We start from the raw sequence: 57,671 nt of genomic DNA, 5'->3' as shown, positions 1-57,671 counted from the left end.
GTATGTATGCCGGTGCCGGCGTCGAGAATGATCAGCTCGTTTCGGTCAGTCCTGATTTCGATGCAGGTCGTATTGCCGCCGTATTTGACGGTCTGCGGCCCCGGCGTCGGGATGGAGCCCCTGACCCCCCAAAATTTAAATTTCATGCCTACATTTTTGTTATTAGTGGCTGATAAACAGCTCGGCGTCTTTGACTACGGTCCCTAGATTCCCGAGACTCTCAATCAGGGCTTCCAGCGGCATGCCGAACCGGTTCACTATCGCTTCGGGAAACGGCTCGACGACCGGATTGCCGCCGTTACCGAAATGCAACTGTTTGCTAATTTGATTCGCCGCAAACAGGCATTCGCCGAAGGCATCGACCGGCTGGCCGTGATGATGCCGAATCGCATCGATCAATAACTCGGAAAGCCCCCATTTCTCGGCCAGCAACGTGCCGGCCTCGACATGGTTCATGCCGATGAATTCGAGCTCGGTCAGATGCAGTGAAACATTATCCTCTCGGCTTTTAGTTAAAGCCAGCTTAAATTGCTCCGGCATGAATTCCGCGAACACGACCTTGCCGAAGTCATGAATTAAGCCGGCCACGAAACAATCGCTGCATTCCTGTTGACTGAGGCCGGCCCGTTCCGCGAGTTTGCGGCTGATCGCGGCAGTCGTCAAGGCATGCAGCAAAAACGCATTGGCGCTGAAATTGGCTTTGTTCGAGGTGTTCAGCATGCCCATCGCGGCGACGCTCATCGCGAGGTTTTTGACCGTATTCAAGCCGATATGCACGACCGCGCGCTGCACCGAGTTGATTTTCTGCGAGAGTCCGTAAAACGCGGAGTTGATCACTTTTAGGATTTTGACTGTCAATACCGGATCGCATTCGATGACTTGCACGATTTCCTTCGCGGACACATCGATATTCGAAGTCAACTGCACTACTCGCTGCACACTTTTCGGAAAAGCCGGCATTCTTTCGACCAGGGCAACAAGTTCGGCGTGATCTAAAGGGGACATGCGCATGGGGGGCAAGGGAAAGATGCTATGAGCATAGCAAAGAAACCAAAACAAAAAGGCCGAATAGATAAAGAAAACCCCAAAATGCCGGTTGGTATTTTGGGGTTTAAAGAAAATCAGCCCAATGCTGGGGGAGAGCGAGGCTGATCCGACGCCGTAAAATGCGTGCACAGATAAGATTCAACGGCATATAAAAAGTTCAACAAATTTTATAGCGCAAAGATTGGGCAGGGAAGATGAATTATTTAGCGCTCTTTAAGTCACTATAACATGGGTTAGGAAATGTCGGTTTCCACCAGCAAATAGAAAACGTTTAGCCTATCCGTGGGAGGCATATATGAACGAAGATACATTAAATATGGAAATCAGAAAATACCTGAAGAAAGTCGGCGTGACTTCGCAGCGCGAAATCGAACACGCGGTAGAGAAAGCCATTGAAAACGGGCAATTGGAAGGGACAAATCGGATTCGGGTCAAGATGACGCTGGAAGCCCCCGAACTCGGCGTCAAACACTGCATCGAGGATACGATCGCCCTCGAATAAATAAATTATCGGTTTTATCTCTGCTCGCCGGGCAGCATTTTTTTCAGCACGGTTCTGAGGATGCCTCCATCGCGGTAATAATCAACTTCGATCGGCGTGTCGATCCGGCAAATGGCATGAAAAGTGAGTGTTATGCCATCAGCGCCCTTTGCCGTAACCTTGACCGGCTGTTTCGGCCGCAGTTCGTCGTCGAGATCGATAGCAAACGTTTCTGTCCCTTTGAGACCCAGGCTATCCGCGGATTGCCCTTCCTCAAATTGTAACGGCAGTATACCCATGCCGACCAGATTGCTGCGGTGGATGCGTTCATAGCTTTCGGCGATCACCACTTTGACGCCTTGCAGATAAGGACCTTTCGCTGCCCAGTCGCGCGATGAGCCGGCGCCGTATTCTTTGCCGGCAACAATGCACAGCGGCATGTCCGCCTCCTTATAGCGCATCGCCGCGTCAAAAATTGTCATCCGCTCGCCGGCCGGGTGAAAAAGCGTCCAATTGCCTTCCGAACCGGGAACCAGCCGGTTACGGAGACGAACGTTCGCGAACGTGCCGCGGCACATCACTTCGTCGTTGCCGCGCCGTGAACCGTAACTGTTCCAATCCTTCCGCGCGATGCCTTTGCCTGCGAGGTATAAGCCCGCCGGGGAACCCGGCGCGATCTGTCCGGCAGGCGAGATATGGTCGGTTGTGACCGAATCGCCGAAAAGTGCTAGGATTCTGAGGCCTGCGATCGGTTTGATTTGTTGCCGTTCAACCCGAAAATCGTCGAAAAACGGCGGCTGGCGGATATAAGTCGACTGTTCGTTCCATGCGTAAAGTTCGGATTCGGCAACCGTAATTTTCCGCCATTCCGCAGTGCCGGTAAACACTTCGGCATAACGGGCTTTGAACATCTCGGGTGTCACAAAAGCAGTGATCGTGGCATTGATCTCGTCATTCGTCGGCCAGATATCCTTCAGATAGACAGGGGCGCCTTGCTTATCGAATCCCAACGGTTCGGTGGCGATATCGATCGCAGTCGAACCGGCCAAGGCATAGGCGACGACCAGCGGCGGCGAAGCGAGGAAATTGCTTTGGGTCAAAGGATGTACGCGGCCCTCGAAATTCCGGTTGCCGGACAGCACCGCCGAGACGACCAAATCGTTATCCACGATGGCTTTGGCCACCGACTCTTCCAAAGGACCTGAATTGCCGATACAGGTTGTGCAGCCGTAGCCGACCAGATAAAAACCCAATTGCTCCAGATAAGGCAGCAAGCCCGATTTTTTCAGATATTCGGTCACGACCGTCGAGCCCGGGGCGAGCGAAGTTTTGACATAGCGCTTCACGCGCAGCCCTTTCTCGACCGCTTTCTTCGCCAGCAGGCCGGCGCCAAGCATCACCGACGGATTACTGGTATTCGTGCAAGACGTAATCGCAGCGATCACAACCGCGCCGTGGCCGATTTCCTCGCTGACGTTGTTGATCGAAACGGTTGCGATTCGTCCGAGTTCGTTTTCGGCGAGACCGAAGCCCTTGAAGCCGATCGGTTCGGTCAGCATACGCCGAAACTCGGAGCCGAGTTGGCTTAAGGAAATCCGGTCATGTGGACGTTTCGGCCCGGCCAGCGACGGCTCGATTTCGCCGAGGTCGACCGTCAATACCTGACTGTAGAGAGGATCGGGCATGTTGTCGCTGCGGAACAGGCCTTGCGCTTTCGCATAGCGTTCGGTCAGTTCGATTTGCCCGGCGCTGCGGCCGGTTAGCCGCATATAATCCAGCGTCAGCGCGTCGATCGGAAAATAGCTGACCGTCGAGCCTTGTTCGGGCGCCATATTGCCGATGGTGGCCCGATCTGGAATACTCATCGACGATAAGCCGGGGCCGAAGAACTCGACGAACTTGCCGACCATGCCGACGCTTCGGCACAGTTCGGTAATCCTGAGCACCAGATCGGTCGCGGTGATGCCAGGATTCAGCTTGCCGACCAATTTGATGCCGGCCACATCGGGAACCAGCATATAAATCGGCTGGTCCAGCAGCACCGCTTCGGCTTCGATGCCGCCGACGCCCCAGGCCAACACCCCGAGACCGTTAACCATCGGCGTATGCGAATCGGTACCGACGCAACTGTCCGGATAACAAAGATTATTATCCTTGTTCAGAAATACTACCTGCGACAGATATTCGAGATTGACCTGATGCACGATGCCTGTCGTGGGCGGCACTACGCGTAGATTCCGAAACGCAGCCTGTCCCCATTTCAAAAATTGATACCGTTCGGAATTCCGTTCGAACTCGACCGCTTCGTTTAACGCGAGCGAAATGCTCTGTCCGTAATAATCGACCTGCACCGAATGATCGATCACCAGGTCGCAAGGAATCAACGGGTTGATTTTTTTCGGATCTCCGCCGAGCCGCCGCATCGCATCGCGCATCGCGGACAGGTCGACCAGCGCGGGGACGCCGGTAAAATCCTGCAAGACCACGCGCGCCGGTTTGAACGGAATCTCGCGCCTGTCGGCTTCTGGCCGCCAATCGGCTACTTGCAACACGTGCTCTTCGGTGATCGCGAAGCCGTCGCAGTTGCGCAGCAGCGATTCCAGCAAAATCTTGATCGAAAACGGCAGTCGCGACAGATCCGTTCGGGTATTTTCTTCAAGACGACGCAGGGAGTAATAGGTAAGCGAGCCGAAAACGCCTGGGTTTAGAGATTGCCGTACTTCGAATGGGTCATTCCGGGTCATCGAGGGAACCTCCCTAAAGCGTTGAATATAAGAATCAGAAAGTCTATAGGCTTAGCATTCTGCCAACAGGCGTTCAAAACCGGGCAGCCAGTCGGCAAAACGAGCGACGTAGTTATAACCGCAAACGGTAAGAAGAGGCCGGTTCGCCAGAACCTCAAAAATACGGGATGCCTGCCGGCGGGTTTCGCGCTCCGGACCATAGGGATTGAAGATCATGCCGGCGGGTGTCAAAAAAACGTAATCGCAGATAAACAGCACATCGCGATAAATATAAAACGTGAAACCCTGCGTATGGCCGCCGCTATGATGAGCCTCTATCTCGAAAGCCGTAAAGTCACCGGTAAAACGGTGATCGACATCGAATAATCGTGCCAATGGTTGCCTTGCGTCGAGATCATGCAACCAAATCTGCGCGCCCCAAAGCCGCCGGTATTGGTTCGAGGCGCCCATGAAGTGATGATGCGTAAACAAGACCGCCCGCACCGGCGCCAGATCGCGATTGAATGCCGACGGTGCATCGATCCAGATATCGCCTTGCGCGGTTTTTATCCGGTAAGCGGCGTGCTCGTAACCCAGCTTCGGCACCGAAAGCAGTTGGACCACCTCGCCGTTGACCGGAAATTCGGTCACCCGAAATTGTTTTTCGGCCGCCTCCCAGCTCAGAAAGCGGTCGTGCCGTGCTCCGCAGAACGGGCAAACATCGGGCATGTCGCCGATCATGTTGTAACCGCATTCCAAACACACCCATTGCGGGGGCTGGTCGAAAAGGTTTTTCGCTGCTGAGATCGTCATGTCGAGGCCCTCCGGCGAGGCACTCTACTCAACCTGGGCGGAGCAGAGAATCAGATTAACTAATCTTTAGACCTCAAGAGCTCAAATTAGTTGGCAAAAATTGTCATGGCATGCCGAATCAGGCTTTGCTCCGGCCCAACACAGACACGCCGGCTAACACTAAGGCCGTGCCGCCTATCTGTGGCGCGGAAATCGACTCATCCAGCAGGAAATACGCGAAGATCAATGTCGCGATCGGCCCGGTCGTGCTGATGATCGCCGCGAAATCCGCGCCGATCCGGCGGATGCCCGCGTTCATCGAAAACGCCGGCAGGACGGTCGAAAAGACTGCGATCAACAGCGCCAGCCCGTAGACGTCGGCGGAAAAACCGCTCAGCGCGGTGCCGCGCTGTATCGCAAAATGAATTAAGGTGGCGAGGCCGGCCGCGGTCATCGTATAAGCGGTAAAGCGGAGCGAGCCGATCTTGTGCACCATCACTCCGCTGCCCATCGTAAAGCCTGCGAACACGAGCGCGCTGCCTAATACCAGCGCCGAGCCGAGCCAGAGATTAGGCGAGGCGGCGGACAGATGGTTGAGAAATACCAGGATCAGGCCGCTATAGCTGAGCAGCAGTGCGATAAGCACTGTAGCGGTGATAAGGCGCCGGAACAGGAGTGCCGAAAACAGCACGACGAAGGTCGGGTACAGAAACAGGATTACCCGCTCCAGGCCGGCAGCGATGTATTGCAGGCTCGCGAAATCCAGATAACTGGCCAGGTAATAGCCGTCCAGACCGAGCAGCGTGACGAATAGCCATTCTTTTTTCGACAACGCCGGCGGACGCACCTTGAGGTTATGCGCAAGCGCCGCGATGATGAAAATCGGCAAAGAGAACAGCATCCTGAGCGCCAAGAGCGTGATCGCATCGATGCCGTGATCGGCTGCGTAAGCCATCTTGATTAGGATCGATTTGATCGAAAAACCCAAGGCGCCAAGCAAGACCAGGGCGAGGCCGAGCGCATAATTCCGTCTGCCCGGCATTACGATGCGGCGTCTTCAGGCAATACTGTCAAGCGATCGCCGACGCGGAGCATGCCGCTTTCAAGAATGCGCGCGGTCAGGCCGCCATGGCCGCGCAGCGCATTATAACCACCGGGGCCTAACGTGTTCTCCATCCGCGAGCAGGGATGGCATTGGCCGGTGCCCTGCAAAACCGCTTCGCCGATCCTGAAGGTCCGGTTTTTCAATACCAACAGATTGATGCCCCGGATCACTAGGTTACGGCGCAACAGTTCGGGAGTGACCGGCCTTTTCGCAAACGAAGACAGCACGGCCAGATGTTCCGACTGTATCAGCGTGACCTGGCGCTTGCCGCCGCCGTGATGGCGGTCGCCCGTCAGTCCCGCGTCCGCCTCGGCAAACACTTCGTCGAGCGCCAGCATCGCCGCACGACGCGCAGGCCGGAGTCCGATCCAGACCAATTCGCCCGTGGCGGGGAAGCTCCGCATCAAGTCGGCTATCGTCTGCATTCAATTCGCAGCCTTGCCGCGCAAGGATTCGATTAGCCCCCTGATCGCCCGTTTCTGACCGAGGATGCTCGCGCACAAACGGAATTGACCCAAGGCGCGATCGAGATTTTGCCCCGGCCCTTCGACCTTGAAATACCGGTCGCCTTCGAGATGATCGGTATAGAAGCGCAGCCCCAATTCGAAAGGAATCAGCCGGATCGCGGCATAGAGATAGTGATAATCGGGACCGGTAAAGAAATGCCCGGCTTCGCCGAGATAGCTGCCCAGTATCGCCTCGCCGATGTCCGGGTCGAATGCATCGTTTTCGATCCGGTGGCAACAGGAGCGCAGACAGTCGCCGATGTCGTAATGCAAGAGACCCGGCTTGACCGTATCGAGGTCGATCAGGCCAACTACTTTTTTCCGGTCGCGGGCGAATAAAAAATTGTTCAGTTTCGGGTCGCCGTGGATGATTCTGAGCGGCAGCAAGCCTCGGCTCTTCGCCGCTTCGAGATCTTCCGCGAACATTTGATGCCGCTCGATAAAAGCCGAGCACTCCGGGTCGATTCGTTGCGGATCGGCAATGGTCTGGACCTCGCGATAACGCGCCAGATAGGCCGGAGCAATATGGAAACCGGGAAGGGTATCCTTCAGTCGCGCAGGATTCAGGTCGCTGAGCAGGCGGTGAAAATGTCCCAGCGCAAAGCCGGTCTGACGGGCTTCGCGTAAATCGCCGAGCGATTCCAGGCTGACCGTATCGGCAATATAGGTGGTCGCGCGCCAGAGTCTGCCCAGGTTATCGCGCACTGACTCGAGGCCAGCTGAGGACTTTACCAGTCGGGGTATTTTCAATTCGACTTTGTCCGGCGCCTTGCTGTCGATATGCCGGCCGATCTCGGTCAGATTCGTTAGAATCGTTTCGGGCTCCGGAAATACCCGCGCATTGATGCACTGCAAAACGAATGGCTCGGTGGCAGTCGTCACGAGATAAGTCTCATTGATCAGGCCATTGCCCAGCGGCAGGACAGCCGCACTCGCCCCGGAAAATTGCCGGGCTATCGGTAATAACTCGGTCATCGGATGCGCGGCAGCCGTTTCAACAACCCTGCTGACTCGCGCATTTGATGCACAAGTCGGAATAAGGCAGGGCTTTCAGCCGGGCAGCGGCGATCGGCTCGCCGCAGCTTTGGCAAATACCGTAATGGCCGGAATCGATCCGCGCGATCGCGTCTTTGATTTGGGCGATTTCTGTCCTCGCGCGATTGCCGAGAAAATCCAGCACTTCGTCGTTTTCGGCCTGCACGGCCTGTTCCGCAAAGTCCTTTTCGGGCGGCTCGGCAGTATGCTTCACATCATCGGTAATCTTGCTCAATCGGTCGTTCAGTTCTTCCAGCATGCCGATCAAATTGCCGCGTATTTCTTCATAATCGCTCACGGGTTTTCCTCCATGTCAGTCTATCGTTGGGTGGCGTTCTGTTCCGCTCCCATAGGGATGTTACGGACATCCTGCTATACTTCGAAATGTTTTGTCAGGCGCATTAGTCCGTCGTTTCTACCTCGCATCGTAACATCACTCATGCAAAATGCAATCAACGCGTTACTGGATTCGGCCAATCAGATCCTGCTCGGCAAACGGCGGCAGGTCCGGTTGGCGGTCTGTTGCCTGCTGGCGCGTGGGCATCTTTTGATCGAGGACATTCCGGGCGTTGGCAAGACCACGCTAGCGCACACGCTCGCGAAACTGTTCGGCCTCGATTACCAGCGCATCCAGTTTACCAGCGATCTATTACCGGCCGACATGATCGGCGCCTCGGTGTTCGATGCGAAGAACCAGCAATTTACCTTTCATCCGGGACCGATTTTCACTCAGATGGTGCTGGCCGATGAAATCAACCGCTCTACGCCGAAGGCGCAAAGCGCATTACTCGAAGCGATGGAAGAACATCAGGTCACTGTGGACGGCAAGACCTATCCGTTGCCGGAGCCTTTTTTCGTGATCGCCACGCAAAATCCGTCGCATCAGATCGGCACGTTTCCGCTGCCCGAATCGCAGTTGGACCGCTTTCTGATGCGGATCGAACTGGGCTATCCGGACTCCGCCTCCGAACGCCTGTTGTTGACCGGTCAAAGCCGGCACAGTTTAATCGATACCGTGACCGAAAAACTGTCGCAGGAACAGTTGCAACGCATTCAAAAAGAAGTGCTTCAGGTGCATGCCTCGAATGCGCTACTCGATTATTGCCAGGCGATCATCCGCTTTACCCGGGAATCGGCGGCTTACCCTACAGGGCTTTCTCCCCGCGCGGGATTGGCGCTTTTGACCGCGGCCAAGGCCTGGGCCTACATGGGTGGCCGCGACGCGGTGATTCCCGAAGACATCCAGGCGGTGCTGGCCGCGGTCGTGGGGCACAGGATTCGCTCGGGCAGCATGGAATCCGACGCGGTTGCCGCGCCGATACTTCGTCAGGTCGCCGTTTGATGAGCGTGTTGGCCTTGAAGGAGCGTTTCCGGCTTAGCCGCTTCGTGCTCGGCGAAACAGCCTTGCCGGGGCCTGTCACGCTGAATCATCGCCGCATCTTCATCCTGCCGACACGACGCGGCCTCGGTTTTGCGTTGCTGACCGCGCTGCTGTTTTTGATTGCGTTCGTTTATAACAACAATCTGGTGTATCTGCTGTCTTTTTTATTGGCCAGCATCTTTTTGATTACGACTGTGCACAGTTTCAAAGCGCTGTCCGGACTGGTAATCCGTGAAGGTCTCGGTAAGCCGGTGTTTGCCGGCGAAACGGCGGTTTTTCCGATCCGTATCGATAATCCGGTATCGTTACACCGCCCGCAAATCAAGATTACGGGCCAAACCGAAACCGATCTGTTCCTTTTGCCTGATGATCAAATCCAAACCTTCGTTTATCGGACCGCCACGAAGCGTGGCTGGTGCGAGGCCGGCACGATCACCCTATACAGCACCTTTCCGCTTGGCCTGTTTCGCGTCTGGTCGCCCCTGCGTTTCAATCTGAAAGTCCTGGTTTATCCGAAGCCTGCCGTGGCCGGCCTTCCTTTTCCGCAAGCCGCCCTCAGTCTGAATCCGGAGGGCGCCAGCCAAAAGGGCTGCGATGATTTTTACGGCCTGAAAAACTACGAAGCCGGCGACTCGATCAAGCATATACACTGGAAAGCCTATGCCAAAGGGCATGGGCTATTCAGCAAGCAATACGGAGGCGATAGCAACGGCGAACTCTGGCTGAATTTGGACAGCACGCCGGGCTACGATACGGAAGAGCGGCTGAGCCAATTATGCCGCTGGGTAATCGATGCGGACAAGGCCGGTTTGCGCTACGGTCTTTGTTTGCCCGGCGTCCGGCAGGCGCCCGATACCGGCGCTCTGCATCGGCAATCCTGTCTCGATGCCTTGGCCCTGTATCAGGCATGAAGACGCCTCCAATCGGCAAAAACCTGCTGCTGTTATTGCTCGGCGCTGTCGGATTGGCCGTGCTGCCGCACATCCAGCATGTCTCGACTCTTTCTTTCGGCTTTTTCATCGCCTTGCTGAGCTGGCGTTTGCTCGGCATTTGGCGTCCCCACTGGCTGCCCGGCCGTCTATTTGTCTTTTTGCTGCTGATTTTCGGGATCGCGCTGCTGTTCGTGGAGCGGCAGGGCATTCTCGGCCGCGACGCAGGCTCCAGTCTGCTGATCACTGCGTTGGGCCTGAAACTGATGGAGATTAGTCGGGAGCGCGATTTTTATCTGATTATCTACATGACCTTTGTCGTGGCAGCCACCCAGTTCCTTTATGAACAAAACATGCTGCTCGGGGCCTATATCGGGTTCGTTTGCTGCCTATTGCTGGCGCTTTTGATTTCAATAAACGGATTGCAGAATAAAATCGTGCAGGCGCTGAAACTGGCTAGCCTGATAATCCTGCAAGCGGCACCGCTCGCAGCCGCGATGTTCATTCTATTTCCGCGCCTCGAAGCCCCGAAATGGATGGCCGTCGGCAGCGAAACCAAAAACATGGCCGGCCTCAGCGATGTGCTGGAGCCCGGTTCGATCACTAATCTGAGTTTGTCCGATAAATTGGTGTTCCGCGCGCAGTTTGACGGCCCGATTCCGCCGCCACAAGAACGCTATTGGCGGGGGCCGGTGATGTCGATGACCAACGGCAAGCTCTGGATGCAGACTCGGAATTTTGAGCAATACTCCCTGCACAGCCCGAAAGTCTCTGGGCGTCCTTATCGTTATACCCTGTTGATGGAGCCGCAAACCCAAAACTGGGTGTTCGCACTCGACATGCCGGTTGGCTTTTCTGATCCGCTGACGCGAAACGCCAATTTTCAATTGATCACATCGGCAAACCCAGGACAGCGTGCCGCCTACAAGCTGACTTCCTATCCGGCCTACAATACCGGGGCTCTTTCAGTCGGCGAATTCCGGGACGCGACTCAATTACCCGGCAAACCCTCTGCGCGCATTAAAGAATTCGTCCGCCGAATGCACGGGATTGACGCGCCGCCGGCGTTTTTTATACAAAATTTGCTGGATCATTTCCGCCGCGAGAACTTTCGCTACACGCTGGAACCGCCGAAGCTCGATGACAACCCGATCGAATCGTTTTTGTTCGAAACGCGCGCCGGTTTTTGCAGTCATTATGCCTCCGCTTTCGTATACCTCTTGCGCGCCGCGCATATTCCTGCTCGCGTCGTGACCGGTTTCCAGGGTGGCGAAATGAACGATCTTGGCCGTTTTATCCGGGTCCGGCAAGCCGACGCGCACGCCTGGGCCGAAGTCTGGCATGAGAATCGCGGCTGGGTCCGCTACGATCCGACCGCGGCTATTGCGCCGGAAAGAATCGAATATCCGCTGGATATTAGCCGCTTGAGTCCGGGCGAGGAAATCTTCTTCGATCTGGACAATCAAGAGTTTAGCAAAGTGTACAGTCTGTTCAAGCAGGCCAGATTTATCTGGGGTGCTGTCGATTACAACTGGCAGCGTTGGGTCATCGATTACAACAGTCTGCACCAAGCTAATTTACTATCTGAATTCGGCATCAAGGACAGCAAGGTGATGGTGTATTGGCTGACCGCGATCCTAGCCGTGATGACATTATTGCTAAGCGCATCAATGCTCTATCAAAAACGCCGGAAAACCGATCCGGCGCTGCTGATTTATGCGCGCTTCTGCGATAAACTCGCTAAGAAGGGCTTGACCAAGGGTTCAGGCGAGGGCGCGAAAGACTTCGCCGAACGCGTCAAGATCAAATTGCCGTTGCATGCAGCCGAAATCGATCGTATTACTGAAGTTTTTATCAGCCTGCGTTACGGCAGACAGGCGGCGCCACGGGACATCAGGCAATTAAAGCGTTGGGTCGCGTTGTTCAAGCCCTGAACGAGAATAGACAAAAAGCTTACAGTTTGTTTTCTTCTCCCTTGAGTGTTTCTTTCAGCGCCTTGATTTTCTCGCTATTTTTCTCTTTCAGTTGATACAGCTTGAGCTTTTGCGAAGGCGTCAGCGTGTCTTTGATCTCTTCCTTGCCTTCTTCACGGACTTCCTTGATTTTTTGTTTATGCTTTTTGAAAAGCGACTTGATTTTGGATTCCTGCTCTGTGCTGAGGCCGAGTTCCTCGCTCAGTTGTTTCAGCTTGATGCCGCGATGTTTGCCTGCCTCGGGTTGGGGAGCGGCGGCTTGAGCCGGAGTTTCAGGGCTTGCTTGCCCGGTTTCGGCAACAGCAGCCAAGGATGTGCTGCAGCCTAAAATCAGGCTGATGATCATTTTGTTCATGGGGGCCTCGATGGTGGGTATTTGGATTATCGGAATGGGTGATGGTGGTATTTTACTCTCGGGGGCGCTGTTCGAGTAGTCTCTGCTGGGAGCGAAGGAGCCGCATCGTACTTTGCCGCCTTAACTCTGTTCGGGCCGGGACTCTCGAATTGCTTATCAAACCTATTGTTCTGACAAGCTCGAGGCAAATGAATTCAAACATTAGGGGCGTAGCACTATTTTCTCGGCGATCGCTGCTGTCAAATTAAGGGGAGTGATAGCGTTGTACGACGGCTTTCATATACAATGAATCGATTGTAAAACCAGGGTCGTGCATGCTCAATAATCGTTTCATCAAATACCTTCTGGGCAGTTGCCGGGATTTGGCGCCGATTTTTGCAGTCGTGCTGATCTTTCAACTGTTGATCATCAAACAACCGTTGCCCAATCTGGCTGATTTGATCTCGGGCTCGCTGTTTTTAATTATCGGCCTGACCCTGTTTGTACAGGGGCTGGAACTCAGTCTGTTCCCGCTCGGCGAGGACATCGCGTATGACTTTGCCCGCAAAGGCAGTTTATTTTGGTTGCTGCTGTTTGCCTTTTGTTTTGGCTTTAGCGCCGCAATCGCCGAGCCGGCGCTGGTCGCCGCCGCCCAAAAAGCCGCGGACATCGCCAGTCAGGGCAACAGCATCGACGCGAGCGAGACGGCGAAAGCCGACTATGCGCTCGGCCTGCGCGTGACCGTCGCGCTGTCGATCGGCATCGCGCTGATCATTGGCGTATTGCGGATCATCCGCGGCTGGCCGGTGTATGCTCCGGTTTTGATCGGCTATTTATGGGTGGCCGTGATGACGCCGTTTGCGCCGAAAGAAATCATCGGTATCGCCTATGATGCGGGCGGCATTGCGACATCCAGCATTACCGTGCCGTTGGTCACCGCGCTCGGCGTCGGCCTGGCGACCGCGATCAAGGGCCGCAATCCGATGACCGATGGTTTTGGTCTGGTGGTCTTTGCGGCATTGATGCCGATCATTTTCGTGATGGCTTACGGAATGGCGGTATTATGATCGACGAACTGATGCAGTTTGCGATGACACTGCTGGCAACCTGCCGGGATGTGTTACCGATCGCCGCGACCATCATCGGCTTTCAATTGCTGGTCATTCGCCGGCCGATCGCACATCCGAGAAAAATTCTGATCGGTTTTATTTCGGTCTTGCTCGGCATCGTGTTTTTTCTGAAGGGTCTGGATATGGCGTTGTTTCCTCTCGGCGATCTGATGGCCTCGCAGTTGACTACGGCAGAGTTTTTAGGCGTCGCCGTGCTGGATGAATCGATCTCCTGGCAGGCTTATTTCTGGATTTATATTTTCGCCGCCAGCATCGGTTTTGCGACAGCTCTGGCCGAACCCTCCTTGCTTGCGGTCGCGTTGAAAGCCGAGAAAATTTCAGGGGGCACGATCCGGGCCTGGGGCTTACGACTTTCGGTCGCGCTCGGCGTAGGTTTCGGCATCGCCCTCGGCGTTTTTCGCATCGTGACCGGCTCCGAGTTCTATCTATTCATCCTTGGCGGCTATCTCGTCGTGATGATTCAGACCCGCTTTGCCCCCAAACTGATTCTCGGTCTGGCCTACGATTCAGGCGCGGTCACCACATCAATGGTCACCGTGCCGATGATTACCGCGCTCGGCCTGGGACTGGCCGAAGCGGTACCCGGCCGCAATCCGTTGGTGGACGGCTTCGGCCTGATCGCCTTCGCGAGTCTCTTTCCGATCATCGCCGTGCTGGGTTATGCGCAAATCGCGCAATGGCTCAATAAGTCCCGTCTTTCATCCAAATCCTGAGGTACTCCATGCATTTCAAACTGATCCTTGTTTTCGTCGATGACGACAAAACCGAGCTGGTGCTCGATACGGCCCGTCAATGCGGCGCTAAAGGCGCGACCGTGATCAACAACGCCCGCGGTGAAGGCATGAAACAATCGAAAACCTTCTTCGGCCTGACGCTCGAGGCACAACGCGATGTAGTGTTAATGCTGGTCGAGGAGCACATCAGCCGCCACATCCTGGAGAGAATCGCCAGCGTCGCCGATTTCGACAACAAACCCGGCACTGGCATTGCGATCCAGATCGATGTCGAGGACGCGATCGGCGTAATGCATCAGGTTGAAGTATTAAAACAAGAGTTGGAGGACACCATATGAACAACCGCATTATTATCCGCGTCAAGGACGTGATGAAAACCGATTTCGGCACTATCGATGGCATTGCGACCGTCGCCGAGGCGCTGAAGAAAATGAAGGCCATGCAAACTGCGGTGCTGATCGTGAACAAGCGCCATGAGGATGACGAATACGGACTGATCAACTGCGGCGACATCGCCCGTCATGTGCTGGCCAAGGACCGGGCGCCTGACCGGGTCAATGTCTATGAAATCATGACTAAACCAGTCATCTCGGTGCATCCGGAGATGGATATCCGCTATTGTTCGCGGCTGTTCGCGCACTACGATCTGGTCCGGGCGCCGGTGATCGAAGACCGCAAGGTGATCGGGATAGTCAGCCCGAATTCGCTAGTGTTGGACGGATTATACAAAATCTTTGAATGAAGCTTGTGGCTTAGGTTAGGCGTTGCTCGTTCATCGGGATGCGCTTCGAAAAAGAATCAGGGGCCTAAGGTTTGTTCAGAGGGGATGTATGTAAGGCATACAGTCGGGGCATTGGGAGTTAAGGAGGAAATTGCATGGCCGATACAGCCTTAACTCCCAAAAAATCGGACCGCTTATTTTAAAGGGCGTCCTTTCGCATCCTTGTTCATATTGCCAGAAAACAGTAAGGCCGCCTCGATAAAACCCCATTGCGGAGCAAATGGAATAAAGCCGGCGCGCACCAAAATGGCTGTCAACAGGATTTGGTAAATGCCTATCCGATAATATCCCAAATAAATTCTTCCGAGTCCTGCCCAACCCAGCAGCAACGAAAGCGCTCCTGCCAGATATTTGTATTTGACGGCCTTGGGTTCTTCAAGAGAAACTCCGACTAGAGCCACGCGCACGGCCTTACCGTCTTCCAGGCCGAAGCGGATATCGTCGCCATCTTCGGGCGGCACACCGTCAGTCCAGTCCTCTAATGCAAACGGATATGTTTGCCCTTCGCTGTCGATCAAGCCGGCCCCAGCTTCGGGATCGAAACTCGCAATTTTTCCTCTCATTTTCCCCTACCTTGATGTGAAATGCCGCCGCAGGAGTGCTGATCGGCGGCTACCTGATGTATTTGCATTTTATGGTTTGTGCAAGCGTACCGCGAGCACATCGCAACTGGCATGGTGCAAGACGCCGTTCGCGGTGGAACCCAACAATAGCGCCAGACCATGTCGCCCGTGTGAGCCGACCACGATCAAATCGACCGCATTTTCTTCGGCGATACGAATGATTTCCTGTTTCGGGCTGCCGGTTTCCAGCCAGGTCTGTGCTTCCGGAATCGCCAATGTCGAAGCCAGGTCGGCCAGTTTTTTTCTACCAAGCGCGATAAATTCCTGAGACAAATCCATTTCGAACGGCACCAGCACGTCATTCGCCGGATCGGCAATCGGCAACGTATCGACCACATGGATGGCGCTGAGCTTGGCGCCATAACGCTCCGCCAGATCCTTCGCGCGTTCGGCGACAAGGGTTTGCTGGTCGAAAAAATCCACCGCCAATAATATATGTTTGTAAGAATTCATATTTCCTCCTAACCGATACCGTTTTCATGTCCAATAGCATGGCCGGCAATACAAAACCGATCAAAAAAACCGCGCTTAATCCAGGCTGATGAAAATATTCGGGGCGAACGCATGATATACCTTCTACGATCAAGTTTGCGGATTTTGGATTAAAGATTGTTTTTTATCTGTGTGCTAAATGTGGTTCGGGAATGATCGAACCATCGGAAAGTCGGTGAGCAACCGATAGCTTCCGTACTGCATTGGAGAAGCTAATGCAAGAGGCTTTGCGAAGAATTCTGTCGAGAATTCTTGGAAAAGCCTCTTGTTTGGAGTGCTTTGCTTTACGGCGATATTGGCTTTTGTCGTCAAAGACCTTCGCCTTGTTAAACCGGTGCGCATGCTTGGCGACAGGATTCAGGCGCTGAACGTAATCTATTTCGTTCAAATTTCTACGTTTTTTCATCGTTTACCTCTTATAATAGTGGGACGTCTGCCGTGTTTGGCTTGACAGAGTACTATAACAGCCCGTTTGATAAGAATACAGTCGTGAAATTCAAAAAAGATTTTGATGTGATCGTGGTCGGCGGCGGCCATGCCGGTACCGAAGCCGCGTTGGCGGCGGCCCGTTGCGGCGTGAAAACGCTGCTGCTGACGCAGAATATCGAAACGCTCGGTCAGATGAGCTGCAATCCCGCTATCGGCGGCATCGGCAAGGGGCATCTGGTCAAAGAGATCGACGCGTTGGGCGGCGGCATGGCGCGGGCGATCGATCTTGGCGGTATCCAGTTTCGGATTCTGAACGCAAGCAAAGGCCCTGCGGTCCGAGCCACGCGCGCCCAGGCCGACCGCAAGCTTTATAAGCAGGCGGTGCGCCACATGCTCGAAAATCATCCAAATCTAGCGTTGTTCCAGCAAACGGTTGCGGATTTGATTGTACAAGGCGATACAGTCGTCGGCGTCAAAACCGAGATGGGCTTGAGCTTCATGGCGCGGGCGGTCGTGTTGACGGCCGGCACGTTTTTGGGCGGCAAGATTCATATCGGCTTGGAAAACTATAGCGGCGGGCGCGCCGGCGATGCGGCATCTATTGCCTTGGCAAGCCGGCTGCGCGAATTGCCGTTTCGGGTCGATCGCCTAAAAACCGGCACACCGCCGCGCATCGACGGCCGCACGATCGATTTCGGCAAGCTCGAAGAACAGCACGGCGACGATCCGGTGCCGGTGTTTTCGTTCCTCGGCAAACGCGCGCAGCATCCGCGGCAGATTCCCTGCTATATCACCCGCACCAATCCGAAAACGCACGACATCATCCGTTCGGGGCTCGACCGTTCGCCGTTGTATTCGGGCATCATCGAGGGTATCGGCCCGCGCTATTGCCCGTCGATCGAGGACAAGATCGTGCGCTTCGCGGACCGCGACACTCATCAGATATTTGTCGAGCCGGAAGGCCTCGATACGCACGAGATTTATCCGAACGGCATCTCGACCAGCCTGCCGTTTGATGTGCAATACGAATTCGTGCGTTCGATGCACGGCTTCGAAAATGCCGAAATCGTGCGCCCCGGTTATGCGATCGAATACGATTTCTTCGACCCGCGCGATTTGAAAACCTCGCTTGAAACCAAACACATGAATGGCCTGTTCTTTGCCGGCCAGATCAACGGCACGACTGGCTATGAAGAGGCGGCCGCGCAAGGTCTGATCGCCGGCTTGAATGCGGCGCGCTTGGTGCAAGATCTGGAAAGCTGGTGTCCGCGCCGCGACGAAGCCTATATCGGCGTGATGATCGACGATTTGATCACGCGTGGCACCCAGGAGCCGTACCGGATGTTTACCAGTCGCGCCGAATACCGTCTGCAACTGCGCGAAGACAATGCCGATCTGCGGTTGACTGCGCAGGGTCGCGCCTTGGGTCTAGTCGATGACGAGCGCTGGCGTGCGTTTGAAGAAAAACAAAGCGCGATAGGAGAATTGCAGGAACGCTTGAAAAAACAATGGATCCGGCCGGACACCGAGTTTGCGGCTACGGCCGAAGCCTACTGGGGCAAGCCGATTCAGAAAGAAGTGAATCTGTTGGAGATGCTGCGCCGGCCGGATGTCGATGTCGCTCGGTTATTGTCCTTTTACGACAAAGGCGCGGAAGTGCCGGAACAAGTCGGCGAACAGGTCGAAATTCAGGCAAAATATGCGGGATATATCGTTCGCCAGCAGACCGAGATCGACCGCGCGCTACGCTATGATCACTTACGCCTGCCGGAAACGCTCGATTACACCGGTGTGCCTGGGCTTTCGAACGAAGTCAGCGAGAAACTGCGCAAACAGCGGCCGGAAACCTTGGGTCAAGCCTCGCGGATTCCGGGCATCACTCCGGCGGCGATTTCCCTGCTGTTGGTCTATCTGAAAAAGAAAAGCGCCTAATGGAGTCTTGCCGACATATTCTGGAAATCGGTCTCGATACTCTGCATGTTGTGTGGACCGAAGAGCAAATCGGGCGGTTGCTCGCCTTTCTGAAGCTGATCGAAAAATGGAACAAGGCTTATAATCTGACCGCGATCCGGCACAGCGAAGACATGGCCCGATTGCATCTTCTGGATAGCCTGGCCGTTCTGCCCTATATCAAAGGGACGCGCGTGATCGATATCGGCACCGGCGCCGGTTTGCCAGGCATCCCGCTGGCAATTTTTTTGCCCGAAACGCAATTTACCCTGCTCGACAGTAATGCGAAAAAAACGCGATTCGTACAGCAGACGGTGTTGGAATTGAAACTGCACAATGTCGAAGTGCGCCATAGCAGGGTGGAAGCCTTTCGCCCCGCGCAAAAATTCGATACCGTGATTACCCGCGCCTTTGCCGCCATGCCGGCGATCATGCAGATCGCGGCGCATTTACTGAGCAAGCAAGGCGTGCTGTTGGCGATGAAAGGACAAAATCCGCAGGATGAACTGGCGGAAGTTAAGGTAAAATCGTCCGTTATTCCACTCAACACGCCAGGCGTCGAGGCGGAGCGTTGCGTGGTGATCATTGAAAGCGAAGCGATTTCTGAAGGATAAAGTGTGACAAAAGTTATTGCGGTAACGAATCAAAAAGGCGGCGTCGGCAAGACGACGACCAGCGTCAATCTGACGGCGTCATTGGCGGCCGCCAAACGCCGTGTGTTGCTCGTGGACCTCGATCCGCAAGGCAATGCGGCGATGGGCTGCGGCGTCGATAAAGAGAAGGTTCCCTATTCAAGTTATCACTTGCTGCTGGAAGAAGTGCCGGCCGAACAAACCGTGATCAAAGTGCCTGGGCTCGGCTTCTCGGTGATCGCCGGCAACGGCGACTTGACCGCTGCGGAAGTCGCGCTGATGGACGCCGAGCGCCGGGAGCGGCGGCTGGCCGAGGTATTGCTGCCGATCAAGGCGCAATATGACTATATTCTGATCGACTGTCCGCCGTCGTTGAACATGCTGACCCTGAATGCGCTGGTCGCGGCGGACAGCGTGCTGATTCCGATGCAATGCGAATATTATGCCCTGGAAGGTCTGTCGGCGCTGATGAGCACGGTCAAAAGCATTCAGGACACGGTCAATCCTGAACTGCATCTGGAAGGCATTTTAAGGACCATGTTTGACGATCGCAGTCGCCTGACCAAGGACGTATCGGAACAATTGGTCGAATATTTCGGCGACAAAGTGTTCAGAACCTGCGTGCCGAGAAATATTAGACTCGCCGAAGCGCCGAGTCACGGATTGCCGGTGTTGCTCTACGACAGAACCTCGCGCGGTGCGTTAGCGTATATCGCGCTGGCCGGCGAAATGTTAAGAAAAGAGAAACGATAACGCATGTCGATAAAAAAACGTGGATTAAGTCGCGGCCTCGATGCGTTGCTCGGGGATGTTTCAATAACCAAAGCGGAAGCAACACCTTCTTCACTCCCTTCGCATGCCGAGCAAACCTTGCCGATCGAGTTTCTGCAGCGCGGCAAATTCCAGCCGCGCAAAGATATCAATCCGGAAAAGTTGCAGGAACTGGCCGATTCGATCAAGGCTCAGGGCGTGATCCAGCCAGTCGTGGTGCGCCGGCTCGACAGTGAAAAATATGAGATCGTTGCCGGCGAGAGACGCTGGCGCGCGGCGCAACTGGCCGGATTGCATGAAGTTCCGGTGGTGATCAAGGACATCGACGACCGCACCGCGATGGCGGTCGCGTTGATCGAAAATATTCAGCGTGAGGATTTGAATCCGCTCGAAGAAGCGGAGGCCTTGGCGCGCCTGCTCGACGAATTCGACATGACGCATCAGCAGATTGCGGATGCGGTCGGCAAATCGCGGGTGACCGTGACCAATTTGCTGCGGCTTTTGGATTTGCATCCCGAAGTCAAAAAACTGCTGCTGAGCAAACACATCGAAATGGGCCATGCGCGTGCCCTGCTAGGCCTGGAAGGACAGAAACAGGTCGCGGCCGCCCATAAAATCGACAAGGAAGGTTTGACAGTCAGGGCCGCCGAACGGCTGGTTAAAGCGCTTCAATCTCCTACAATCAAGCTAGAAACTGTCAAGATCATCGACCGGGATACTCTGCGGTTACAGGAAGATCTAACTTCGCGTTTGGGCGCCAAGGTTTCGATAGATCATAAAAAAAACGGCGCGGGCAAACTGATCATCGCCTATTCCAGTCTGGAAGAGCTCGATGGGATCATCGGGCAAATCAAATAGGTTTTTCTTCCCATCTTCGCTTTCATTCGATGCCTACGGGTGAAAGCGTCTTCATTTTTCGGTCGCTGAAATGTCGGTTAACGATTAAAGACTCTCCCCATAATAAAGTGAGGTTTGATCGAGCTTAGGTCTGGACTTGTTCGGATTTCTTATTGCAAATCGTATTAAAAACGGATCGCTGCTTTGCCGCAAAAACATTTCGGTCGAACAAGGAATGTGGGATTGTTCTCAGCAACTTATACAAATACGAGGTTGTGCTATATTTGTGGTTATGAAATACGATGGCTATTCACCTTTCAATGATGAAATGAGACACACCCTAATGCACGGATGCATGCATCGTACTGGCGCGCGGATCATTTCAAGGGGTCCTGGGATTGCTGATTGCTACAAACCGAGCAATTTATTTTTAATATTTTCAGCATCCGCGCGGCAATTTTTGAAGTTACATTGCCGAATATTGACGCTAGGTTCGTTGGTGCCAGCTTATTCATTGCGGAATCACAATGCAGCAGCATAGCTCCAGGTGGTTTATCGCTAACGCCGCCGCGGCGCGTTTGATAACTGAAGCCCTCCTGGGGATTTTTCTTGGGTTGCTCAATTTGCGCAGAGCAGTCGTTTTATCAGCAATCATGCTGTTCCCAAATATGACCCTGCATGCGGATGATTCAAAAGTCCGCTTGTTGGATTCCAGTCACAGTGTCAAACAATTGACGACCGAAATGGTGCGCGAAATATTCTTCATGCGCCTGAGCTCTTGGCCTGACGGCTCTCCTATTCATGTATTCGTGCTTCCCGACAACCACCCCCTGCATATTCGCTTCGCTAAAGAAATTTTGGGAGTTTATCCTTTCCAACTGCGTTCGGCCTGGGATCGTTTGGTGTTTTCGGGAACCGGCGTGTCACCGACCACGGTTGAATCTGAAGAAGAGATGCGTGCTCGTATCGAATCAACTCCAGGTTCCATCGGCTATACAGATAAAAAATACGGAGATAATTGATGAGATCAGTTAAACGCAGTCTTCGTCTCGGCAGAGTAGCTCCGATGATCCTTTGTTCCGCATTAAACATGCTGATGCCAGCGGAAGCATTGGCGCTGGAATGGCTGGAAGGCAAAGTACAGGTGCATGGTTTTGCAGGTCAGGGCGCGACTTATACCGATCATAATCAGGTTTTCGGAACGAGCCGCGATGTCAGTCTGGATTTTAGAGAGATGGGACTGAATACTTCCGTGAAATTGATGCCGAATTTACTAATTTCCGCGCAAGGTATATATCGTGATACGGGAGGCTCGGAAAGAGAAAAAGTTTGGCTCGATTTTGCTCAGGCCGATTATAGCCATCCGTTTTTGGATTCTTCATTAGTTCTCGGTGTTCGCGGCGGCCGAGTCAAGATTCCGTTCGGTTTATATAATGATACCCGTGATGTCTTGTGGACTCGACCTTCCGTTTTATTACCTCAGTCCATTTATTTTGATACGCTTGCCTTTCGTCGGGGGATGATTGCTGGTGATGGAGGAGTCGTCTATGGTCGCTATACCCATGGCGAGAACAGGTTTGGATGGGAGTTTCTGGCTGTCGATCCACAAGACAATACAGGTGGAGTGACTGCTTTTGAGACGGGTATTCCTTCGTTTTTTCCCAAGGCGGAGGGCAGTTTGGGTGGACGCCCATTGCTTATAGGAAGAACTTTTTATGAATGGATGGGCGGAAGAGGAAAATTGATGTTTTCTGTCGTCGATCTTGATCGGGATTTTCAGTCATTGAATACGTTTTATCAAAACGGTAATACCAAAATGACCTACCCGTTATTTTCGGCACAGTATAATGCGGAGCTATGGTCGTTGACTGCCGAATATGGTTGGATCGATAGCCAACGCAGCGGCTATTCTTCGCAGTTACAAAACTTGCCTACCTGGAAAAAAAATACATCCGAAAACTTCTATGTTCAGGGCGAATACCGATTTACAACTAATTTCTCGGCAGTACTTCGTTATGATGTATTTCATCTCAACCGCGACGATCGAGATGGTAAAGAGATGTCGCAATTGACTGGTGGTAGGGTAGCGCCTCATCGTTTTTACGCGAGGGACCTTACTGCTGGTGTGCGCTGGGAATTCGCGCGCAATTTTTTGTTGGCGGCTGATTATCATTACGTGAATGGCACCGCTTGGTTGAATGAGACGGATAATCCTACGCTTTCAACTAATCCTGACGCCACGTCACACTTTAGTTTGTTGACCGCGATGCTGTCTTTTCGGTTTTGAATGAGTGTTGGTTTCCGTAAAGTCAGGCATAAGCCCCGCTTCGCCAGTCTACATCGCAAATGGCTGGCATCGCTGAGTTTATTGCTACTTTCCTTGGGCATTGCATTCGGCGCGCTGAGTTACTGGTACCTCGAGGTGCAGGTGAAAATTCAGCATGCGCAGAGTCAGGCTGCCTGGAGCGCTGAGTTCGAAGGTATGATAAAACATTCGGTTGACAGGTTGCAACGGCTCAGCATCGTGATCGCCTCGCTGGGCGATTTGTCCGAGCACTTGAAAAAGCACGGAGGCCTGATTCAATCCGGCGAACTGGAACAAAAGTTTTCCAGCGTGCGCTATGAATTGGATGTTGAAAGAATCATTATTTTCGATAAACAAGGAGTGATTCGCTGGAATTGGTCTCCGGACAGCAGCAGCGCCGTTTCGTCGCAGTCGATGTCGGAAGCATTACGCCATGCGATACAGAACGAGCAGCCGTCAGAAGCTTTGGATTGCCAGTCTCAATGTGGATTGAACACGGTGATGCCGTTGCTGGCGGATGGCGAGCATGTCGGATTCATTGGCATGAGTCAACGAATCACCGATTTGGTCGTGGAGTTTTCAATTGCAACTGGCGTCGACATCGGCATCTTGATTCCGGCAAGCCGCGAGAAGACTGAACAGGCTTTTCCTGGGTGGGGGGTGTACACGGCGGCCTTGACCCATGCTTCAGTGTTGAAACCTTTCATTGGGAGCCTGTCCGAACGATTTGCGTCGCCTGAGGATATTCCTGCCGATGCTTGGTTGCCATGGAAGAACAGCTTCTATGTTTTCAATGTCGTTCCGCTAAAGCACATCATTGACGGAGCTAACGGTTATTTGGTGTTCATTTCCGATGTCACCAAAGCCACTTCAGCATTGGAGCAATCCAACCGGAACAGCATTTTGTTGGTGCTGGGGTCGTTGCTGTTGGCTGAAGTGTTTTTGTTTATGCTGCTGCGCAAACCGTTGCAGCGTCTGAGCCATTTGGCGAAAACCTTGCCGTTGGTTGCGCGTGGCGGCTACCAGGAGGCCTACCAGGCATTCGATCTGCGCGGCCGTTTCCCCAACAAACGCGATGAAATCGATATTCTTTATGAGACTTCGATCGATTTGACGCATCAAATCGAGGAAACCCAGTTAGCTTTAGCTGCCGATAGAGACTTCATCCAGGGTATTCTGGACAGCGTACAGGTGATGATTTTGACGCAGACCTCCGACGGCAGACTGCATACGGTCAATCGATACATGACGCAGGTGCTAGGGCGCTCGCCTGAACAGCTCAGGAAAAGTTCGTTTGTCGATCTGCTCGAAGGCGACGAAGACAAGGAGCGATATATGAGTAACCGGATCAATCTATTCTCGCCTTCCGTTCGCCGTCTCGAACACGAAGGTTCGATTATCGACGCGAGCGGTGAAATACGTCATATCATCTGGATACACACCTTTCTGGGTTCCTCGCATCAGGATGACGCAGTGGTCCTGTCTGTCGGCATGGATGCGACCGACCGAATCGTCGCTGAAAATCGCAGCCGCTGGCTGGCGAACCACGACCCCTTGACGGGTCTGGCGAATAGGCTTCGCTTTCATGAAGAGCTCGAAAGAAGTTTTGCCGACTCGGTTCGCAGCGGCAATCCCAGTGCGCTGCTGTTGCTTGATCTGGATTATTTCAAGACCATCAACGATACCAGCGGTCATGCGGCCGGCGATGCGTTGCTGGTCATTTTTGCGAATGAACTCCGCGCGCGCGCGCGTAAATCGGACTTGATCGCCCGATTGGGCGGCGATGAGTTTGCCGTGCTGATGCCGACGACAGGCAGGATCGGCGTAGAGGCATTTGCAACCTCCTTGAATCAGCGTTTAGCGGAACGCAAGTTTCAGTTCGGTAATAAAGAATACCTGATTTCGGCAAGCATCGGCATCGCATTAATGCCGCAACATGGCAAAGACGTTGAAGACTTGATGGTAAACGTCGATCTGGCAATGTACGAAGCGAAAAAAGGCGGAAGGGGTCGTTGGAGTTTGTATTCTCCTGACCGGGAATATATTTTAAGTAAGACCTGAATCCGTGCTCACTTTACGAAAACTCTCTGCAAAACAGATCGATATACGCAAATTGCATTCACCAAAAATGATTCTCAATTGTAATCTGGCTATTTGAAATACATGATAAATATGAAATCAATGCGCGGATTCAGGTAAGAATTTTCGTGAAGAGTCGTTATCTCGATGAGGTTTCCGTTTCATTCAGGATTTTAATTCACGAAAATTTGATATTTCACATTTGACAAAAGTTGTTTTTACTGTCCATTCTAATGAGAATAAATCAGAAGGGATATATAGGTAAATAGAGTCTACTCAAAAAGTCTCAATCGGCCATAAAACTAACAGATCAGTGCGTGTAATTCATTGATGTGAGATGCATCCTTGGCTGATTTTTAATGATGCGGCCTTACAAATTTCAAAATCCTGGCAAACAATCTGCATAGTTTTTGACGCATGTTGTTCAAAAACCGTGCACATGATTGTTAATAAAATGAAGAATTAAGTTTATATTACAAAAGGATATGATTTTCTGAGCAGGCTCTAAATAAAAAGGGAACACCGGTTCACAGAAATATGTTGATAACATTTATTGGAAAGGTATCAGGAAGTGATTAACAAGTTTGTCCAGTAAATACGATGATGTTTTTTATTTATACATGAAACTGGCAACTATGATCAATTTTCTAAAACTTAACTGTCATTTTTATGTGTAATTAATTAGTATGCCAAATTCACATTATAGGACTACCACAATGAGCTTGCTTTCTGAATACGATATTGTTGGGGTCGAATCCCTTCAAATTGACGGATACGATAACGCAATTCAAGCCACCATAAGATTTCACCATTTACACGGGGAAATTAAAATGAAAATGCTCGATATCAAGAATACGGCTTTGTGGGATGATTTTGACTGTTTGGAAAATGATTGCAACTCATGGTTTAAAAAATTAAAAAATATCGATGCACTATTAAATATGGGTGTATCAGGTTGGGTTATACCTGTAAACGTAGAGCCAATGACGAGAGTGCTTGGCGATAAATACGTATATGAAAATGGGCTATATATTGCTATCTTATTCAAGGCAGTATTTATTTATGATGATATTGCTGAAACTGGAGATATTGAATACATTTTAGATATAAAAAATCAGTTGTTTGTCATGATAGACTATCTGCGTGATAACAAAGATAAAACTTTACAGAATTTTTTTGAAATTAATAAAGAAGCCGAAAAAGCTTATAACAAGGTAGTTGCTATACAGATAATTGCCGATGTATTTGAAAAGCATGCGCCTTTTAGATATAACGCGCAAATGCATAGATATTTCCAAGCATATTTTCAATCTACCATCCTGGAAAGCGCTGTCACGAATGGTGTAAGATTGAGTTCACTCTCAACATTGTATCTCCGGGAGTGGGTGACTGGTATGTCTTGGTCTCATGGAATGAACAGTGCTAATGCAAATATAGATAGTGATTTTTATTGGCAAAAATATATTGGTTTTCAATTATGCTGGCGCCTTACAACTCAATATGTCACATTTGCAAATGACATATTGTCCTGTGCAAAGGAGTATCGGGATGGAATTAAACTTAATGTGGTTATCTCCGAAATGAAAGATAGTGGAATTAATATGATGAGTGCTATATCACATTGCAACACTATTCTAAATAAGATTTTCGATGATTATTTTGCATGTAAAAAAATGCTGCTCCAAACAGTAGACTGGGAAGACAAAGTTGACATTGAAAATTTGTGTATTTTATTAGAAGGTGCGATGGCATGCCCTATATGGCATTTTCGCTCTCCAAGGTACAACTTGGGAGTTCGTGTTCCAAATGGTCAGGTATTCAAGGACTTTAGTAAAATGATGATAGAGATGAAAATAAAAGCAAGTAAATTACAGGAAAAAGAAAACCTATTTACAATTTAATAAAAAATTAGTTATTGATTTACAAATATATTTATACTTTATGGGGCCTAATATGGATTAGGCCAACGAAGGCGGCATTTCGTAATCTAAACAATAGCTGCATACTGGAGTTAAGTGTCTATGCATATTTGTCCAGTCAGAAATCGCAAGCAGATCATTGTTTTTCTTGATGAATTATACAAGGCATTCTAAAAAATACCGGGTTAATTTTGCATACGTACTTATGAAATTAACATCATGAGCGACCAACTTATTCAAAGTTCCCTTAAAGCGTTGTCAGTATTTCTTCATTTTTTATTAAAGCAGAACTTTTACCGGCTTGAATGATTTGCGATGAATGCTCAGTGGACCGAACTTTTCGAGTTCGGACAGGTGTTGCTTTGTGCCATAACCTTTGTGCAGATCAAACGTAAAGTCGGGAAATTCTTTTGCATACGCATGCATGACTTGGTCGCGGTGAACCTTGGCAATGATTGAGGCGGCGCTGATGGACGGAATATTTCTGTCGCCCTGCACGATAGCTTGGGCGGGAATGGATAAAACCGGCAGTCTATTTCCATCGATTAACACGCGGTGCGGTTGGACTGATAACTTGTTGACTGCCCTCTGCATGGCCAGAAGGGTCGCTTGCAGAATGTTTAGCTGATCGATCTCTCTGACATCGGCTTCGGCGACAGACCAGGCAAGTGATTTCTCCTGAATGATTTGATAAAGCGCCAGCCGTTTTTTTTCACTCAGTGTTTTCGAATCGGCCAAGCCGTCTATCGGCCTTTCCGGGTCGAGAATAACGGCGGCTGCAACTACCGGACCCGCCAAGGGTCCGCGCCCTGCTTCATCAACGCCGGCAATCAAGCCTTGTTCCGATGTCGGGAAAACCAACATGGTGTGAAAAGGTGATGGGATGGTTAGCGTAAAATACCCCGGCTGACATGACGCAAAAAATCGACCAATTCGGTCAAATTTGCGTTGCTGCCATCAAGGATCAGTATTTCGTCGATCGCGTCCTCCATGCGAAGATTCATCTTATAGATGATTTTATACGCTTTTCTAATTAGTCGAATGTCTCCCGGCGAGAATCCGTTACGCTCCATCCCGACCGCGTTGATGCCATGAGGCTTGGTGGGCTTGCCGCCGACCATCACGAACGGCGGCACATCCTGGGTGATTGCGCTGCCCATTGCCGCGAAGCTGTGTTGACCGATTTTAGTAAACTGGTGCACCAGCGTGAAGCCGCCCAAAATCGCATGGCTGTTCAAGCAGACATGTCCGGCCAAAGAGGCGCCGTTGGCCATGACGACATGATCGCCAATCACGCAATCATGCGCGACATGGGTATAGGCCATGAATAAATTGTCGCTGCCGATCTTGGTGAGGCTTTGATCCTGTTGGGTGCCCCTATGCATGGTGGTGAACTCGCGGATCGTGTTACGGTCACCAATTTCAAGCCGGGTCACCTCCGAGGCGTACTTTTTGTCTTGAGGATCTTCCCCGATTGAGGAAAATTGAAAGATGCGATTGTCTTTTCCAATGGAAGTCGGCCCTTTGATAACGACGTGCGAGCCGATCACCGTGCCCGAATCGATCTTCACATCGGCGCCGATCACCGAATAGGGGCCAACAGAAACGTCTCCGGCCAGTTCAGCACGTTTATCGATAATGGATGTTGGATCAATCAAAATTAATTTACCACGGCAGCACAGCGGATTTCGGCGCTAGCGACGAATTCGCCATCGACTTCGGCGGAGCAATCGAATGCCCAGATATTGCGTTTGCTTTTCAGGAATTTGGCTTCCAACATCAATTGGTCGCCCGGAACAACAGGCCGCTTGAATTTAGCTTTATCGACGCTGACCAGATAATAAATCATGCCGGCAAGTTCATCGCGAGCGGTTTCGGATGCTAGAAGGCCTGTCGTTTGCGCCATCGCTTCGATGATCAATACGCCGGGCATGATCGGTTTCTGCGGAAAATGGCCCTGGAAATAAGGCTCATTGTATGTAACATTTTTAACGCCCAATAACCTGACGCCCGGCTCACATTCGATGACCTTGTCGACCAGCAGAAAAGGATAGCGATGCGGTAAAAAGTTTTGTATTTGTAAAATATCTAACTTAATTGACATGGTTCAGATCGCTTTAACGATTAGGATCATAAAATTCCAGACTAAACCAAATAACGAATGTAGTGGATAGACATTGCTAACCGATTAAGGGCCTACAATATCGCCACTACCCATCGTATTCAATCTAAAACAGGAACGAAGGAAGGCGTAAAGGCTTATTGCCCTGACGCCAGTTTTTTCTGAACCTGTGCTGTAATATCAAGCTTGTCGTTGGCAAAGAGTACCCCGTCATACAGCACTAGATCGAAACCTTGTTCTTTGGCGATGGCTTGAACGGCTTCAACGATTCGGCGTTGCAATTTGCCGAGCTCCTGGTTCTTGCGTGTGTTTAAATCGTAGCCGGTTTCTTCGCTGACCCGTTTGTAATCGAGCGATTTGTCCCGCAGCTTTTTATCCATGCTGGTGCGTTCGCTTTCGCTCATGACCGCGGCGTCCCGGTTTAATTTTTCTTCCAAGCTCTTGATTTCAGTTTCCAGAGATTTGATTTGCTTGACTCGAGATGAAAACTCCTGTTCCAGGCGTTTCAGTTCCGGAGATTCCTTGAGCACTGTATTCATATAGACGACGCCGATTTTGACCTCGGCGAAAGAGATATTAGCGGCGAGCAGTAAGCCCAGGAATAATGCAATTTTAGTTTTCATCGTGACTCGAGTCTCCATGGGGAGTTTAAAGTGTAAGAATTGGGGGGGTAAATTTTGTAAATTATAGGGGATAAGTAAAATTAAGCCAAAACAACTTGCTTTAGAAGTTCTGCCCGAAATTGAATTGGAAAAATTGTTTCTGATCGCCGATATCGGTCGCAGTCCCTGATTTAGCGTTCAAAGGCATAGCGGCGCTGACCGATAAAGCGCCGAAGGGGGACAGCCATTCACCTGAGATGCCGGTTGAATATTTTACATCATTAAAGTTCAAAGAGTCCGAAAGTGTTCCGGCATCGAAAAAGGCACCCATGCGGACCGATTTGACGTCTGAAAGAAAAGGGACCGGGAAAAACAATTCGGCGCTACCCATAACTTTGGTGGAGCCGCCAAGTGGGTATTTGGAAGACACTTGCCCTTGACAAGGAGTTGGCGGATTATAAGCAACACTGCAATAATGATCCTTTGGGCCCAACGTGTAGTTTTTGAAACCGCGGACGCCAGCCGTACCGCCTAGGAAATAATTTTCAAAAAAAGGCAATGAAGAAGTCTTGCCGTAACCATCACCATAGCCGATATCGCCCAGGAGTCTTAAAGTTAAAGCCTGGGACAGCGGCAAGTAGAGCTGAGTTTTAGAGTTGATTTTAAAATATTCGAGGTCGCTAAATGGAGTCGTGATCATTCCCGACAGACGCTGTTGAAATCCCTTTGTAGGGAAAATCGCGCGGTTCAGGGTATCATGTGTCCAGTTTATACTCGGTGCCAGAGTGACAAAGCTGTCGCCTTCCTGATGGACGAAATCCTGAATTTCAATCGATGAGCTGGCGGTGTTTGTCAAAGAAGTATGTTTCAGATCCGTGTCGAAGCGTAAGTTGTCATACTCATTGAGGGGAATTCCAAAATTGATGCCCGCATTCGCGATGTTGGTTGAATAACGAGAAATATTAATATTGGACAGATTTCGGCTGGTATAACCAAGATTATAACCCTGGCTGACGCCGTCCACATTGAAATATGGGTTAAAAAAACCGAATTGATAACTGGTGATATAGCTACTGTTGTTGAAAGCGAGATTGACGCGTTTGCCCGAACCGAAGACGTTGTCCTGCGTAATATTCGCATTCACCACGATTCCCTGCACCTGCGAATAGCCGACACCAGCCGATAAGTTGCCCGATGCTTTTTCGGTGACCTTGTAGTTCACGTCAATCTGGTCCGCGGTGCCGACGGCCTGCGGGGTTTCGACATTGACGTCCTCAAAATAACCCAAACGCTCAAGACGGGTTTTCGAGCGTTCAATCTTCGATCCGGACGCCCAGCTCGCTTCCATCTGCCGCATTTCCCGACGTAGCACTTCGTCGCGCGTCTTGGTGTTGCCGGAAAAATTGATATGGCGAACATAGGCGCGTTTGCCCGGATCGACAAAAAAGGTCATCACGACCGTTTTGTTGTTTTCGTTGATTTCCGGCACCATGTTCACGTTTGCGAAGGTGTAGCCTTCATCGCCCAGACGATCCGAGATCGCCTTTGATGTTTCGGTGGCTTGTTTTCTGGAAAAAACTTCGCCGGGACCGATGCCGACCAGTTTGATCATTTGCTCGGGCGGCACGATCAGATTGCCGGCCAGTTTGACCTTGTCTAGCGTATAGATATCGCCTTCCTTAACATTGATCGTGACATAAATATCTTTTTTATCCGGCGTGATAGCAACCTGAGTCGATTCGATCGAAAAATTGATGTAGCCCTTGTCCAGATAATAAGAGCGTAGCGTTTCCAGGTCGGCCTGCAGTTTCTGCTTGGAATACTGGTCGTTTTTAGTGTAGAAGGACAACAGATTCGTCGTGCTCAATTCCAGTTGCTTGAGCAAGGTCTTGTCGTCAAACGCCTTGTTGCCGACGATATTGATTTGTTTGATTTTGGTGACGCGGCCTTCGGAAATCTTGATTTGTATGCCGACACGGTTGCGGGTCAAATTGGTGACCTCTGTTTTGATTTTGAGCGCGTATTTGCCGTGGCTTAGATATTGCCGATTCAATTCCTGTTCGACTTTGTCGAGTATCTGCTTGTTGAATACTTTGCCTTCCGACATGCCGATCGAGTTCAGTGCCTTGGTCAGATCGTCCTTGCTCAGATCTTTGTTGCCCTCGATAATGATTTTGGCGATCGAAGGACGTTCGACCACATTGACTATCAATGTCGATCCTTCGCGTTCCAGCGAAATGTCCTTAAAGAATCCGGTCTTGAACAGCGCCTTGATTGCGGGGCCGGCATTGTCCAGGGAAAACTTTTCGCCGATGTTGACCGGAAGATAGTTATAAACGGTGCCTTGCGAGATCCGCTGCAAGCCTTTCACCTTTATATCAGTTACGATGAATTCCTCATCAGCTGCGGCTGTCCCACACAACAGCAAGCACAGCAAAAATAGAAGGACAAAAGGTTTTGACATCATGGAGTAGGCAAAAGGGTGCGGCAATCTCTGATTCTTAAGGCAGTTATTTCGATTATATCATAAGAATTTATTTGCACAGCTTATGCCCGGGTTATCGGAAAACTGAGCACATCGTCAATCGAAGGTTTCTCGAGCAGCACCATCAGCAAGCGATCGATGCCTATTGCGATGCCCGAACAATCGGGCAGCCCCGCGGTCAGTGCCGCGATCAGGCGCTCGTCCTTGTTCACGGGCGCTAAATGTTGCTGTTTCCTAACGGCTATTTCCCGATCAAAACGTCGGTTTTGTTCTTCCGCATCGGCCAGTTCGAAAAAGCCGTTGCCCAGTTCAACGCCGTCGATGAACAATTCGACGCGGTCCGTGATCATCGGATTCAGTTCGTTCAAGCGCGCCAACGAGGATTGACAGGCCGGATAGCCATAAACCATGCATAAGCGGTTGCTTCCCAGGTGCGGCTGAACTTGATGGCTGAACAAAAAATCAAGCCAGATTGCATGATCTTCGCCGCAGAGCGTGGCGGCTTCGGATAATCCTTCGGCTGAAGCATAAGCGCAATAATCGGCATATGAAAACTCGGCCGCATTCAGGCCGGTATATTCAGCAAACAGTGAACAGTAACTCAATCGCTGCGCCGCCAGCAAAGGCCTATGGCCGGCGAATAAGGTTTCGATCAACGCCTCGCAATCGTCCATCAAGTCGGGCAGCCGAAAACCAACCCGGTACCACTCGAGCAGCGTGAATTCGGGATTATGAAAACGCCCGGCTTCGCCGTTCCGAAATGCCTTGCAGATTTGATAGATCGATCCCGAGCTGGCGGCCAATAGCCGCTTCATCGCGAATTCGGGCGACGTCTGCAGGTAGAGGGTTTGCCGTGCGGGATGAAATTCGAATTCGGTGCTGAAAAAAGCCAGTTGAGGATCGGTGCCGATGGTCCGGCTGAGCAGCGGCGTTTCGACTTCGAGCATCCCTCTTTCCCAAAAAAACTCGCGAATCTGCCGCAGCATTTGCGCTCTGCACGATAAAATGTCCGGCGTGCAACTGGGTCGCCAGTCGCTTGCCGCGGATTCGGCTTGATCGGTCATCGGAAAGTGTTGCGATGTATGCAGAGCGCGTCGAGGTAAAGCCGCTCTTAATATTGGGGCTGATCAGATATGGGGAGTGGGCGGATGTGCGGAGCGCATCCGCCCTTTAGTCATTAGTCCTTGACCCGGGAAACATATTCGCCGGTGCGGGTGTCGACTTTGATCACCTCGCCGGTTTGCACGAACAACGGCACGCGCACGACCGCGCCCGTTTCCAGCTTCGCCGGTTTTCCGCCACCGCCCGAGGTATCGCCGCGCACGCCAGGATCGGTTTCGACAATCGCGAGTTCAACGAAATTCGCCGCGGTGACCGATAACGGTACATCGTTCCACAAAGTCACGGTGCAGAAATCCTGGTCTTTCAGCCATTGTGCCGCATCGCCGACGGCTTTTTCATCGGCCTGATACTGTTCGAACGTGTCGGGCTTCATGAAATTGCGGAACTCGCCGTCGTTGTACAGGTATTGCATTTCGACATCGACCACATCCGCTCCTTCCAGCGTTTCACCCGATTTGAACGTTCTTTCGATCACCCGGCCGGTTTTCAGGTTGCGGATTTTGACCCGGTTGAACGCCTGACCCTTGCCTGGTTTTACAAATTCATTTTCAATGATCGCGCACGGATCATTATCCAGCATGACTTTGAGTCCGCCCCTAAATTCGTTGGTGCTGTATGTGGCCATTATTTCCTCAAACCTAAAGCAATGTAAAATTCAACCATTATAATAGAGGCCCTTGCCAATAGAAACCTCGAAAACGTCCATTCATGCCGGAATTCAACGAACAGACCGACCATTTTGCGAAAAACTGGCAACAGCAGCTTGCCGAAGCCTTTACCGACATTGGCGAACTTTGCGCCTATCTGAATCTACCTATAGAACAACTGCCCGTGTCAAAAGATGCTGCCGGCGATTTTCCGATAAAGGTTCCCCGCAGTTTTGCCGAGGCGATCGAAAAAGGCAATTCGCAAGATCCGCTGCTCAGGCAAGTGCTGCCGATTCGTGATGAAATTCGGGTTTATCCGGGTTACAACAATAATCCGGTCGGCGATCTCGAAGCGGCAAACGAAGCGGGTGTGCTGCATAAATATCACGGCCGGGTTTTGCTGATCAACACCGGCAGTTGCGCGATTAATTGTCGCTATTGTTTCCGCCGGAGCTTTCCCTATGCCGACTTACAACTCGGCAAGGAAAAAGAAATCGGCGCGTTGCGTTACATTCGTGGAAATCCGGACATCTCCGAAGTGATACTAAGTGGCGGCGATCCTTTATTACTGAGCGATGACCGCCTAAATCGCTTGTTTCGCCAATTGGCCGGCATCGCTCACGTCAAACGGATCAGAATCCACAGCCGTTTGCCGATCGTGCTGCCGGCCCGGATCACCCAAGGTTTACTGGAAGTTCTGACGCAAACTGCCAAACCGGTCGTGCTGGTTTTGCACTGCAATCATTCGAACGAAATCACCGGGCGGGTATCCGAGGCTTGCCGCCAGCTCAAACAAAGCGGCATCGTATTATTGAATCAGTCGGTGTTGCTACGCGGCGTCAACGATAATGCTGCCGATTTGGTCGCGCTCAGCGAAGGGTTATTTAAGAATGGCGTGATACCCTATTATCTTCATTTATTGGATAAGGTCAGCGGCGCGGGGCATTTTGAAGTTAGCGAAAACGAAGCTTTAGAACTGATGCGGCAAATCCAGGCCAAGTTGCCTGGTTATTTGGTTCCCAAGTTGGTTAAGGAGGTCGCAGGGACTGATTCGAAGCAAGCCGTTCGCTAACCCTGCCCATTTGCCCCAATGGGAGAAATGCGATAAGTCATTTTTAAACGTTCCTGAAGAAATTTGTATCTGCCGTTGTCCGTTCATTGCTAAACGTCTGCAATCTAACGGAGTCGAATGTTTATGAAAAAGGAAGGTATTGCTTTTCAAGCAGGATGGCGAGGATGACTCCATTCAGAAGATGGTTCAGGCATCCGATTGGGAAGTGTTTGGCGCCGCAAGCATAGCGCAAGCGCTTGCCTTGATCGATGAATTTGACTTTTGGTGGGCCGGTATTGGTCGAATCGCTGGACGATCCGGTGTATCTGGACAAATTGGAAAAAGTGATCGGCTACCATTACGGCATCATGCCGCCCGCCGGCTTGGTATACCCGAGCGGTTACGCCGATTTGGAGCATGTCTACGATTGGGCGGCGGCGACCATTCACAAAATTTCGCTGCGGGCCTTATCACGGCCTTTTATCCGTGCCGCTTGTTAAACGATGTCGGGAATTGACAGTCGGCGTCGATCGGGCGTTGTTGCTGTCGGAGAATAAGAGCGGTATTCGCTTGAAGATTTGGACCTGGAAAGGCACATCCGTAAACGTTATTTGTCGACATTGGAAGAATAAGTGCTTCGCGAGAAGTTCGTTTGCAACCTGTGAATAGCAAATCAATGACTTAGAGAGCTCAAGAAATGCCAATGAACTTGTTGCTATTCACTTATCGCGCAAAAGCGGATCAGGATGCAATTCTTTCGGCAATGCGTTATGCTAAATAATATCGATATCGCCAAGGCGGCGAAAATTTTTAATGTTTCTCACGTCACTTTGTATTGCTTGATCGATAAATATAATTTGCGTTATATGTCCAGCCAGGGTAAATCCTTTCAAGATTTGGAGTAATCTACGTCATATTCATTATTTGCATTCTGCTGGTGCTATACAGTTCGTAAGATAGTCAATTTTTGCCAGTGTATCGAGCCTTTGAGGGATTCAGCATGGAAATCGTAACGGAAAATGCAACGAAACCATATCAATCCTTTCTGAAAATTCTGCTCGATAAAAACAAGCTGACCGCCAACGAATTGAAAAAGGTCGAGCGGATGCAGAAGTCTTCCATCGCAGAAGGTCTGCCGTATTTGCTGGTCAAGCTGGGCTTGTGTTCAGAGCTTGACGTGGCCGACGCGTTTGTCGAATCCGGGCATTTCGAGAAAACCCTGTCCGGCGAGTATCCGTTGGAGGCGCCGTTGCCGGACGCAGTGTCGTTGCGGTTTTTAAAGAATTATCATGTGATCGGAATGGCGAATAGCGACGAAGCCATTGAAGTTACGATGATGGATCCTGAAGATCGGTTCGTGATCGATGCCTTGGAACTTGCGACCGGCAAAAGAGTCTTGACCAGGGTCGGTCTGCTGTCCGAAATCGATGCGGCGCTGGAAGTGCAGTATGGCGAAGGTCGTTCGCAAATGGACCGTATCGTCGATGATCTGAGCGTCGATGAAGTCGGTGAAGAAGATCTGGAACATTTGAAGGATTTGGCCAGCGAGGCGCCGGTGATCAAGATGGTGAATCTTATCATGCAGCGCGCGATCGAAACCAAGGCGTCGGATATTCATATCGAGCCGTTCGAACATACCTTGAAGGTCCGGCTGCGCATCGACGGCGTGTTACAGGACATCGATTCGCCGCCGGTCAAATCGACCGCCGCGGTAATTTCCCGGATCAAGATCATGGCGAAGCTGAACATCGCCGAGCGCCGGCTGCCGCAGGACGGCCGCATCAAGGTGCAAATGCTCGGCAAGGAGCTCGATTTGCGGGTTTCGACGATTCCGACGATGTACGGCGAAAGCGTGGTGATCCGTTTGCTGGACAAGGAAAACATGGTGTTCGATTTCGCTGCCCTGGGGTTTTCGGGCCGGCATGCCGAGCAATTCCTTGAGGTGCTGGCGCAGCCGCACGGCATCATCCTGATTACCGGTCCGACCGGCAGCGGTAAATCGACCTCGCTTTATGCGGCGTTGAAGCTGCTGAATACGTCTGAGCGCAAGATCATCACGGTCGAGGATCCTGTCGAATATCAATTGGAAGGCGTCAATCAGATTCAGGCCAAGCCACAGATCGGCCTGACGTTTGCGTCGGCGCTGCGCTCTATCGTTCGGCAGGACCCGGACGTGATCATGATCGGCGAAATGCGCGATCTCGAGACCGCCAAAATCGCGGTGCAATCGGCGCTGACCGGTCACTTGGTGTTATCGACGCTGCATACCAATGATGCGGCGGGGGGCGTCACCCGTCTTCTGGATATGGGGCTGGAAGAGTATCTGTTGAGTTCCACGGTAAACGGCATTCTGGCGCAGCGTCTGGTCAGAAAACTTTGCCCACAATGCAAACAGAGTCAGCCGGCGCCGCCTGAACTGGTCAATGATTTGAATCTCCGCCGTTATCGGCCGGAAGGCGATATCACCTTATTTAAACCGGTCGGCTGCTCGTCCTGCGGCGGCGTGGGTTACCGGGGGCGCTTGGCAATCATCGAGTTTTTGCTGATGACCGATCCGATCCGCAAGCTGATCATGGCGCACGAGGAAGCGGGTGAAATTCAGAAACTGGCGATTGAAGAGGGGATGCGGACGATGTATGAAGACGGTCTGGCCAAGGTGGTTGACGGTGCTACGACTCTCGAAGAAGTGTTGAGAGTCACGACGGAAACCTGATATGCCGTTGTATTCCTATAAAGCGATCAACAATCTCGGTGAAACCGAGGAAGGGGTTCGGGACGCCAGCGATGAGTCCAGTCTGATTGTTCTTTTGCAGTCGGAAGGTTACATTCCGATCAAGGTCAGTCCGGCCAGTGCAAAAAATTTTCTCGGTTTGAGTCTGGGAGCAAAACGGACCAAGCTGAGTCAAAAGGAAATCGCGTTGTTTACCAGCGAGATGGCGACCTTGCTCGATTCCGGCTTGCCGCTGGATAAGTCGCTGACGGTGTTGATCGATCTAACCGAAGACAATGAAAAGCTGAGCAAGCTCATCGCTAGGGTGTTGGAAAAAGTCAAGGGCGGCTCTTCCCTGGCCGATGCGCTGGACAAACAGCCCGGCATTTTTTCGCGTTTTTATCTGAACATGATTCGGGCTGGCGAGGCCGGCGGCAGTCTGGGCGATGTGTTGAACCGGTTGGCGGAGTACCTGGAGCGCTCGCGCGAATTGAAGGACACGGTCAGCACCGCGCTGATCTACCCGGCGGTGCTGCTGGTGATGTCGCTGGCGTCGTTGTTTGTGATGCTGATTTTTGTGGTGCCGCAGTTTACCGAAATGTTTGAAAGCGCGGGCCAGCAATTGCCGGTTTCGACTCAGATCGTGGTCGGCCTCGCCGAATGGCTGCAGAGTTATTGGTGGCTACTGATCGGCGGCGCGATTTTTGCGGTCAGTTATATGAGGTTTCAATTGGCCGATCCGGTCAGGAAGAAAGTGTGGGACGGTCGATTTCTTAAACTGCCGCTTGCCGACATGGTTATCGTCAATAAGGAAACCGCGAACATGACTCGGACCTTGGGAACTTTATTGGGCAATGGCGTTTCCATACTCTCGGCTTTGGTCATCGTTAAGGAGACCGTGGACAATCTGGTGCTGGTGGAGGCAATCCAGTATGCGGAAGATGAGTTGAAGCAGGGTAAAAGGATGTCCGATGCTTTGGTCAAAACCGGAATATTTCCCAAAATGGCCGTGCAAATGATTAGAATGGGCGAGGAAACCGGGCATTTGGAAGAAATGCTGCTGCGTGTGGCGGAAATCTACGATAAACAGTTGAAAATCGCGATTCAGCGTATGCTGGCCTTGCTGGAGCCGGCACTGATCATCACCTTGGGGTTGATGATTGCGGGCATCATCGTCTCGATTCTGCTGGCCATTTTGAGTGTCAATGATTTGGCTTTCTAAAATCATGGCGTTTTGAATGGGCGGCGCATAGGTCGGGGTGCGCCTCAGCGTTCCCTGACAAGAGAAGCTGCGATGCTTCGAATGCCGCATTACCGCTGGAGCGGTAATGCCATTTACAAAGATAAAACATTTTTAGTGGATACTGACAGACAAATGAGACACATTCATTACAAACAAATTGGTTTTACCCTATTGGAATTGCTGGTCGTGTTGGCGATCATTTCGATGTTGGCCGGCCTGGTTGGGCCGAAAGTCATGAAACATATGGCGGAAGCCAAGACCAAGGCGGCAAAGGTACAGATTTCCGAATTAAGCCAGGCGCTGGAAATGTACAAGCTGGACATGGACCGTTATCCAACGTCTTCCCAAGGATTGTCGGCGCTGGTCGAGTCCTCCGATAATTCAAAGCGCTGGAATGGCCCTTATCTGGGCAAGTCAAAAGTACCGCTCGACCCATGGCAAAACGAATACCATTATGTTGCACCTGGCGAACATGGAGCCTTCGACTTGTTTTCTTTCGGTGCGGATGAAAAAGAAGGCGGCGAAGGCGAGAATCGGGACGTGGTAAGCTGGGAGTAAATTCTTGTTCGCGCGGTGCGCGCAAGGACGGATTCATGTATAAACCTATGTTGGACGGTTCGGATAGCGCGCCGAAATGATATGACGCCTTTCTTGCCGGTTTCTCTGCATCGATCGCAAGGTTTTACATTACTTGAATTGTTGATCGTATTGGTCATCATCGTTCTGGGTTTTTCGGTTGTCGCGCTCAATTTATCATCAGGCAAAGGCACGCTGGAACACAAGGCCATCGTCAGGGATGTGGTGTCCGCGTTGCGTTATGCGCGGGGTCAGGCGCTGATGACGCATCAGGAGATGACTGTTTCTTTCGACCTAGCCAAAAATACTTATAAGGTCAGCGGCCGGGACGAGGAATATTCGATACCTGAAACCATTGCGGTGACGGTGGTGACCGCGCAGAGCGAACTGACCGGGGAGGGGCAGGGCAATATCCGCTTTTTCGCGGACGGATCTTCCACGGGCGGTCGTGTTGTTTTGGATCGCGGCGAGATATCGATGCAAATCGATATCAATTGGCTGACCGGCCAACTCGAAGTCGAAGACGCAACGCGCGATAACCTTCCAAGGCGTCGGCGATGATCGTGAAACCATCACAGCGCAAAATTCAACGCGGCTTTTCATTGCTCGAAATTCTGGTTGCCTTTTCGATCATGGCGATTGCGCTGGGCATGTTGTTGAGCATTTTTTCTTCTGGGTTGCGCAATGCAAGCGTTTCCGAAGACTATACCACCGCGGTGCAGATTGCCGAAGCATTGATGTCCGGGGTTGGCGTCGAGACGCCATTGCAGCAGGGGCAGGCATCCGGCGTGAAAAGCGAAAAATACCGTTGGGAACTGACCGTCTCACCGTTTGATCTGACCACCGAGACGATCGATACGCAGAACATTCCCGCCCAGTTATTCATGGTGACGGTTATTGTCGGGTGGGGGGAGCAACATAGTCGATACGGCGGCGAAAGGCAGTTCGAGTTGACCGAACTTAAATTGTCGGACAAGGCGAATGAGAAGCCCTAAGTCAGGCCAAGGGTTTACGTTGATTGAAGTTCTGTTGGCGATGGCGCTGCTCAGCGTGATGATGACGCTGTTGTTTGTCAGCTTAAAGATTTGCGCGGAAAGCTGGGAAAAAGGCGAGAAAAAAATTTTTGAAGTTGGTGAAACCGCCGGGGTCGTTAATTTTTTTCAACGCCATTTAGTCATGACGAAGCCGCTTTGGAATGACTTTGTCAAGGAAGAACGTCACTTTTCCTTTCAAGGCGATAGCCAGTCATTGCAATTTGTCTCTGCTTTTCCAGCCAGCGCTGGCAGAGCCGGGCTGCAACTGTTCACCATCCGATTACTGAATGAAAACAGGGAAAATATCATCAAAGTGGCGATTGCGCCGTTTTATCCTGTTGCCGACGGCGATGAGTGGCGCATCGAAGAAGAGACATTGATCAGGCATGTCGCCAGTTTTTCGGTGGCTTATTTTGGCCAGGAAGCAGGAGAAAACGAAAGTCGTTGGTTGGACCAATGGCTGCAAAGAGACCAATTGCCCAAATTGGTCAAAATCAAGATCGATCTTGAAAATGGAGTTTTCTGGCCGGAAATGATTATTGAATTGAAAATGGCCGGTTCCGTAAACGCTTCAGGACAGGGATCGGATCAATCCAATAATCAAGAAAACGAAGATACGCAAGGCAATGACAATCCACAAAACGATGACAGCGAATAAGATCGACGGCACCGAGATCGATTGATGTCTTTGCGTTTGCGCCCGATTTCATTTGCAATGCATGCAGACAAAGGTTTTGCTCTGGTTTTGGTGCTATGGGTATTGTCGTTGCTGATGATCATGGCGGCAAGCTTTTCCTTGACGATGCGGCGGGAAACCGGAGTGATAGCCGGCATCACCAGCGGCGCGCAGGCTCTGGCGGCGGCCGAATCCGGCATGGCGATGGCGGAAATGATGTTGATGAACCCGGACCAGAACAAACGCTGGCATACCGACGGCAATATTTATCAGATACAATTTTTGGACGCCTTGGTCAGAATCAGGCTGCAAAGCGAAACCGGCAAGATCGATATAAATGCCGCTAATCAACAGCAGTTGCAACAACTCATCGCACAAATTCCGATTGAACAGGAGCGGCAAACCGCTTTGGTTTCCGCGATCATGGATTGGCGCGATCAGGATGACCTCGTCAATATCGAGGGCGCCGAAAAGGATGAATATAAGGCGGCCGGCAAGCTCTACCGACCGAGCAATAAGCCGTTTCAATCGCTTGAAGAACTGCAAATGGTTTTAGGCATGGACGAGTCGATTTTGAAACAGTTGGAACCTTTGATCACGATCTACTCCGGCCAGCCGCAAGTCGATTTGTCGCAGGCGTCGAGAGAGGTCATGCTGGCGTTGGGCATGGATGCGGCTTTGGTCGATCAATGCATCGAATTGCGCAGGCAAAGTGCGATTACCGGGACGCCGATCCAGTCTGCGAGCTTAGGTCCGGGATTCAATTGCGGGTCGGGTCAGAGCAATATCATAGAGGTCATTGCCGAATCCCGTCTTGAAAATGGTTCCGGCGCTATAATAAAGACAGTTGTGACCAATAATCAGGCTGCGGGTGGAGCGGCGGCAACCACCGGCGCTTTGCCGTTTCAAATTCTGAGCTGGAAACGCGAAGAAAGGGCCGATACATCGTTATTTTCCCAAGACAAGGACTCATTAGTAGTGACGCCGAATGCTGAATCTTAATTCGACAATCGAACTGGATTTTAAAAAATTCTTTAGGTGGTGGCGGAAAGAGCTTGCTTTTTTGGTCCCTGAAAAACTCAGGCTTTTACTTAGCGATAAACACGACACGGTGATCGTAAAGACCAAAGGCAATCAATTCGAATTGACTCATGTTGGCGATACGACGGAAACCTTGGCGGTGTTGAGCCGTAATGAAGAAGGTGCGGCGCAGTTCAACGAATTGTTGGCAAAGGATGAAAGACTCGCCAAAGCTCATTTTGTTCTTCGCTTGCAGCGCACGGAAGGGATTTGCAGGGAACTGGCTTTACCGGCAGCCGCCAGGGAAAATCTGACTCAGGTGGTTGCCTACGAACTTTCGCGCTTTACGCCGTTTAAGCCGGAGCAGGTCTATTTTGCGGTAAAATTATTAAATACGGCCGGCGAGCCCGGTTTGATCCAGGTCGCGCTGATTTTGACCCCGCGCGAAGTTCTGGATGGTCTTTACGCGGATTTGACGGCGATCGGCATTTCACCGCAGTTGGCAGATTATGAAGGTGTGGAAAATGATCCGGAGCAAATCTACGATGCGTATGATTTGCTCCCGGAATGGCACAGAACGAACACAGGCAAATCGTCCAATCTGATTAATGCGGCACTGGCGGGAGCCATTATCCTGCTTTTGGCGGGCGTATTATTCCTGCCGGTGTTCTTTGAATATCAAACGGTAACACTGCTGCAGGAAAAAATTGACGGCATAGAAAAAGACGCCAAGAAGATCAAAGGCATGCAAGCGGAGATCGATGATGCGATAGCGGAGACCGAAGATTTGATCAAGGCGAAAAATGCGTCGCCGCCGGTCATTGAAATGCTGAATACACTGAGCGCATTGATCAAGGACGATACTACCTGGCTGACTTATTTACAGTTTACGGATGGCCATCTGCAGATTCAGGGCGAATCGCCTTCCGCCTCCGGTTTGATTGCGGTGCTGGAAGATTCGGAAATCTTTGCGAATGCCAAGTTTGTTTCGCCAGTGACTCAGGATGCGACGACGGGTTTTGAGCGTTTTCAAATAACAGCCGATATTGTCAAGGCGGAAGAGTCAGGTGAGCAACGAAAAAAATAGGAATGTACAACGCTGGCTAGCAGTCGGTCTTTTGGCCGCTTTGCTTTTGATATTGATCGCGGCTGTTTTTGTGCCGGCGGTTAGCCAGTGGCTGGAACTGCATGAAGAAAAGAGCCAGCTTGCGATCAAACTGAGGCAATATGAGAGGATTTTGGCAGGCAAGGACGGCGTGCTTAAAAGCATCGATAGCGTGAAGAAAGCGATTCAGGGACAAAACTATTTCAATAGTCAGAATACGGAAGCGTTGGCATCAGCTGAAGTTCAGGAAATCATTAAAAAAGCGATAGTGGACGCGGGCGGCCAACTCAGCAGTACGCAAGCATTGCCGGTAAAAAGCAAGGATAAATTCAGCTTGCTGACGGTGAGCGTTCGGATGACCGGTAATTCCGAGGTATTGCGGTCTGTGCTCTATCGTTTGGAAACCTCAACGCCGCTGATTATCATCGATCAATTGGACATCCGGCCCATGCGCGGCGTAAGAAATCGGCGCACTCGCCAGATCGAGCAGACCAATGAATTGAATGTGAACTTTCAGGCGGTCAGTTTTATGAGAAAGAAAGCCGAATGAATATCAATAGTAAAATTTTAAAATTGGTATCGGCTCTTTGCGCGGCATTACTCATTATCATCGTGTTGGAATGGATAATAGCAAAATTTTCCGAAAGCCGCTTGCTCAGTTCGATCGAATCGCCAACGCCGACAAATGTGCCGATTGATCAGGTGCCGGAGGTCGATCTGGAAGCGAAAACCGAGGATAGCTATGTCGATATGGTTGCCAGGCCGCTGTTTTTAAAAGGCAGAAAACCGATAGAGGAAAGTAGCACCGAGAAAGATAAAGAACAAACAGAAAGCGAATCGTTCGATTGGCGCTTGGACGGCATCTATACCGGTAAAAATGGGTTGTCGGCGCTGTTGAGCAGAAACAAGGATGGGAATTCATCCCCGGTCGCGGCCGGGTCGGTGCCGCCTGCCGTTGGTGGAACCGTTGCCGGATCGAAGGATAAACCCGATAAGTATCGGAGAGTCTCGGTAAATGAAGATCTGGATGGTTGGCGGTTGACGCAAATCAAAACGGATAGAGTGGTTTTTGAATTAGGCGGGGAAAGCAAGGAGCTGGTGCTTAGGAAACCCAAGCCCAAAGAATTGCCGCCGGAGCAAAATAAAAGCCCGGACCAGCAACAAAACCGGAATTCAAATCGACCGCAAGCAAGAACAAAAGACATAGGAAAAATACAGGATGAAGCTATAAGGCGAAGACTCAATAGGCCGCAACCTCTTGATGATTCCGAATCTGAATCCGCACCCCCTGTAGATGAATCCGAGAATGGTGAAAATGAACAATAGTCCAACATCCCTAAAAACCGCTTCGTGTTTAGTCGTAGCGGGATTAATGCTCTCCAGCTGTGAGTATTTGGGTCCAAGTACGTCTGGTAAGCATATTCAGCTGACTCCAGTGTCTAAAGAAACGCTAAACGGAAAGCCCGAGATATTCAAGGAATTACAGAATAAATCCTCGACAGAAGAATCATTGAAATCAAAAATTGAACTCTATCCGGCATCCAGCCGCTTTTCGCCCAGACACGTCGCCGAACGAGGAGAAGCCAAGGCCAAAACTGCAGGGCCTGGTACCTACAGCTTGAATTTTGATGAGGCCGATCTCGGCGAGGTGTCAAAAGTCATTTTAAGCGATATCCTGGGGCAGAATTATGTGTTGAGCCCGAAAGTTGCCGGAAAAGTGACCTTACAGACGACCGAGCCGCTGACGAAGGAAGAACTGCTGCCGGCTTTGGAAATGGTGCTGCGGATGAATAATGCGGCACTGGTCAAGGTCGGACGGATTTATCATATCGAACCGGCCGCGGAAGCCGTGTACAGCGCCGGCATGGGGCAGGGTGCAGGCAAGGTAGGCTTTCAAAGCCGAGTGATTCCGATTCGGTACGTGGCGGCGGCGGATATACTCGAAGTGATCAAACCGCTATTGGAGGAAAAAACCGGCATCAGCGTGGACGCTGGCAAAAACGCCCTGATCGTTTCCGGCAGCTCCTCCGAGCTTGAGCGTATCATGGATTTGGTCGCCACGTTCGACATCGATGTGTTGCGCGGACGGTCGTTCGGCCTGTTTCCCTTGAGCCATGTCGCGCCTGAAGATGTAATCAAGGAGCTAGAGGCCGTTTTTAATGTTAAAGATAGCGAAGGGAGCAAGGAGTTTTTTCGCTTTTTACCCATTGAACGGATGAATGCGGTATTGGCGATTACCCAGCAGCAAGTCTACTTGCATGATATTGAAAACTGGGTGTTGAGGTTGGACCGGGCGAACACGACGAGCGGGGGCGGCGTCAATGTGTATAGAGTTCAACATATGGATGCGGTTGAACTGGCCGATACCTTGAATGCGATTTTTAATGGGACCCAAAAACAGACCAAGGCTGCCAAGACGGCTCCCGGCCAAACTGCCGCGGAAATAACCAATAAACAAAGCACCAGTAAAACTAAAAGGAGTACTTCCGCAGGGAGCGGCCAGGCAACTGGGGATGCCAAGGTCGCCAATGTTGAATCGGTCAGGATCATTGCCGATCAAGCAAATAACTCCATTGTGATCGTCTCAACGCCTCAGGAATACCAGGAGATACTTCCCGTTATTCAGAAACTCGATGTTATGCCTTTGCAGGTGTTGATCGATGCGACGATAGTCTCGGTGAATTTGAAGAATGATTTACAGTACGGCATTCAATGGTTTTTATCAAATACTAATGGTGGTGCAATTGGCAGCAATGGATCTTCAACGCTTACAGATCTAGGGAAAGCCGCCGGTAATATTGCCGCTGCAACTGCTACAGGTGGGCTGAGTGTGATTTACAGCTCTGACGCTGTCAAAGCCATTTTACATGCAGAAGCCCAACTGAATAATGTCAAGGTGATTTCATCGCCTTCCCTGCTGGTGTTGAATAACCAGAAAGCAAAAATTAACGTCGGCGATCAAGTCCCTCTTCAAACCAGCACAACCTCTGTTCCCATTGCGGGCGGAGGAGTATCAACGAGTGGTACCTTCGCTCAAGCTGCTTCCATTCAATATAAAGATACCGGCGTGACTTTGGAGGTTACCCCCAGAGTCAACGCCAATGGCATGGTTATCATGGAAGTCCATCAAACTGTCAGCAACGTCGTGCCACAGCCAGTGTCATCAAATGTATCAACTGGCGTAACCTCGACCGCTACCATTAATAAAAAAGAGATTGAGAGCTTAATTGCTGTTCACGATAGTGAAACCATTGTACTGGGCGGTTTAATTAATAATAATTTATCTAATACCAAATCGGGAATACCTTTTTTACAAACTCTGCCGCTTATTGGTTCATTATTTGGATCTAACGAAAGGAAGGATGATAGGGATGAACTTGTTGTGTTGATTACGCCGCGGGTTGTAAAAAGCAAGCAGGATTCCAGATTGATTTCTGATGAATTTAAACGCAAATTGACCGGAATTTACGAGGTCGGACCGGATCAATCGAATTCGACTGCAATACAATAAAGGGAGTTTTTACGGACGGGATTCGTCATTCCATTAGACTGAGCTAGCCATTAAATCCGTAAAATTTCAGTAGAAATGGACTTCTGGTGTCTTTCGAATCGCATCATTGTGCAGTCGAATGGGGGTATTTAGCTCCACTCTTCGCGTTGCTCAAGGGATAAAGGAGTGTTGGAGCCAGGTCGTTTAGTTGACCAGGTCGGCTTGTCGTCAACTTGAAAGGCTCGGAAGTGCTAGCATTTTTTGCGAATGCAAAAATGGGCTCGTCCGATTTTAACGGCAAAAAAAGCTGGCGGTTATTGCCTTCGGCGGCTCGCTTTTGCCCTGTGCCCCGCCATGACGCCCTACTTCCTTCCCTTCGTAGCGCCCCATGGCTAACCCAATGCCTGACGTCGTGCCGAATGGAATGGACTTGTATTTTGAATATACTCCCGCTATCGCCCCAACTTCGTCAAACCCCTTGTCTTAGAGTATGCGGGGTGTCCAGTCCTTTGCTCCACCAGGTTGCAATGATGCGGGAATGGAAACGGGCAGGCCTCATCAATTGACCATTACAATGATCAAGTAATAAGCAGGCTAAAATCAAAGGTATAAGTACAGTTCTTATGGTTCCCACGCATTGCGTGGGAACCATAAAGTAGCTTTTTAGGAAATTATTTTTGACTCGATCCTAAGGATCGCAGGTAAAAAGTAAAATCCGATCGAGTGGGTCTTGAAGCTATGCCGGATCCAGCCCGGTTTATTCAGAAAATAGCTTCCGGAGCGGGAAATTGGATATACCCGCATCCGGCCCGCCGAGGGGCGATGTGATGACACGTTAAGGCGTCAGACCTTGCCCGACCACGATCACCTTCAAGGCATTGGTACCGCCCTCGACGCCGTTCAAATCGCCTTTGGTAATGATGAACTTGTCGCCGTCTTTGGCTTTATTCCATTTGCGCAGTTCCTTGACGATATTGCGGTTCACTTCGACATGGTCCTGATTCATTTCCAGCGGGAAATAGATTGGGAAAACGCCGCGGTACAAGGTCACCTTGCCCAGGGTTTTTTCCAGTCGGCTCATCGCGAAGATAGGAATGCCGGAACTGATTCGCGACATCCACAGCGGTGTCGCGCCGGATTCGGTCAATGCAACGATGCCTTTGATCTTGGTATGGTTCGCCATGTACATCGCGGACATCGCAATCGCTTCATCGTCGCGCTCAAACTGGATGTTCATACGATGATCAGACTCGCGCATGCTCGGTTGCTTTTCCGCTTCGATGCAGATCCGGTGCATCGCTTCGACCGCCTTGACCGGGTATTTGCCCGAAGCGGTTTCGGCGGACAACATGATCGCATCGGTGCCGTCAAACACCGCGTTCGCGACGTCAAGCACTTCCGCGCGAGTCGGAATCGGATTGTCGATCATCGATTCCATCATCTGCGTCGCGGTAATCACGACCCGGTTCAATTCGCGTGAACGCTTGATCAGCTTTTTTTGTACCGCCGGCAGATTTGCATCGCCGATTTCCACGCCGAGGTCGCCGCGGGCGACCATGATCACATCAGACGCCAGAATGATCTCATCCATCACGTCCAGTGCTTCGGCGCGCTCGACTTTCGCGACGATTCCGGCGTAGCAGCCTTCGGCTTCGAGCAGGCGGCGCGCTTCGTTCAGGTCTTCCGCGCAACGTGGAAACGACACCGCGACGAAATCGCATTTGATTTTCGCGATCGTCTTGATATCTTCCTTGTCCTTGTCTGTCAATGCCGCCGCCGACAGGCCGCCGCCCTGCAGATTGATGCCTTTGTTGTTGGACAGATAGCCGCCAACTGCGACCTTGCAGTTCACGCGCATGTTGACGACATCGACCACGTCCAGCACGATGCGGCCGTCGTCGAGCAGCAAACGGCTGCCGGGCCTGACTTCCATCGCCAGCGGTTCGTAGCTGATGCCGACCTGTGTTTCATCGCCGTCAAGCTTGCCGAGATTAATGTCCAACGCAAAGTCCTGGCCTTCATTCAAAAACACCTTGGTGTCCTTGAAGCGCTCGATACGAATTTTAGGCCCTTGCAAATCGCCCAGAATGCCGACGCGACGGCCGGTTTTTTTGCTCAGTTCCCTGACCCGGTCCGCGCGCTTGATATGATCTTCCGCGGAGCCGTGCGAAAAGTTCATCCGCACCACGTCGATGCCGGCTTCGTACAAGCCTTCCAGTACGCCGGGTTTATCGGTGGCCGGCCCCAGGGTCGCTAAAATTTTGGTTCGTCTTAACATGCGAGGGAAAGTCTCTTATTGAGCGTTGACTAAAGCAACGGTGGTATCCAGCATCCGGTTCGAGAAGCCCCATTCGTTATCATACCAAGACAACACCTTCACGAAATCGCCGTCCACGACATAGGTCGAAGGCGCTTCGAAGATTGAAGAAGCCGGATTGTGGTTGAAATCGGTCGAAACCAGCGGCAGGTTGTTGATCGCCAGGATGCCTTTCAACGGGCCTTCGGAAGCGGCGGTCAGCACGGCGGTGATTTCTTCCTTGCTGGTCGCTCTCTTCGCCTTGAAAACCAGGTCGACAACCGAGACGTTGATGGTCGGAACGCGCATCGCGAAGCCGTCGAGCTTGCCTTTCAGTTCCGGCAGCACCAAACCTACCGCGGCAGCTGCGCCGGTTTTGGTAGGAATCATCGATTGGGTCGCGGAACGCGCGCGGCGCAGGTCGCTGTGATAGACGTCGGTCAGAACCTGGTCGTTGGTGTAGGAGTGGATCGTGGTCATCAAGCCGTGCTCGATACCGATCGCATCATGCAGAGGCTTGACCAACGGCGCCAAACAGTTGGTAGTGCAGGATGCATTCGAAATGACGGTGTCGGAGGCTTTCAGGGTCTTGTGGTTGACGCCGAAAACGATCGTCGCGTCGACATCGTTGCCGCCCGGAGCCGAGATGATCACTTTTTTTGCACCGGCGGTGATGTGAGCGGATGCTTTGGCTTTGCTGGTGAACAAGCCGGTGCATTCGTGCACGACATCGATGCCCAGTTCGCCCCAAGGCAACTTGGATGGATCTCTTTCGGAGAGAACACGGATTTTGTCGCCGTTGATTACAATGTAGTCGCCCTCAACGCTGACTTCAAAAGGAAATTTGCCGTGAACCGAGTCGTATTTGGTCAAATGGGCATTGGTGTTGCTGTCGCCCAGGTCGTTGATCGCGACGACTTGAATTTCATTGGTGCGGCCTGATTCGTAGAGGGCGCGGATGACATTACGGCCAATACGTCCGTAACCGTTGATTGCAACTTTAATTGCCATTGAATCTCTCCAGGGTGATGATATGAAAAACCAACTATATAAGGGGAAAATGTCGAGCTACCCCAAAATCCATTCACTATACCAAAATTCAAGGCAGTTAGTCTATTGACAGGGGGGCGAAAATTTATTTTTACAGCGTCGTTGCCAAGTTACCGCTTTGCGCAGGCAAGTTTGTTTGGCCTTGCGCGGCATATCTCATGCGGCATCAATTTGCCGATTACGGTGCCGAAGCGCAGGCCTGACCGATCAGAATTTCCGCCGCATGACGCGCCACCCCCATTGCCCCGGAATCTCGCTGCATCTGTTCGGCGATGATCGCGCCGGAAATCAACAGGACCAACTGCCGGGCCAGCATGTCGGGCTGCTTGGCCTCTGCCGCAGCCGCCAATTCCGCGAGGTGCAGGCGGAATTTTCGATAAAAATCGGCGGAGACCTGTTTGAAGGCTTCTTCATCGACGGACGCTTCGGTTGCCGCATTGATGAACGGGCAGCCACGGAATTCGTCTAACGTTAGAAGTTCGCCAAAAATGTCGAAAACGGCCAGCAAGTTGGTTTTCGGCTCGGCCGCGCGTTCAGCGATGCCGGTCAAAATCCGCTCGCGCATCGCATCGGCGCTTTTTTGCAAATGAGCGAGCACCAGATCGTGTTTGGACGGGAAATAGTGGTATAGGCTCATTTTGGTGGTGCCTGCCGCCTTCACGATCGCATCGACGCCGGTCGCCCGGATGCCCTGGCGATAAAACAGTTCGGACGCGGTTTGCAGAATTCGTTCTTTGAGATTGCTGGACATGACGCTGGATTTACAAAATAAGGTTGCAACTATACCGACCTGTCTGTATTATTGCAAATGACTTACCGGTCAGTCTATTCTTTCTGTCACCAACCTGGAGATAAGTACCATGATTACCTTATACGGCTTCGCACTTAGCAATTACTACAACAAGACCAAACTGGCCTTGCTCGAAAAAGGCATTCCTTTCAATGAGGAGATGGTTGCGCCGTCTCAGGATGCCGCTGTATTAAAGCGCTCGCCCCTGGGTAAGATCCCTTTCATCAAGACTGAACAGGGTTATTTGTCCGAATCGCAGGTGATTCTCGAATACCTCGAAGACGCCTATCCCGAGCATCCCCTGTATCCGGCCGATCCGTTCGAACGCGCCAAATGCCGGGAATTCATCCAGCATCTGGAATTGAACATCGAACTGGTCGCCCGCCGTCTCTACGGGGAAGCGCTGTTCGGCTCGCCGGCTTCGGCCGAAACCAAGGACGAGGTCAGGAAAAAGGTCGAAGCGGGCATGCAGGGCCTGATGCGTCTGGCACGTTTCGAGCCTTATGCGCTCGGCGCAAGCTTCAGTGCGGCCGACATCGTCGCCTGGCTGCACCTAGGCTTGATCGCGATGGCGACACAAAAAGTCTATGGTGAGGATCTGGTCGCGGCCTATGTGCCGGGCGTCGCGGATTATTTCAAGACAATGGAGAGCCGGCCTTTCGTGCAGCAGGTCGCGGCAGGCCGGGATGCGGCGATTCAGTCCTTCTTCGCGAAAAAATAGGGCTGATCACCAGAATAGATCCGTCTGGCCGCCCGCCTGCGGCGGCCGGAACCGGTCCAGATTGAAGTCGGGCGAACCTGAAAATGCCAGCCGTTTGTAGGCCAACCGAAAGCGCTGGCCGAGCAGATCGGCGTATTCTCCGGTGCCGGTCATGCGCGTGCCGAAGGCCGAATCGTAGGCCTTGCCTCCGCGTGCCTCGAAAATCCGGTGCAGCACGCGCTCGGCCTTTAACGGCGCGTGCGTGCGCAGCCATTCGGCAAACAGGTCGTGCAGTTCCAGCGGCAGGCGCAGCAGCACATAACCCGCATCGACCGCGCCGGCCTTGCGACTCGCGCTCAGGATATTTTCGAGTTCCTCGTCGTTCAGCATTGGAATCAACGGAGCGACCAGCACCGACACCGGAATGTCGGCCGCCGCCAGCTGTTCGATCGTCTGCAGACGCCGCTTCGGCGCGGCGGCGCGCGGTTCCAGACGGCGCGCCAGTTCGGCTTTCAAGGTGGTGACCGAGATTGCGACCTGCGCCAGGCTCTGCGCAGCCATCTCCTGCAAAATATCGAGATCGCGTTCGATCAGCGCGGATTTGGTCACGATCGAGACCGGATGCCCGGTTTCACGCAGCACTTCAAGAATCCTCCGGGTCAGCCCGAGCCTGCGTTCGACCGGCTGGTAGGCGTCGGTATTGATGCCGAGCGCGACCGGCGCGGGGCGGTAGCGGCGGGCACGGAGTTCCTCGCGCAGCAGTTCTGGCGCATCCGGTTTGTAGAACAGCCGGGTTTCGAAATCGAGTCCCGGCGACAGCCCCAGATAAGCATGACTGGGACGCGCGAAACAATACACACAGCCGTGTTCGCAGCCCCGGTACGGATTGATCGAACGGTCGAACGGTACATCCGGCGACTGATTGTAGCTGAGCACGGTCTTGGCGGAGTCGATGCCCAAGTGGGTCGGAACCCGTTCCGGCAATTCATCGAGGCTGCCCCAGCCGTCGTCGTATGCTTCCTTCGTTTCCGCTTCGAATCGCCCGCTACGGTTGCTCAGAGCGCCGCGGCCTTTGCGGAGTTGTGGTGGGAGGAGCGGATTCTGTCCGTCGTTATCAATCATGAACTCAACTCAGCGGAATCGATCACCGGATGCAACACAAGATTTCATGCTATTTTCCTGTAAAAAGTCCAAATGTCGCTACGTTAGCATTGTAAAAATAATTTTCTAAATTTCAAAATGGCCTGAATTTTGACTGAATCCTGGACATTCGTTTAATGCCATGTTCAGGTAAAATAACCGATTTATCAATCTCTCTGCGGCCATTGACATGAATCACGATTTATTTCTCTACGACACCGAACGTCTGAAAACGATCGCTTCGGATGATACGGTCAAGCAGGGCTTGGCGTATTTTGCCGAGAAGCGCGTGTTCGCGTTGGATGTGCAGGGCGATGTGCTGACCGCGCAAGTCGAGGACGCCGACTTCAACGCACCGTACTGGGTCGAATTGACGCAGCGCGGAGAGAACGATCTCGCGGTCGCTTGCGACTGCGCCGAGCCTGGCGTCTGTAAACATGCGATTGCCGCGCTATACAGCTATGCCGAGCAATTCGGCTTTGCCGACGAGGAACTGCTCGGCGGCGCGGTTGACGAGGCGATTCTGGAGCGGGTCAAAAAAGGCCGCAACGAGGTCAATGTCAAATTGCTCAGCGGCAATCCGGGCTTCGGCATCTGGCAGGCGACCTCGATCATTTCGGCCACCTACACGAAGAAATCGTATCAGGTGCATATCCGCTCGCTCGATCAGCGGATGAACTATTGCACCTGCCCGGATCTCGCGACCAATCGTCTCGGCACCTGCAAACATATCGAGGCAGTTCTGCATCAGGCGAGGAAGCGTCCCGACTATCAACAATTAAAGGCTGCGGGCAGCCCGGTCTCGTTCGTGTATCTGGCCTGGGAGTCGGCGACGCGGCCGGTGCTGCGCTTATACAAAAAACCGCAGGTCGAGGCCGATCTGGCGGTGTTGCTGGCGGAATATTTCAGTGTAGACGGCGTATTCAACGGCCGGGTGCCGGAGGATTTTTTCCGTTTTTCGGCGCAGGTGTTGGGGCGTGAGGACTTTCTTCTCGGCGACGATGCGACGCAGTATGTGCATCAATGCGCGGAGGATGCGGCGCAGGCGATTCGCGCGCATCAGATCAGTCAGGAAATTTTGCGCGCGCATGGCGTGCTGACGGGCATCAAGGCGCGGCTGTTTCCGTATCAGACCGAGGGCGTCGCGTTTTTGGCGTCGCGCGGACGCGCCCTCCTGGCCGACGACATGGGGCTAGGCAAGACCTTGCAGGCGATTGCCGCGGCCTCCTGGCTGACGGACAACGCCGGGGTCAGAAAAATCCTGGTCGTGTGCCCTGCCTCCCTGAAGCATCAATGGGCCAGGGAAATCGAAAAATTTACCGGCCATCCGGTGCAGATCGTTCAGGGCGCGGCCGACGGCCGCACAGTGCAATACCGGGCCGACGCGTTGTTCTTCATCGTCAATTACGAACTGACCGTGCGCGATTTGAGCGTGATCAACGAAACGCTGAAGCCCGATCTGGTGATCCTGGATGAAGCCCAGCGGATCAAGAACTGGCGCACTAAACTGGCCTCGACCGTCAAATTGATTCCCTCACGCTATGTGTTCGTGCTCAGCGGCACGCCGCTCGAAAACCGGCTCGAAGATTTGTACAGCTTGTTGCAAGTGGTCGATGCGCGCGTGCTCGGACCGTTGTGGCTCTGCCTTCTGGAATTTCATGTGACCGACGAGCGCGGCAAGGTAATCGGCTACCGCAATCTGTCCGAGCTCAGGCGGCGGATCGCGCCGGTGATGCTGCGCCGGAACCGCAGCCTGGTCAACGATCAGTTGCCGGAACGCACCGAGGTAAGGCTGGACATTCCGCTGGATGACAAGCAAAAGGGCCTGCACGATTCGGCGTTGTCCGCCGCCGGCAATTTGGCGCAAATCGCCAAGCGCCGGCCGTTGACGCCTGGCGAGCAGAACCGGTTGATGTCCGCCTTGCAGCAGGCGAGGATGGCCTGCGATGCGGCCGGATTGGTCGATAAAACGACGCAAGGCTCGCCGAAGCTGGACGAATTGGCGCGCCTGCTCGAAGATTTGTGCCTGCAAAGCGACCGCAAGGCGGTGATATTTTCGCAATGGGCATTGATGACCGAGATGGTCGAAACGCTGGTCAAAGGCATGGGGCTGGGCTGTGTGCGCCTGCACGGCGGCGTTCCGAGCGCCAGGCGCGGCGAACTGATGGACAAATTTCTCAACGACGTGGCGGTGCAGGTATTCATTTCGACCGATGCGGGCGCCACCGGTCTGAACTTGCAAGCGGCGACCGTGTTGATCAATCTGGACATGCCCTGGAACCCGGCGTTGCTGGATCAGCGTATCGCGCGCATCCACCGGCTGGGGCAAAAACAGAATGTGCAGATTTTTCTGCTGCTGGCCGAGGATTCTTATGAGCAGCATGTCGCCCGGCTGGTGCAGGGCAAGCGCGATTTGTTCGTGAATGTGGTCAGTCCCGAAGCATCGGAAGATGTGGTCGGGGTGCCGCAAAAGCTGTTACAGACGCTGATCGACGATTTAGCCGGAGGCGAAGCGGCGGCCGTGACTTCGGAGCAAGCGCCGGCGGAAGCAGCCGATGCGCCCGCGCCGGAAACCTGTGCCGAGCGAGCGACCGAAAAACCGTATCAGGCCGAGCCCCAAGACGACGGCAAGACCCGCCGGATCATCGAGAAAATCCAGGCCGCGTTTCAAACCCGGCTGGTGCGCGTTCTGGCCTCAGGCGGCGGGTTGCTGGCGGTCGTCAATCAAGCTCACGACTCGGATGAAGAAGCCGCGCAAGCTTTATCAGAACCGGACATTCCGGTCGCGGTAGTCGATTCCCGCACTTTGTCCGGACTGCAGCGTTTGGGGGCTCAATCGCCGGTTGCCGAATCGCGGCTGGTGTACGAGTCCGCCGCGAATGATCAGCCGACGGCCAATCCTCTGCTCAAATCGGCCGAAGCGAAGCTGCGCTCCGCGGAAATTTTACTTGAACAACAGGCTACCGCCGGTGTGATGGACTTGCTGGCATCCTCTATGTTGGCGACTGCCGCCGCGCTGGCCGGACTCGACCAGGCGCCTTCGGCGGAGTCGGCCGCGCTGTGGTTGTACGGCGAAGTCATGCCGAAACAGTTGTTGACGCAGGAACAGGCGACCGCAATCGTGCGCGCGTTGGCGTTAAGCCAAAACCAGGGCGTGCCGGTCAATCTGATTGAGCAATCGCTGGCGGAGGCCAGGTTGTTGTATTCGGCTTCCGGCTATAAATCGGCGGGTTAGACGCGCATTGCGACGAGTCTTAAAGTGCATGTGACTTTTCCGCGCGTCTCGTAACCCGCCATTGCTAAGAGGCGTTTATTGTTTCGAAAGGCGGGTTATGGCGCGGGAAAGGTGTGTAGAACCGGAAAGCACAATGATTTCGCGCGCCTAACCCGGCCCATGTTTTGTCAACGGTCGATTAGTCACCGCAGATTCACTTTGCTATACAATGGATCGTCGACAATGAGCATTCCGAGAATCGAATCATGTTAAAAAAAATCACCGCCAAAATCACCAATATCGTTTTAGGCATATTGGTGACCGTTTATATCGTGCTGGAAGAACTGGTTTGGGAAAATATTGCCGAGCCAGTTTACGCATTTATACATGGCCTTGCGATTTTACAAAATGCCGAGGCGTTCATAGAAAGGCTCAATCGGCATGTGGTGCTGGTGTTTTTTTTAGCCTTGTTTACCCAGGTGGAATTGCTGGGCATTTTCGCGCTGAAGCTGATAGGGACCGGCAAGGTTATTGCCGGAACGACACTGTATGCAGGAAAAATCCCGGTGGCCGCATTCACTTTTTGGCTATTTCGGATCTCGAAAGCAAAGCTGATGACCTTCGGCTGGTTTAAACGGGCATACGATTTCATCATCTTAATCATCGAAAAGATCAAAGCGAGCGCTATTCATCAAAGCATCGCGGCAAGGCTAAAAGCAGTGAAGGAATGGCTAAAAATTCGGTTATCTCCCATCAGCCAATATATCAGGAAGTTTATCGAAACACTGAGAAGGCCAAGAGCTTTCGATGAAACCAACTAAATGATTGTGACCACACGAACTCAGACCACGCATCTGTTAAATTGGGAGATGAAAATTAAGAGAAACCAAGCAGGCCACGGCAGCAGTCATTGTCTACTGTAAATTTGATAGGCTTTGACAGTCGCAGTCCGACCCCGGCTGTGTAAAAACACATAAATCCGAATGCAGGTGGAATCGCCTCATCGATTTACCACCTAATGTCTCATCTTAGTGGAGATCAATCTGGAGTGACTGCGCTTAATGGTCAATTAAATGGAGAAAATTTCAATTTCTGCCTTCATTTTTCACGTTTTTAAACAGCCTGGACCCAAAAGCGACACTCAATTTAGATTTTCGAATGGCAAAACACAGATACAAAGCAGACAAGACACGCGACTTTATAATCTTCAGTCAAAACCAGGCGGCCTACCCATAAACATTTTTCAAAGCCGTTCGACAGCCGGCGTCATCTCTTATTGCCTGTGCGATGACAAACCTACACTTTCATTCAATTTGTTGTCTCAAGCATAAGGGCTTATCCCGAACTCAGGTTAATTTAGTGACCTTTTAAGAAGCTCTGCGGAAACATTTACGAAAAACCCCGCCCCCTCTTTGCATACAATAGCCTCATCGTTTCCCCGCCTTGCCTGGCCGTTTTGACCGGGTAAAGGTGAAATCACGCATCGATCATCATTGAGGTAAAACCATGGACTTTATTCGCACCGAGCGCGATCCTTTAAGCCTGTATCAAAGCATGCTGCTGATCCGCGCCTACGAAAAAAGGCTGGCCGCGCTGTTCGCGGCCGGCAA

55 protein-coding genes (1 of these 55 running past the window's edge) are annotated in these 57,671 nt (G+C 52.0%); 32 read left to right on the top strand and 23 right to left on the bottom strand.

Annotated features, from left to right (window positions below):
* On the bottom strand, positions 1-146 hold the beginning of the coding sequence (locus U2W12_RS10205; RefSeq protein WP_326500578.1) for an MBL fold metallo-hydrolase. 736 nt of this gene lie to the left of the window's left edge; 146 of the gene's 882 nt are visible here — the first part of the coding sequence; it begins with the start codon at positions 144-146; its stop codon lies off the left edge, out of view.
* Between the two features lie 16 nt (positions 147-162).
* The gene (locus U2W12_RS10200; RefSeq protein ID WP_326500577.1) at positions 163-1,005 is read right to left on the bottom strand and encodes an HDOD domain-containing protein; all 843 of its coding nucleotides are present in this window, start codon (positions 1,003-1,005) and stop codon (positions 163-165) included.
* 337 nt (positions 1,006-1,342) lie between these two features.
* On the opposite strand from U2W12_RS10200, the gene U2W12_RS10195 reads away from it, so the two are divergent.
* Positions 1,343-1,549 (top strand): DUF6494 family protein, encoded by a 207-nt coding sequence (locus U2W12_RS10195; protein ID WP_326500576.1) that lies wholly within the window; start codon positions 1,343-1,345, stop codon positions 1,547-1,549.
* Between the two features lie 14 nt (positions 1,550-1,563).
* Here the strand turns inward: U2W12_RS10195 and acnA are convergent, their stop codons facing one another.
* The 6 genes from acnA to U2W12_RS10165 all read right to left on the bottom strand — a co-directional run bounded on the left by acnA (position 1,564) and on the right by U2W12_RS10165 (position 7,987).
* Entirely contained in the window at positions 1,564-4,272 is a 2,709-nt protein-coding gene (acnA, locus tag U2W12_RS10190) for an aconitate hydratase AcnA (RefSeq protein ID WP_326500575.1), read from the bottom strand.
* Between the two features lie 51 nt (positions 4,273-4,323).
* Positions 4,324-5,064, bottom strand: a complete 741-nt coding sequence (locus tag U2W12_RS10185; protein ID WP_326500574.1) for a rubredoxin-like domain-containing protein — start codon at positions 5,062-5,064, stop codon at positions 4,324-4,326.
* 118 nt (positions 5,065-5,182) lie between these two features.
* The gene (locus tag U2W12_RS10180) at positions 5,183-6,085 is read right to left on the bottom strand and encodes a DMT family transporter (RefSeq protein WP_326500573.1); all 903 of its coding nucleotides are present in this window, start codon (positions 6,083-6,085) and stop codon (positions 5,183-5,185) included.
* Complete coding sequence (locus U2W12_RS10175; RefSeq protein ID WP_326500572.1) at positions 6,085-6,552, bottom strand: MOSC domain-containing protein; 468 nt, start codon at positions 6,550-6,552, stop codon at positions 6,085-6,087. The genes U2W12_RS10180 and U2W12_RS10175 overlap by 1 nt, the downstream gene beginning before the upstream one ends.
* Before the next feature lie 21 nt (positions 6,553-6,573).
* The gene (locus U2W12_RS10170; protein WP_326500571.1) at positions 6,574-7,629 is read right to left on the bottom strand and encodes an aminoglycoside phosphotransferase family protein; all 1,056 of its coding nucleotides are present in this window, start codon (positions 7,627-7,629) and stop codon (positions 6,574-6,576) included.
* Positions 7,630-7,648: 19 nt separating this feature from the next.
* Complete coding sequence (locus U2W12_RS10165; protein WP_326500570.1) at positions 7,649-7,987, bottom strand: TraR/DksA family transcriptional regulator; 339 nt, start codon at positions 7,985-7,987, stop codon at positions 7,649-7,651.
* Positions 7,988-8,128: 141 nt separating this feature from the next.
* On the opposite strand from U2W12_RS10165, the gene U2W12_RS10160 reads away from it, so the two are divergent.
* The 3 genes from U2W12_RS10160 to U2W12_RS10150 are packed head-to-tail and all read left to right on the top strand — an operon-like array spanning position 8,129 to position 11,933.
* Positions 8,129-9,031 (top strand): MoxR family ATPase, encoded by a 903-nt coding sequence (locus tag U2W12_RS10160; RefSeq protein WP_326500569.1) that lies wholly within the window; start codon positions 8,129-8,131, stop codon positions 9,029-9,031.
* A complete protein-coding gene (locus U2W12_RS10155) occupies positions 9,031-9,981 on the top strand; it encodes a DUF58 domain-containing protein (RefSeq protein ID WP_326500568.1) in 951 nt (316 codons plus the stop codon). The genes U2W12_RS10160 and U2W12_RS10155 overlap by 1 nt, the downstream gene beginning before the upstream one ends.
* A complete protein-coding gene (locus U2W12_RS10150) occupies positions 9,978-11,933 on the top strand; it encodes a DUF3488 and transglutaminase-like domain-containing protein (protein ID WP_326500567.1) in 1,956 nt (651 codons plus the stop codon). Before U2W12_RS10155 ends, U2W12_RS10150 begins: the two co-directional genes overlap by 4 nt.
* Positions 11,934-11,952: 19 nt before the next feature.
* Here U2W12_RS10150 and U2W12_RS10145 read toward each other — a convergent pair whose 3' ends face one another.
* Entirely contained in the window at positions 11,953-12,327 is a 375-nt protein-coding gene (locus tag U2W12_RS10145) for a hypothetical protein (RefSeq protein WP_326500566.1), read from the bottom strand.
* Between the two features lie 314 nt (positions 12,328-12,641).
* On the opposite strand from U2W12_RS10145, the gene U2W12_RS10140 reads away from it, so the two are divergent.
* From U2W12_RS10140 to U2W12_RS10125, 4 genes are read left to right on the top strand one after another with little or no spacing between them, the layout of a single operon-like run.
* Positions 12,642-13,373 (top strand): DUF1538 domain-containing protein, encoded by a 732-nt coding sequence (locus tag U2W12_RS10140; protein ID WP_326500565.1) that lies wholly within the window; start codon positions 12,642-12,644, stop codon positions 13,371-13,373.
* Positions 13,370-14,149, top strand: a complete 780-nt coding sequence (locus tag U2W12_RS10135) for a DUF1538 domain-containing protein (protein WP_326500564.1) — start codon at positions 13,370-13,372, stop codon at positions 14,147-14,149. Before U2W12_RS10140 ends, U2W12_RS10135 begins: the two co-directional genes overlap by 4 nt.
* An 8-nt stretch (positions 14,150-14,157) precedes the next feature.
* Positions 14,158-14,508 carry a P-II family nitrogen regulator gene (locus tag U2W12_RS10130; RefSeq protein WP_326500563.1) on the top strand — a complete coding sequence of 117 codons (351 nt, stop codon included), beginning with the start codon at positions 14,158-14,160 and terminating at the stop codon, positions 14,506-14,508.
* Entirely contained in the window at positions 14,505-14,912 is a 408-nt protein-coding gene (locus tag U2W12_RS10125) for a CBS domain-containing protein (protein WP_326500562.1), read from the top strand. Before U2W12_RS10130 ends, U2W12_RS10125 begins: the two co-directional genes overlap by 4 nt.
* 173 nt (positions 14,913-15,085) lie before the next feature.
* Here the strand turns inward: U2W12_RS10125 and U2W12_RS10120 are convergent, their stop codons facing one another.
* From U2W12_RS10120 to U2W12_RS10110, 3 genes are all read right to left on the bottom strand, one after another.
* Positions 15,086-15,514 (bottom strand): NINE protein, encoded by a 429-nt coding sequence (locus tag U2W12_RS10120; protein WP_326500561.1) that lies wholly within the window; start codon positions 15,512-15,514, stop codon positions 15,086-15,088.
* 69 nt (positions 15,515-15,583) lie between these two features.
* Positions 15,584-16,027, bottom strand: a complete 444-nt coding sequence (locus tag U2W12_RS10115; protein WP_326500560.1) for a universal stress protein — start codon at positions 16,025-16,027, stop codon at positions 15,584-15,586.
* A 163-nt stretch (positions 16,028-16,190) separates the two neighbouring features.
* Positions 16,191-16,472, bottom strand: a complete 282-nt coding sequence (locus U2W12_RS10110; protein WP_326500559.1) for a hypothetical protein — start codon at positions 16,470-16,472, stop codon at positions 16,191-16,193.
* Between the two features lie 83 nt (positions 16,473-16,555).
* Between U2W12_RS10110 and mnmG the strand changes: the two genes are divergently transcribed.
* The 8 genes from mnmG to U2W12_RS10070 all read left to right on the top strand — a co-directional run bounded on the left by mnmG (position 16,556) and on the right by U2W12_RS10070 (position 26,970).
* Positions 16,556-18,427, top strand: a complete 1,872-nt coding sequence (gene mnmG, locus U2W12_RS10105) for a tRNA uridine-5-carboxymethylaminomethyl(34) synthesis enzyme MnmG (protein ID WP_326500558.1) — start codon at positions 16,556-16,558, stop codon at positions 18,425-18,427.
* A complete protein-coding gene (gene rsmG / locus U2W12_RS10100) occupies positions 18,427-19,059 on the top strand; it encodes a 16S rRNA (guanine(527)-N(7))-methyltransferase RsmG (protein ID WP_326500557.1) in 633 nt (210 codons plus the stop codon). The genes mnmG and rsmG overlap by 1 nt, the downstream gene beginning before the upstream one ends.
* A 3-nt stretch (positions 19,060-19,062) precedes the next feature.
* Positions 19,063-19,830 carry an AAA family ATPase gene (locus tag U2W12_RS10095; protein WP_326500556.1) on the top strand — a complete coding sequence of 256 codons (768 nt, stop codon included), beginning with the start codon at positions 19,063-19,065 and terminating at the stop codon, positions 19,828-19,830.
* Between the two features lie 3 nt (positions 19,831-19,833).
* On the top strand, positions 19,834-20,706 hold the full coding sequence (locus U2W12_RS10090; protein WP_326500555.1) for a ParB/RepB/Spo0J family partition protein: 873 nt from the start codon (positions 19,834-19,836) through the stop codon (positions 20,704-20,706).
* 506 nt (positions 20,707-21,212) lie between these two features.
* Positions 21,213-21,707 carry a hypothetical protein gene (locus U2W12_RS10085; RefSeq protein ID WP_326500554.1) on the top strand — a complete coding sequence of 165 codons (495 nt, stop codon included), beginning with the start codon at positions 21,213-21,215 and terminating at the stop codon, positions 21,705-21,707.
* A complete protein-coding gene (locus U2W12_RS10080) occupies positions 21,707-22,972 on the top strand; it encodes a hypothetical protein (RefSeq protein ID WP_326500553.1) in 1,266 nt (421 codons plus the stop codon). The genes U2W12_RS10085 and U2W12_RS10080 overlap by 1 nt, the downstream gene beginning before the upstream one ends.
* On the top strand, positions 22,973-25,051 hold the full coding sequence (locus U2W12_RS10075) for a diguanylate cyclase (RefSeq protein WP_326500552.1): 2,079 nt from the start codon (positions 22,973-22,975) through the stop codon (positions 25,049-25,051).
* A gap of 734 nt (positions 25,052-25,785) precedes the next feature.
* The gene (locus U2W12_RS10070) at positions 25,786-26,970 is read left to right on the top strand and encodes a hypothetical protein (protein WP_326500551.1); all 1,185 of its coding nucleotides are present in this window, start codon (positions 25,786-25,788) and stop codon (positions 26,968-26,970) included.
* A gap of 297 nt (positions 26,971-27,267) precedes the next feature.
* Here the strand turns inward: U2W12_RS10070 and rnhB are convergent, their stop codons facing one another.
* The 7 genes from rnhB to efp all read right to left on the bottom strand — a co-directional run bounded on the left by rnhB (position 27,268) and on the right by efp (position 33,944).
* On the bottom strand, positions 27,268-27,852 hold the full coding sequence (gene rnhB / locus U2W12_RS10065; protein ID WP_326500550.1) for a ribonuclease HII: 585 nt from the start codon (positions 27,850-27,852) through the stop codon (positions 27,268-27,270).
* A gap of 23 nt (positions 27,853-27,875) precedes the next feature.
* Positions 27,876-28,646: an acyl-ACP--UDP-N-acetylglucosamine O-acyltransferase gene (gene lpxA / locus U2W12_RS10060; protein ID WP_326500549.1), complete on the bottom strand. Its 771-nt coding sequence runs from the start codon at positions 28,644-28,646 to the stop codon at positions 27,876-27,878.
* A gap of 2 nt (positions 28,647-28,648) precedes the next feature.
* The gene (gene fabZ / locus U2W12_RS10055; protein WP_326500548.1) at positions 28,649-29,092 is read right to left on the bottom strand and encodes a 3-hydroxyacyl-ACP dehydratase FabZ; all 444 of its coding nucleotides are present in this window, start codon (positions 29,090-29,092) and stop codon (positions 28,649-28,651) included.
* Positions 29,093-29,247: 155 nt separating this feature from the next.
* The gene (locus U2W12_RS10050) at positions 29,248-29,733 is read right to left on the bottom strand and encodes an OmpH family outer membrane protein (protein ID WP_326500547.1); all 486 of its coding nucleotides are present in this window, start codon (positions 29,731-29,733) and stop codon (positions 29,248-29,250) included.
* A gap of 100 nt (positions 29,734-29,833) precedes the next feature.
* Positions 29,834-32,176, bottom strand: a complete 2,343-nt coding sequence (gene bamA / locus U2W12_RS10045) for an outer membrane protein assembly factor BamA (RefSeq protein WP_326500601.1) — start codon at positions 32,174-32,176, stop codon at positions 29,834-29,836.
* A gap of 83 nt (positions 32,177-32,259) precedes the next feature.
* Entirely contained in the window at positions 32,260-33,261 is a 1,002-nt protein-coding gene (gene epmA / locus U2W12_RS10040) for an EF-P lysine aminoacylase EpmA (RefSeq protein WP_326500546.1), read from the bottom strand.
* Positions 33,262-33,374: 113 nt separating this feature from the next.
* Complete coding sequence (efp, locus tag U2W12_RS10035) at positions 33,375-33,944, bottom strand: elongation factor P (protein ID WP_326500545.1); 570 nt, start codon at positions 33,942-33,944, stop codon at positions 33,375-33,377.
* An 83-nt stretch (positions 33,945-34,027) separates the two neighbouring features.
* Between efp and epmB the strand changes: the two genes are divergently transcribed.
* The 13 genes from epmB (at position 34,028) to gspD (ending at position 46,892) form a co-directional block, all read left to right on the top strand.
* Positions 34,028-35,038 (top strand): EF-P beta-lysylation protein EpmB, encoded by a 1,011-nt coding sequence (epmB, locus tag U2W12_RS10030; protein WP_326500544.1) that lies wholly within the window; start codon positions 34,028-34,030, stop codon positions 35,036-35,038.
* Between the two features lie 248 nt (positions 35,039-35,286).
* A complete protein-coding gene (locus U2W12_RS10025; RefSeq protein ID WP_326500543.1) occupies positions 35,287-35,517 on the top strand; it encodes a hypothetical protein in 231 nt (76 codons plus the stop codon).
* Positions 35,518-36,017: 500 nt separating this feature from the next.
* Positions 36,018-37,730, top strand: coding sequence for a type II secretion system ATPase GspE (gene gspE, locus U2W12_RS10020; protein WP_326500542.1), 1,713 nt, complete (start codon positions 36,018-36,020; stop codon positions 37,728-37,730).
* 1 nt (position 37,731) lies between these two features.
* Complete coding sequence (locus U2W12_RS10015; RefSeq protein WP_326500541.1) at positions 37,732-38,949, top strand: type II secretion system F family protein; 1,218 nt, start codon at positions 37,732-37,734, stop codon at positions 38,947-38,949.
* A gap of 153 nt (positions 38,950-39,102) precedes the next feature.
* The gene (gspG, locus tag U2W12_RS10010; protein WP_326500540.1) at positions 39,103-39,528 is read left to right on the top strand and encodes a type II secretion system major pseudopilin GspG; all 426 of its coding nucleotides are present in this window, start codon (positions 39,103-39,105) and stop codon (positions 39,526-39,528) included.
* Between the two features lie 81 nt (positions 39,529-39,609).
* Positions 39,610-40,107: a GspH/FimT family protein gene (locus U2W12_RS10005; RefSeq protein WP_326500539.1), complete on the top strand. Its 498-nt coding sequence runs from the start codon at positions 39,610-39,612 to the stop codon at positions 40,105-40,107.
* Positions 40,108-40,109: 2 nt separating this feature from the next.
* Positions 40,110-40,541: a prepilin-type N-terminal cleavage/methylation domain-containing protein gene (locus tag U2W12_RS10000; RefSeq protein ID WP_326500538.1), complete on the top strand. Its 432-nt coding sequence runs from the start codon at positions 40,110-40,112 to the stop codon at positions 40,539-40,541.
* The gene (locus U2W12_RS09995; RefSeq protein ID WP_326500537.1) at positions 40,528-41,238 is read left to right on the top strand and encodes a prepilin-type N-terminal cleavage/methylation domain-containing protein; all 711 of its coding nucleotides are present in this window, start codon (positions 40,528-40,530) and stop codon (positions 41,236-41,238) included. The genes U2W12_RS10000 and U2W12_RS09995 overlap by 14 nt, the downstream gene beginning before the upstream one ends.
* 57 nt (positions 41,239-41,295) lie before the next feature.
* Positions 41,296-42,258, top strand: coding sequence for a type II secretion system protein GspK (locus U2W12_RS09990; protein ID WP_326500536.1), 963 nt, complete (start codon positions 41,296-41,298; stop codon positions 42,256-42,258).
* The gene (locus tag U2W12_RS09985) at positions 42,245-43,363 is read left to right on the top strand and encodes a PilN domain-containing protein (RefSeq protein ID WP_326500535.1); all 1,119 of its coding nucleotides are present in this window, start codon (positions 42,245-42,247) and stop codon (positions 43,361-43,363) included. The genes U2W12_RS09990 and U2W12_RS09985 overlap by 14 nt, the downstream gene beginning before the upstream one ends.
* Positions 43,344-43,931, top strand: a complete 588-nt coding sequence (gene gspM / locus U2W12_RS09980; protein ID WP_326500534.1) for a type II secretion system protein GspM — start codon at positions 43,344-43,346, stop codon at positions 43,929-43,931. The genes U2W12_RS09985 and gspM overlap by 20 nt, the downstream gene beginning before the upstream one ends.
* Positions 43,928-44,707 (top strand): hypothetical protein, encoded by a 780-nt coding sequence (locus tag U2W12_RS09975; RefSeq protein WP_326500533.1) that lies wholly within the window; start codon positions 43,928-43,930, stop codon positions 44,705-44,707. Before gspM ends, U2W12_RS09975 begins: the two co-directional genes overlap by 4 nt.
* A gap of 109 nt (positions 44,708-44,816) precedes the next feature.
* Entirely contained in the window at positions 44,817-46,892 is a 2,076-nt protein-coding gene (gene gspD / locus U2W12_RS09970) for a type II secretion system secretin GspD (RefSeq protein WP_326500532.1), read from the top strand.
* A gap of 814 nt (positions 46,893-47,706) precedes the next feature.
* On the opposite strand, the gene pyk is transcribed toward gspD, so the two are convergent.
* From pyk to U2W12_RS09955, 3 genes are all read right to left on the bottom strand, one after another.
* On the bottom strand, positions 47,707-49,149 hold the full coding sequence (gene pyk / locus U2W12_RS09965; protein WP_326500531.1) for a pyruvate kinase: 1,443 nt from the start codon (positions 49,147-49,149) through the stop codon (positions 47,707-47,709).
* 15 nt (positions 49,150-49,164) lie between these two features.
* Positions 49,165-50,178, bottom strand: coding sequence for a type I glyceraldehyde-3-phosphate dehydrogenase (gene gap / locus U2W12_RS09960; RefSeq protein WP_326500530.1), 1,014 nt, complete (start codon positions 50,176-50,178; stop codon positions 49,165-49,167).
* A 217-nt stretch (positions 50,179-50,395) separates the two neighbouring features.
* The gene (locus tag U2W12_RS09955) at positions 50,396-50,968 is read right to left on the bottom strand and encodes a TetR/AcrR family transcriptional regulator (RefSeq protein WP_326500529.1); all 573 of its coding nucleotides are present in this window, start codon (positions 50,966-50,968) and stop codon (positions 50,396-50,398) included.
* A gap of 109 nt (positions 50,969-51,077) precedes the next feature.
* Here U2W12_RS09955 and U2W12_RS09950 point away from each other — a divergent pair, with 109 nt between their 5' ends.
* Entirely contained in the window at positions 51,078-51,728 is a 651-nt protein-coding gene (locus tag U2W12_RS09950; RefSeq protein WP_326500528.1) for a glutathione S-transferase, read from the top strand.
* A gap of 6 nt (positions 51,729-51,734) precedes the next feature.
* On the opposite strand, the gene U2W12_RS09945 is transcribed toward U2W12_RS09950, so the two are convergent.
* A complete protein-coding gene (locus U2W12_RS09945) occupies positions 51,735-52,829 on the bottom strand; it encodes a PA0069 family radical SAM protein (protein ID WP_326500527.1) in 1,095 nt (364 codons plus the stop codon).
* Positions 52,830-53,037: 208 nt separating this feature from the next.
* On the opposite strand from U2W12_RS09945, the gene U2W12_RS09940 reads away from it, so the two are divergent.
* Together U2W12_RS09940 and U2W12_RS09935 are read left to right on the top strand one after the other, a co-directional pair.
* Positions 53,038-56,082, top strand: coding sequence for an SNF2-related protein (locus U2W12_RS09940; RefSeq protein WP_326500526.1), 3,045 nt, complete (start codon positions 53,038-53,040; stop codon positions 56,080-56,082).
* A gap of 245 nt (positions 56,083-56,327) precedes the next feature.
* Positions 56,328-56,882 carry a hypothetical protein gene (locus tag U2W12_RS09935; RefSeq protein WP_326500525.1) on the top strand — a complete coding sequence of 185 codons (555 nt, stop codon included), beginning with the start codon at positions 56,328-56,330 and terminating at the stop codon, positions 56,880-56,882.
* Positions 56,883-57,671: the final 789 nt, after the last annotated feature.

Origin of the sequence: Methylomicrobium sp. Wu6, assembly GCF_035916875.1 — a bacterium.
GTDB lineage: Bacteria > Pseudomonadota > Gammaproteobacteria > Methylococcales > Methylomonadaceae > Methylomicrobium.
Note: the sequence above shows the minus strand (reverse complement) of the source record. Positions and strands in the feature narration are given on the sequence as shown.

What these genes read in the sequence shown, in the direction of transcription:
- U2W12_RS10200 (WP_326500577.1), bottom strand. Translation starts at nt 1,005, where the DNA reads ATGTCCCCTTTAGATCACGCCGAACTTGTTGCCCTGGTCGAAAGAATG.
- U2W12_RS10195 (WP_326500576.1), top strand. Translation starts at nt 1,343, where the DNA reads ATGAACGAAGATACATTAAATATGGAAATCAGAAAATACCTGAAGAAA.
- acnA (WP_326500575.1), bottom strand. Translation starts at nt 4,272, where the DNA reads ATGACCCGGAATGACCCATTCGAAGTACGGCAATCTCTAAACCCAGGC.
- U2W12_RS10185 (WP_326500574.1), bottom strand. Translation starts at nt 5,064, where the DNA reads ATGACGATCTCAGCAGCGAAAAACCTTTTCGACCAGCCCCCGCAATGG.
- U2W12_RS10180 (WP_326500573.1), bottom strand. Translation starts at nt 6,085, where the DNA reads ATGCCGGGCAGACGGAATTATGCGCTCGGCCTCGCCCTGGTCTTGCTT.
- U2W12_RS10175 (WP_326500572.1), bottom strand. Translation starts at nt 6,552, where the DNA reads ATGCGGAGCTTCCCCGCCACGGGCGAATTGGTCTGGATCGGACTCCGG.
- U2W12_RS10170 (WP_326500571.1), bottom strand. Translation starts at nt 7,629, where the DNA reads ATGACCGAGTTATTACCGATAGCCCGGCAATTTTCCGGGGCGAGTGCG.
- U2W12_RS10160 (WP_326500569.1), top strand. Translation starts at nt 8,129, where the DNA reads ATGCAAAATGCAATCAACGCGTTACTGGATTCGGCCAATCAGATCCTG.
- U2W12_RS10155 (WP_326500568.1), top strand. Translation starts at nt 9,031, where the DNA reads ATGAGCGTGTTGGCCTTGAAGGAGCGTTTCCGGCTTAGCCGCTTCGTG.
- U2W12_RS10150 (WP_326500567.1), top strand. Translation starts at nt 9,978, where the DNA reads ATGAAGACGCCTCCAATCGGCAAAAACCTGCTGCTGTTATTGCTCGGC.
- U2W12_RS10145 (WP_326500566.1), bottom strand. Translation starts at nt 12,327, where the DNA reads ATGAACAAAATGATCATCAGCCTGATTTTAGGCTGCAGCACATCCTTG.
- U2W12_RS10140 (WP_326500565.1), top strand. Translation starts at nt 12,642, where the DNA reads ATGCTCAATAATCGTTTCATCAAATACCTTCTGGGCAGTTGCCGGGAT.
- U2W12_RS10135 (WP_326500564.1), top strand. Translation starts at nt 13,370, where the DNA reads ATGATCGACGAACTGATGCAGTTTGCGATGACACTGCTGGCAACCTGC.
- U2W12_RS10130 (WP_326500563.1), top strand. Translation starts at nt 14,158, where the DNA reads ATGCATTTCAAACTGATCCTTGTTTTCGTCGATGACGACAAAACCGAG.
- U2W12_RS10125 (WP_326500562.1), top strand. Translation starts at nt 14,505, where the DNA reads ATGAACAACCGCATTATTATCCGCGTCAAGGACGTGATGAAAACCGAT.
- U2W12_RS10120 (WP_326500561.1), bottom strand. Translation starts at nt 15,514, where the DNA reads ATGAGAGGAAAAATTGCGAGTTTCGATCCCGAAGCTGGGGCCGGCTTG.
- U2W12_RS10115 (WP_326500560.1), bottom strand. Translation starts at nt 16,027, where the DNA reads ATGAATTCTTACAAACATATATTATTGGCGGTGGATTTTTTCGACCAG.
- U2W12_RS10110 (WP_326500559.1), bottom strand. Translation starts at nt 16,472, where the DNA reads ATGAAAAAACGTAGAAATTTGAACGAAATAGATTACGTTCAGCGCCTG.
- rsmG (WP_326500557.1), top strand. Translation starts at nt 18,427, where the DNA reads ATGGAGTCTTGCCGACATATTCTGGAAATCGGTCTCGATACTCTGCAT.
- U2W12_RS10090 (WP_326500555.1), top strand. Translation starts at nt 19,834, where the DNA reads ATGTCGATAAAAAAACGTGGATTAAGTCGCGGCCTCGATGCGTTGCTC.
- U2W12_RS10085 (WP_326500554.1), top strand. Translation starts at nt 21,213, where the DNA reads ATGCAGCAGCATAGCTCCAGGTGGTTTATCGCTAACGCCGCCGCGGCG.
- U2W12_RS10080 (WP_326500553.1), top strand. Translation starts at nt 21,707, where the DNA reads ATGAGATCAGTTAAACGCAGTCTTCGTCTCGGCAGAGTAGCTCCGATG.
- U2W12_RS10075 (WP_326500552.1), top strand. Translation starts at nt 22,973, where the DNA reads ATGAGTGTTGGTTTCCGTAAAGTCAGGCATAAGCCCCGCTTCGCCAGT.
- U2W12_RS10070 (WP_326500551.1), top strand. Translation starts at nt 25,786, where the DNA reads ATGAGCTTGCTTTCTGAATACGATATTGTTGGGGTCGAATCCCTTCAA.
- rnhB (WP_326500550.1), bottom strand. Translation starts at nt 27,852, where the DNA reads ATGTTGGTTTTCCCGACATCGGAACAAGGCTTGATTGCCGGCGTTGAT.
- fabZ (WP_326500548.1), bottom strand. Translation starts at nt 29,092, where the DNA reads ATGTCAATTAAGTTAGATATTTTACAAATACAAAACTTTTTACCGCAT.
- U2W12_RS10050 (WP_326500547.1), bottom strand. Translation starts at nt 29,733, where the DNA reads ATGAAAACTAAAATTGCATTATTCCTGGGCTTACTGCTCGCCGCTAAT.
- bamA (WP_326500601.1), bottom strand. Translation starts at nt 32,176, where the DNA reads ATGTCAAAACCTTTTGTCCTTCTATTTTTGCTGTGCTTGCTGTTGTGT.
- epmA (WP_326500546.1), bottom strand. Translation starts at nt 33,261, where the DNA reads ATGACCGATCAAGCCGAATCCGCGGCAAGCGACTGGCGACCCAGTTGC.
- efp (WP_326500545.1), bottom strand. Translation starts at nt 33,944, where the DNA reads ATGGCCACATACAGCACCAACGAATTTAGGGGCGGACTCAAAGTCATG.
- epmB (WP_326500544.1), top strand. Translation starts at nt 34,028, where the DNA reads ATGCCGGAATTCAACGAACAGACCGACCATTTTGCGAAAAACTGGCAA.
- U2W12_RS10025 (WP_326500543.1), top strand. Translation starts at nt 35,287, where the DNA reads ATGAATTTGACTTTTGGTGGGCCGGTATTGGTCGAATCGCTGGACGAT.
- gspE (WP_326500542.1), top strand. Translation starts at nt 36,018, where the DNA reads ATGGAAATCGTAACGGAAAATGCAACGAAACCATATCAATCCTTTCTG.
- U2W12_RS10015 (WP_326500541.1), top strand. Translation starts at nt 37,732, where the DNA reads ATGCCGTTGTATTCCTATAAAGCGATCAACAATCTCGGTGAAACCGAG.
- gspG (WP_326500540.1), top strand. Translation starts at nt 39,103, where the DNA reads ATGAGACACATTCATTACAAACAAATTGGTTTTACCCTATTGGAATTG.
- U2W12_RS10005 (WP_326500539.1), top strand. Translation starts at nt 39,610, where the DNA reads ATGACGCCTTTCTTGCCGGTTTCTCTGCATCGATCGCAAGGTTTTACA.
- U2W12_RS09995 (WP_326500537.1), top strand. Translation starts at nt 40,528, where the DNA reads ATGAGAAGCCCTAAGTCAGGCCAAGGGTTTACGTTGATTGAAGTTCTG.
- U2W12_RS09990 (WP_326500536.1), top strand. Translation starts at nt 41,296, where the DNA reads ATGCATGCAGACAAAGGTTTTGCTCTGGTTTTGGTGCTATGGGTATTG.
- U2W12_RS09985 (WP_326500535.1), top strand. Translation starts at nt 42,245, where the DNA reads ATGCTGAATCTTAATTCGACAATCGAACTGGATTTTAAAAAATTCTTT.
- U2W12_RS09975 (WP_326500533.1), top strand. Translation starts at nt 43,928, where the DNA reads ATGAATATCAATAGTAAAATTTTAAAATTGGTATCGGCTCTTTGCGCG.
- pyk (WP_326500531.1), bottom strand. Translation starts at nt 49,149, where the DNA reads ATGTTAAGACGAACCAAAATTTTAGCGACCCTGGGGCCGGCCACCGAT.
- gap (WP_326500530.1), bottom strand. Translation starts at nt 50,178, where the DNA reads ATGGCAATTAAAGTTGCAATCAACGGTTACGGACGTATTGGCCGTAAT.
- U2W12_RS09955 (WP_326500529.1), bottom strand. Translation starts at nt 50,968, where the DNA reads ATGTCCAGCAATCTCAAAGAACGAATTCTGCAAACCGCGTCCGAACTG.
- U2W12_RS09950 (WP_326500528.1), top strand. Translation starts at nt 51,078, where the DNA reads ATGATTACCTTATACGGCTTCGCACTTAGCAATTACTACAACAAGACC.
- U2W12_RS09945 (WP_326500527.1), bottom strand. Translation starts at nt 52,829, where the DNA reads ATGATTGATAACGACGGACAGAATCCGCTCCTCCCACCACAACTCCGC.
- U2W12_RS09940 (WP_326500526.1), top strand. Translation starts at nt 53,038, where the DNA reads ATGAATCACGATTTATTTCTCTACGACACCGAACGTCTGAAAACGATC.
- U2W12_RS09935 (WP_326500525.1), top strand. Translation starts at nt 56,328, where the DNA reads ATGTTAAAAAAAATCACCGCCAAAATCACCAATATCGTTTTAGGCATA.